The organism is Cohnella massiliensis, assembly GCF_900169535.1.
Classification (GTDB): domain Bacteria; phylum Bacillota; class Bacilli; order Paenibacillales; family Paenibacillaceae; genus Cohnella; species Cohnella algarum.
On record NZ_LT821258.1, the window covers coordinates 1 to 57,671 of the forward strand.

Below are 57,671 nucleotides of genomic sequence, written 5' to 3' on the forward strand. Positions count from 1 at the left end.
GACCAATAAATTTCCGTCTTTTGATCTGTTCATTATCTGTTTGTCCAGAATGTAAGAAGGATAAAAGGACGCGTACGACCACATTTTCATCTATGGCGGTGACGGTAACGTCATAGGGGATTACTCAACTGCGGGCGACTTTATGCGAATGGCGGGTTGAGCTGAGTCGCCACGACTCAGCTGGATCGGCAGCGGCGTGCGGGGACGGTGAAATGAGTCATTTTTACTCAACTGCGGGCGGCCTTATGCGTCTGGCGGGTTGAGATGAGTCGCCACGACTCAACTTCGGACGGCTGTATGCCGCTGCCGGAGCGAACCGGAATGCTTCCAATCCGCTTCCGGAGCGGATCGGAGAGCTTTCGTTCGGATGCCGCAACGGTCCGGAGAGCTTTCCACCGATTCTGTCGCTCGACAAACGGCGCTTCCCCGGCCTTCGTCCCGGAAGCCGCGTCCGGCAGCCGCCAACCGCCGTTCCATCCGATCCCCGACCTGCTTAAAACAATGCTTCCAGCGCCGGGTACAGCAGCTTGTACCGCTCGTACTTCCGCTCGTAATGCGCGATCAGCTCCGGATCCGGAACGAAAATCTCCTCCTGCCTGTCCCGGCCGAGACGGTCGACCGCTTCCCGGTAATCCCCGGTCCAGCCGACCGCCGCGAAGGCGAGCGCCGCCGCTCCGGCCGAGGGCAAATATTGCGCCTCCCCCGGCACCGCGATCTCGAAGCCGAATATATCGGCCATGATTTGGCACCACAGCCGGCTTTTCGTGCCGCCGCCGATCATCGTCATCCGGCGGCCGGACGGCGCAGGCGCGGCGGGCGCGACGACCTCCATCATCTGCCGCAGGGCGAACGCGACGCCTTCCAGTACGGCGACGCCCATATCGGCCTTCGTCGACGTCGGCCGCAGGCCGATCATCGAGCCGGACGCCCGGCCGTTTTGCACCGGGCACCGTTCGCCGTTCAAGTAAGGCAGGAACAGCAGCTCGTTGGCCGAGCGGTCCGAAGTCCGAAGCAGCCGCTCGAACGCTTCGTATGCCGTTTCCGCCGTTTCCGTTCCGCCCGGCTCCGGCCCGCCGGCTTCCGCCCCGGCGCCGCCCGGCGCCGCCGCGGGCCCGAAAGCCGCAAGCGCCCACTCCATGACGTTGCCCGCGTTCAGCACCGGCGCGATCGCAATATACGACTTCGGCTTCACGTAGCTTAAGTTGAAGGCTCCCGAGGAAACGTCGACGAAAGCGGACGCAGCCGCGGCGACCCAGCCGGTCGTCCCGATGTAGGCGTACAAATCGCCTTCCCGGTAGATGCCGGCTCCGAGCGTAGCCGCTCCCGCATCCCCGATGCCGCACAGAACGGGCGTGCCCGGAGCGAAGCCGGTAAACGCCGCCGCCTCGGGGACGACGACGCCGACCTGCTCGTCGGAAGGCCGGACGGGCGGCATTTTGCCCGGATCGAGCCCGTAGCGCTCGAACCAGGCTCCCGCCCAATCCCGCGTCGCGATGGCCATGCACCCGGACGTGGAAGCCGCCGTCGGATCGGTGGCCAACTCTCCCGTAAGCCGCGCGACGACATAGTCCTTCGCGCTGATCAGAAAGCCGGCGGTCCGCTCGTACGCGTCCGGCTCGTGCTCCCGCAGCCACAGCAGCTTCGGAAACGTAAGCGTCCCGTCCATATGATTGCCGGTGACCCGAAAAATTTCCTCGTCCCCGATATCGGCCCGAAGCCGGTCCGATTCGGCCGATGCCCGTCCGTCGGAATATAAGATAGCCGGACGAATCGGGCGCAGCCGCTCGTCCACCGGAATGCAGTCCTGCATTTGGCCGCTGAACGTGACGGAAACGATCGCTTCGGGCGCGATGCCCGCGGAAAACCAATGGCGGGAGATGTCGGCTACCGCCGCATACCAATCGTCCGGATGCTGCTCCATCCGCTGTCCGGATTGCAGGATGCGAAGCGGGACGTCCCGTTCCGCCCGGACCCCCATGTCCTGCGAGACGAGAATTCCTTTTACGTTGGTCGTCCCGATATCGAATGCGGCGATGTACTTCAAAGCGAAAAACTCCTTTCCGGACGCCCGACTTGCGCCGGCCCCGTCATGCCTGCGGCCGCCCCATCTTCTGCAGCAGAACCGCCGCGACGATGATGCACCCGGTAATGATGTCCTGCATATAGGTCGGCACCTGCAAAATCGTCAGCCCGTTGGCCAATATGCCGATGATCGCCGCCCCGACGAACGTGCCCCAAATGTTCGGGACGCCTTCCTTGAAGGAGGTCATGCCGATAAGCGCCGCCGCGTACGCCTGCAAGAACAAGCCTTCCCCGCCGTTCGGATGAGCGGAACCGAGCCTCGACGCCATTAAAATGCCGGTCAGCGCCGCCATCGCCGCGCAAAGCGCGAAAGCGGCGTTCTTGTTGATCGCGACGCGAACGCCCGCGACCCGAGAAGCCGATTCGTTGCCGCCGATCGCGTAAAGCTTGCGCCCGAACGGCGTATGGGCCATGACGTACCAGAACAGCACGGTCGCGAGCAGCATGATGATCGACAGCAGCGGAATGCCCGCCACGGACGTTTGTCCCAAATATCGGAACGAATCGGGAATGTTTTCGAACACGGTCGCCCCTCCGGTCAGCCGGAAGTTCAGCCCTCCCAAAATCGTCCCCATCGCCAGCGTCGTAATGAACGACAGCACTTTAAAGCGGGTGACGATCCAGCCGTTCACGAATCCGATCGCCAGCGCCGCGCCAAGCGTAACGAGAAAAACGACCGCAAGCGGATATCCTTTTACCGCAAGCAATGCCGCCGCCACGCCGCCGAAGCTCGCCATCGAGCCGACCGACAGGTCGAATTCGCCGACCGCCATCACCAGGGTCGCGCCGATCGCGATCAGCACGAGAAACGAAATTTGGCGCGAAATGTTGATCGCATTGTCTACCGTCGCGAACGAAGACGGACTTAAAACCGAAAAAACGACAATGATCAGAACGGCGGCCATAACCGTACCGTACGTCCGCAGCAGCCGCACGTAATTGGCGCCGGCCGCGGATGCTAACGTCTTCCCCATAAAGCGCCTCGCTTTCTTATCCCTGCCCGTAGCAGATTTGCAGCACCTGACCGGCGGTCAGGCCGTCTTCGTCCAGCTCGGCCGCGATGCGGCCCTCCCGCATGACGTACAAGCGGTCCGCGACGTCAAGCACTTCCTGCAAATCCGAAGAGACGAACAAAACCCCGCGGCCTTGCCGCGCCTGTTCTTTCAGCAGGCGATGAATCTCGGCCCGCGTCATGACGTCGACCGCCTGCGTCGGTTCGTCGCAGAGCAGCAGGTCGGGGTCGGAAAGCAGCGCCTTCGCGAAAACGACCTTCTGCTGGTTGCCGCCGCTAAGCTCGCCGACGGCCTGTTCGGTTCCCGTCGCCTTGACGTTCATCTCCGCCATCCGGCGTTCGACTTCGCCGCGTTCCTTCCGGCCCTTCATCCGGAACCCGCCGGAAAAAACGCCAAGAACGGGCAGCGTCATATTTTCCCGAATCGACATGCCGGCCACGAGCCCGTCCCGTTTGCGCTCCTCCGGAATAAGAACGGCTCCCCGCCCGAGCGAATGGCGCGGACTCAGGGCGATCGGGCCGCCTTTCAGCCGCGCCTCGCCGGACGAAACCCGCCGGAGCCCGTAAATCGCTTCCAGCAGCTCCGTCCGCCCCGCGCCCGCCAGCCCGAACAGGCCGACGATTTCATGCCGGCGTACCGTAAGACTCGCCTCGCGCACCTTTCCGTCTGCCGTAGAAAGCCCGCTCACCTCGAGCAGCGATTCGCCGGGGCGGAGCCGATCGCGCTTCGCGGACGCTCCGTCCGTCTTGTCGTCGCTCATCAGCCGAATCACGCGCTCTTTGCTCGTGTCTTCGGCAAGGAACGTTCCGACCGACCGTCCGTTGCGGAACACGGAAATCCGGTCCGACAGCCGGAAAATTTCGTCCATCCGGTGGGACACGTACAAGATGGCCGTGCCCTGGCTCGTCAGCCTGCCGATCAATTCGAACAGCCGCTCCGATTCCTGATCGGTAAGCGAAGCCGTCGGCTCGTCCAAAATGAGCAGCCTGCACCCCGTCATCATCGCCCGCATTATTTCCAGCATCGTCTTCTGAGGAGGAGACATTCGCGACGCGGCCAGATTCAGCTCGAGGGAAAGGCCGAGCTCGTCTCTCAGCCGATCGGCCTCCCGGCGCATTTTTCGCCAGTCGACCGCCGCTCCGAACGCTCTTTTCGGATAGTCCAGTCCGAGAAAAAGATTTTCATACCCGGTAAAAGACGGAACGAGATGCCTTTCCTGGTGCACCGCGTTGATCCCGAGCCGGCGCGCCTGAACGGGACTGCCGACATCGACCGGCCGTCCCTCCCACAGCAGCTCTCCGCCGTCCGGGACGTACACTCCCGTCACGATTTTGATCAACGTGGACTTGCCCGCGCCGTTTTCGCCTACGAGAGCGTGCACTTCCCCCGGTTCGATTTCGATGTCGACCCCGGATAGCGCGTAGTTTTGACCGAACCTCTTATCGAGTCGGCTTGCCTTCAACAAGGCCACAACCCCCGCCCCTTCCGTTCGGCCTCTTGCCAAACTTCGATTCTAATCCCTTCATCGTCCCAACGTATCGGCGTTATTCGGCGCTGTCCTTCGTAATCAGGCTGGCCGGTGCGTAAAGCTCGGTTCCTTCCACTTCCTGTCCCTGGAAGGTGCGATCGATCTGGGCGACGACGATATCCGCCATTCCTTCGAAGTTTTGCTCGACGGTGGCGATCAGCGGCGAACCCTTTTTGATCATATCGACCGCCTGGCTGTTGCCGTCGATTCCGATGACGACGATGTCGTCCCGTCCGGCCGCTTCGATCGCCTGCGCCGCGCCGATCGCCGGCTCGTCCCAGCCCGCCCAGACGGCCGTGACGGCGCCTTCCTGCTGATTGGCGAGAAGCAGGCTTTCCATTTGCTTGCGGGCGCTTTCGATCGGCCCGGGCACTTCGACCTGCTGCTCCGTTACCGTCTTCACGTCCGGAGCGGCGGCCAGCAGCTCATCCAGCTTCTCGGTCCGCTTCAGCACGCCGGGATGGGCCCGGTACGTCAGCACGACCAGATTGCCTTTGCCGCCGATCGTTTCGAACAAGTGGTTCGTGATCATCTCCGACATGGCCGCATTATCGCTCGTGGCGTTCATCGCCATGCCTTCGATATATCCGGAATCGCAGCCGAAGACGGGAATGTTATGCTCCGCCGCCGACTCGATTTGGCTTTTTACTTGATTCGGGTCCGTGCTGACGAGCACGATCGCGTCCGTTTTCGACGAGATGACGTCTTCCATCCGGCTCGCCAACTGGCCGACATCGCCCTTCGTATCGACGACGTTCGTCTTCCAGCCTTTCGCCTCCGCGTCTTTCTTCAGCTCTTCCACCATTTGGCCGGTCGTGACCGAGGATAGGAAGGGAGTCATAATCGAGACGGTCTTCTGACCCGCGTTCTCCGTGCCGGCGTTGCCGCTTTCATTTTCCGAGGCTCCGCAAGCCGCAAGGCTCAGCGCCAGTATGATAGCCGTCAGTAGCAAAAATCCTTTTTTCATTGCGTAGTGCCTCCCAGTTTGTATGGACGATCGAACATATTTGCAACTTTTCTGATTATAAGTCCCGGTTTGCCGGATGGCAAGGTGGCCTTGACCTTTGTGCCTATTCTTTGTCGAAAAACGCTACGGCCTGGAGACTTCGGAATACGGCTCCGGCACCGCTGCGGACGATCGGGGGTCAAGAGGGCGAAAATTGCGGGTACATTCGGCTTACGCGGGACGGTCAACGGTCAATGAATATAAAAAAACTTGCTCCGCTTGGGGAAAATCCCCCCGAACGAAGCAAGGCAAACGTCTTCTCGTTTTAGGCGTACCACGGATCCTGCATCAGCCACAAAACGACGAGGAAAACGATCAGCGTCAGCACGCTCAGCGTCTGCACCCGCGAGATCGCTCCGCTGGCGTCCGTGTTGCTTGCGGCCGCGGCCTGGATCCGCTTCAGCGGTCCTTGCATAATGCCGGTGAAAGCGCCCATGACGACAAACATCACGACCACGACGATCATCCAGGGGACGGTATAGTCGGCTTGCGAAATCAGATAGCCGCCGGTAAGCAGCTGAATGACGAGCGCGAACTGCCCGACTCTGCCGGCCGTCACCAATCCGTTCGCAAGTCCTTCCTGCGCAGGCGTGGACAATTGCCGAAACCTTGCCGCGACGAACGGAAGCACGGCATATATGCCCATTCCGACGGCGCCCACGACATGCAAAAACAACATAAACGTCGACATTTGTAGAAATCCTCCCAGCCAATATTTACAACAGTTCATGTCCAGTATACACAAAAAACGCCCAAAACGAAAACGAGCCGCTTCGAATTAACGGAAAGTTTGAATTTGCCGATTTTTCATCCGAATCGAATAAAAAGCGCACGCTCCGAAGCGGCTAGGCCGCAGCGAAGGTGCGCTTGATTAGCGTCGATGGCGCCGGGTTACCCTTTTTCCACGACTTGAATGACGTTGCGAACGGAATCGGCCGACTTGTCCAGCGCGGCTTTCTCTTCGGCCGTCAAATCCAGCTCGATCACCTTTTCGATGCCGTCGCCGCCGAGAACGGCGAGCACGCCCATGAACAGGTTGTCGTAGCCGTACTCGCCTTCCAGCAGGGCGATGACCGGGAGGATGCGCTTTTTGTCTTTCAGGATCGCCTCGGTCATTTGCACGAGAGAAGCTGCCGGAGCGTAGTAGGCGCTGCCGTTGCCGAGCAGGTTGACGATTTCGCCGCCGCCGACGCGGGTGCGCTTTACGATCGCTTCGATCCGATCGGCGGGCAGCAGCTGTTCGACCGGGATGCCGCCGATCGTCGTATAGCGGACGAGCGGAACCATGTCGTCGCCGTGGCCGCCGAGCACGACGCCGCGAACGTCTTCGACGGACACGTTCAGCGCTTGCGCGAGGAACGTGTTGTAGCGGGCCGTATCGAGCACGCCGGACTGGCCGATGACGCGGTTTTTCGGGAAGCCGAGCGCCTTGTTCGCGACGTAGGTCATCGCGTCGACCGGGTTTGACAGGATAATGACGTAAGCGTCCGGGCTCGTCGCCTTGACACTTTCGCAGACGGATTTGACGATGCCCGCGTTCGTGTTCACGAGGTCGTCGCGGCTCATGCCCGGTTTGCGGGCGATGCCGGCGGTAATGATGACGACGTCGGAGCCGGCGGAATCCTCATAGCTCGACGTGCCGACGATGTTCGCGTCGACTCCTTGCACCGGCGTCGATTCGAGCATGTCGAGGGCTTTGCCTTTCGTCGGGTTTTCCATCTGCGGGATGTCGAGCAGCACGACGTCTCCCAGTTCCTTTTGAGCGAGCATCAGCGCGGTCGTTGCGCCGGTGAAGCCGGCGCCGACCACCGTAATTTTAGCGCGCTTTATAGCCATATCCCGCAGCGCCTCCCGGTTACATGTTTTTGATGATTTCGTCGGCGAATTCGGAGCATTTGACTTCGGTCGCGCCTTCCATCAGGCGGGCGAAGTCATAGGTCACGATTTTGCTGTTGATCGATTTTTCCAGGCCTTTGTACACCAGGTCCGCGGCTTCCAGCCAGCCGAGATGCTCGAACAGCATAACGCCGGACAGAATGACGGAGCCCGGGTTGACGACGTCCTTGTCGGCATACTTCGGAGCGGTGCCGTGCGTCGCTTCGAAGATGGCGTGGCCGGTCGCATAGTTGATGTTGGCTCCCGGAGCGATGCCGATGCCGCCGACTTGGGCCGCCAGCGCGTCGGACAGGTAGTCGCCGTTCAGGTTCAGCGTCGCGATGACGTCAAAGTCGGTCGGACGGGTCAGCACTTGCTGCAGCGCGATATCGGCGATCGCGTCCTTGACGAGGATTTTGCCCTCGGCGAGAGCCGCTTTTTGCGCGGCGTTGGCCGCTTCCTCGCCTTGCTCGGCTTTGATTTTGTCGTATTGGCCCCAGGTGAAGGTTTGATCCGCGTACTCGGTTTCGGCCACTTCGTAGCCCCAGTTTTTGAACGCGCCTTCCGTGAATTTCATGATGTTGCCTTTGTGCACGAGCGTAACCGATTTGCGTTTATGCTTGATCGCGTATTCGATCGCGGCGCGAACGAGACGCTTGGAGCCTTCGGACGATACCGGCTTGATGCCGATGCCGGACGTTTCCGGGAAGCGGATTTTTTTGACGCCCATTTCCTTTTGCAGGAATTCGATCACTTTTTTCACGTCGGCCGTTTCGGCTTGGTACTCGATGCCGGCATAGATGTCCTCGGTGTTTTCGCGGAAAATGACCATGTCCACGAGGTCCGGGCGTTTGACCGGGGAAGGCACGCCGTCGAAATAGCGCACGGGACGCAAGCAAACGTACAGGTCGAGCTCCTGGCGCAGCGCGACGTTCAAGGAACGGATGCCGCCGCCGATCGGCGTCGTCAGCGGACCCTTGATGGCGATGATGTATTCGCGGATGGCGGTCAGCGTGTCTGCCGGCAGCCATTCGCCGTAAGTATTGAACGCTTTTTCGCCGGCGAACACTTCGTACCAGGCGATTTCTTTCTCTCCGTTATAGGCTTTCTTGACGGCGGCGTCGAGGACGCGTTTGGAAGCGCGCCAAATGTCGCGGCCGGTGCCGTCGCCTTCGATAAACGGAATGATCGGATTGTTCGGCACGTTCAGTACGCCGTTCGTTACGGTAATCGGTTGGCCGGAAGTCGGGGGAGCGAATTTTTCCAATTGCATGTTCATTTATCCTCCTGCAAGGTTATTTGTTCGCAAAAAACCGGAAGCTTAGCCGCGCTGTTCGATCGGCACGTAGTGCTGGCCGACGGGACCGACGTATTCGGCGCGCGGGCGGATGAGACGGTTGTCGGCAAGCTGCTCCAAAATGTGGGCGGTCCAGCCGGACACGCGGCTGATCGCGAAAATCGGCGTGAACAGGTCGCGCGGGATGCCCAGCATCGTGTAGCAGGAAGCCGAGTAGAAATCCACGTTCGGCTTCAGGCCCTTCTGGCCGGTGACGAGCTCCTCGATCTTGACGGACATCTCGTACAGGGTCGAGTCGCCCTTCAGCTCGCCGAGCTGGCGGGACATTTCCTGAAGGTGCTTCGCGCGCGGGTCGCCGTTCTTGTACACGCGGTGGCCGAAGCCCATGATTTTTTCCTTGTTGTTCAGCTTGTTTTGAATGTACGGCTCGACGTTGGCCAGGGAACCGATATCGTCCAGCATGACCATGACGGCCTCGTTGGCGCCGCCGTGCAGCGGACCTTTGAGCGCGCCGATCGCCGACGTGACGCCGGAGTAAATATCCGACAGCGTCGCGACCGTAACGCGGCCGGCAAACGTCGACGCGTTCAGCTCATGGTCGGCGTGCAGCACGAGCGCCTTGTCCAGCGCTTCGATCGCCACCGCCGCGGGTTCTTCGCCCGTCAGCATGTAAAGGAAGTTATGCGCGATGCCGACGCCTTTCTTCGGGGCGACCGGCTCCAGTCCTTGGCGGATGCGCGCGAAAGCGGCGACGACCGTCGGCAATTGGGCTTGCAGCTTGACCGCCTTGCGGTAATTGGCTTCGGCGCTCATGTCCTGAGCTTCCCCGTCGTACAAAGCGAGGCTCGATACGACCGTGCGGAGCGCGGCCATCGAGTTGGCGCTCTTCGGATAGAGGCGCAGGCCCGCGATCACTTCGTCGGACACGGCCGCGTATTCCCCGAGCTGGGCGAGCAGTTCGTCCAGTTCCCGTTGCGTCGGAAGCTTGCCTTTCCACAGTAAATAGGCGACTTCTTCGAAAGTCGCCTTTTCCGCGAGCTCGTCGATATCGATGCCGCGGTACGTCAAAACGCCATCGATGATGGAGCTGACGGATGAAGTCGCGGCGACGATTCCTTCCAGACCTTTTGTTGCCGTCATCGTTTTCTCTCCTTCGTTCCCAAAATTTCGAATTCGCCGGGGCGAATGCGAGCGCATGATTTCGTGCGCGGATTCTGCTGCAGGCCGCCAAAAAAGCGAGCAACGAAGACATTCCGCGCGTTAGGACGCGTAAAACGGAAAAAGTTTCAGCTTTTCTGACCTTTTTTTATGATAAACGATTTCAACGGCGAATGGAACCGAGGCCCGAATAAAAATGTCTTATCGATTGGATAATGATTTCTTGTCATGCGGCCACCCATAAGGATTAGCAAATTGTGACAAATTATTCGAGCCACGTTTTCGGCGTTTCGGAAAAAATGCCAAGATCCGTCCCGAGACCGCGATCTCGTCCGCTTTCTCTCTTTTGCCCCGGCGCCCCGGGTGGTAAAATGATTGCTAAACGCACATCAGAAGTCCGGCGTTCGGCGATTCGTCCTCCGACGGGGAAATTGCCGAAACCTGCCGGCCGTTCGTCATCGAAGGAGGCTCCCGACCTTTTGAATGCATCCGCCACCGTAACCGGCATGATCGATATCGGTTCGAACACCGTGCGTCTTGCCGTCTATCAAGTATCAAGCGAAGGCGCGTACCGCGTCATCGACCAGGGCCGGTGGTCCGCCAGGCTCAGCCAAAAGCTGGCCGAAGACGGAACGCTGCCGGACGCGACGCTCGCCGAGCTTGCCGAGGTGCTGCGGCATTACGGCAGCATTTGCAACATGCACGGCGCGAAGCAAATCCGGGCCGTCGCGACCGCCGCGATCCGCCAGGCGGCCAATCGCGATGTGGCGCTGCAGCGGTTGAAGCGCGAAACCGGCTTGTCGGTCGAGCTGCTGTCCGGCAAGGACGAAGCCCGTTACGGGAGCGTCGCCATGCTGCGCACGATGGATTTTTCCGACGCTTTTCTCGTCGATATCGGGGGCGGCAGCACCGAAATCAGCCTGATCCTCGGCCGCAAGGTCGCGGCTTCCGTTTCGTTTCCGATCGGCTGCGTCAACACCGCCGCCCGCTGGTCGTTGAACGGCAACCCGGTGCCGCCCGCCCTCCTGGAAAAAATCGAGGCCGCGGCGCGGAAGCTGTTCGAAGGCGAGCCCTGGATTTCGTCCCATCCCGGTCTCCCGCTGATCGGACTGGGGGGCACGGTTCGGGCATTGGCCAAATTCCGGCAGCGCAGCGACAACTATCCGCTGTCCAACTTGCACGGCTTCGAGATCGAGCCCCGGCTTCTGGACGAGAGCGTCGGGATGCTGGCCGCCTTGAACGTCGAGAAACGGCGCAAGGTGCCCGGTTTGTCCAAGGACAGAACCGACGTCATCGTCCCCGGGCTGGCCATTCTTCGCGCCGTTTTGAAATCGGCCGCGGCCTCGCGCATCGTCGTGTGCGGCGCCGGCATCCGGGACGGGCTGTTTTTCGAAACGTGCCTCCCCCGGGAAAAAACGCCCTCTCCGCAAGACGTGCTGAACGAAAGCGTACGCAACCTGACGACGCTGTATCCGGCCGCGCCGCGGGAGCATTTGGCCCAGGTCAACCGGCTGGCCCTGGACTTGTTCGACCGCCTCGCGCCGGCCGCCGGCCTGGGCGAGCCTTCGCGCAAATGGCTCGACGCGGCTTCGCGCCTCTTTCGCATCGGCGCGGTCATCGATTACAACGAATGCGCGAACCATACGTTCTACTTGCTGCTGAACGCGCATTGGTACGGGCTGTCGCACCGGGAGACGCTGATTACCGCGGCGATCGCCTCCTACCGGGGACCGAGCCAGCTCCGCCGCAAGCTGGCGCCGTATCGTACCATTCTGAAGGACGGAGACGTGGAGGCCTCGGCCCGGCTTGGCGTCCTGCTGCAGCTTGCGGCCGCGCTCGACCGCAGCGAATCGCAAGGAATCGTCGATCTGGACGTCGCCGTCGAAAAAGGCAAAAGCCTGGTGCTGACGGCCAGAGCGCGCCATCCGCTTCCGATGGAGAAAATGGAAGTCGAGTCCATTGCCAAAGACTTCAAAAAATGCTGGGGGCTGAGCCCCAAGCTCAAAGCCCGCTAAACGAGCCAAGCGGCGAAACGATACGAAAGCGGATGCCGGGCCGATTTCGACTTCCGAAACCGGCACCGACATCCGCCTTGGCGGCAATCTCTCAAAAATCCCCGGCGTTTTGCGCGCCCGCCTGCTCTTCCTCCGCCGCGGCTGCGGCCACTTTTTTCCACAGCAAAATATCGGCGGCCGCAAACTGGCTGCGCAGCGGCGCCTCGCCGGCCTTCGGGGCGACGCGCTTGTAGCCGCCGTCCGCCTGAAGCTCCCGCGCCTTTACATTGTCATGCAAATTCAACTCCAGCAAGTTGACGAGCATCTTTTTCAGCCCGGGGTCATAAACCGGACAGAGCAATTCCACGCGGCGAATCAAATTCCGCGTCATCCAGTCGGCGCTCGAAATAAACACTTCTTCCTTGCCTCCGCCGCCGACCGCCAAAATGCGGGAATGCTCCAGGTACCGGTCCACGATGCTGATGACGCGCACGTTTTCGCTCAGGCCGGGAACGCCCGGCCGGAGGCAGCAGACACCGCGGACGATCAGATCGATTTTGACGCCGGCCGCCGAAGCCTCGTAAAGCTTGTCGATCATCGACTGGTTCGACAGCGAGTTCATCTTCGCCAGAATGCGGGCCGGTTTTCCTTCCCGGGCGAAGGCGATTTCCCGGTCGATCAGCTCGAACAGCTTCGGCCGCAGGCCGGAAGGGGCGACGGCGATCGAACGCCAGTCGTGGGGCGTCGAGTATCCGGTCATTTCGTTGAACAGGGCGGAAGCATCCTCCCCGATCTCGGGATTGCAAGTAAACAGGCCGGCGTCCGTATACAAACGGGCCGTGTTTTCGTTGTAGTTCCCCGTTCCGACATGGACGTACCTGCGGAGCAGCCCGTTTTCCCGCCGGACGACGAGCGTAATTTTCGCGTGGGTTTTCAGGCCGACCAGCCCGTAGACGACATGGCATCCCGCTTTCTCCAGCTGTCTCGCCCAGGCGATGTTCCGCTCCTCGTCGAACCGCGCCTTAAGCTCCACGACAACGGTTACCTGCTTGCCCGATTCGGCCGCCGCGGCGAGCGCCTGCACGAGAATCGAATTCGCGTTGACCCGGTAGAGCGTCATTTTGATCGCGAGCACTTCCGGGTCTTCCGCCGCCTCGCTGATAAAATCGTTGACCGCTTCGAACGATTCGTAAGGATGGTAGACGAGCACGTCCCGCTCCCTCACCGCCGACAGCATGTCGTCCGTTTCCTCGAATTCCGCCGGATAGACCGGCTCTACTCGGGGATAGCGGAGATGCTCGGCGTTCGGCAGCGAGCCCGCGAACCGGGACAAAAACGACAAGTCCAACGGTCCGTCGATCTCCTCGATTTCGTCGTCGGCCAGCTCCAGTTCGTCGGCTAGCAATTCGCGAGCGTCCTCGTGCATGCCTTTCTCGATTTCCAGCCGGACGGGAAACCCCCGGCGGCGGCGGCGAAGCTCCTTCTCGATTTCCGCCAGCAAATCCTCCGCGCCTTCTTCATTAAGCGTAAGATCCGAATTCCGCGTCACGCGGAAAGCGTGTACCGCTTCGGTCGCGTAGCCGCTGAACAGCCGACCGATCTGCTCCTTGATCAAGTCTTCGAGCATGATGAAATAGTGCCTGCGCGTTCCTCTGCGTCCCGGAACCGGAACCGTTCGAGGCAGGATCGAAGGCACCTGGACGATCGCGCAGTAGGTCCGCTCTTCCTGCTTGTCCCCTTCGGTATCGGGCCGCAAGACGACGGCCATGTACAGCTCCTTGCTGTGCACGAGCGGAAACGGCCGGCTCGAATCGACCGCCATCGGCGTCAGCACCGGATAGACGATCTGCTGAAAGTACGAGGCCAATTCTTCTTTTTGCTCTTCGGTCAAATCCGGCCATTTGACGAAGACGACGCCTTCCTTGGCGATCGCCCGCATCAGCTCCCGGTACGCCTTGTATTGATCCTTCACCATCCGGTTGATCCGCTTGGCCAGCCGTTTGGTCAATCCTTGCGGAGTATAGCCGGTAAAATCGGGCTTGTTGAACCCCGCCCGCAGTTGATCCTTCAACCCGGCCACGCGAACGCTCATGAATTCGTCCAGATTGCTCGTTACGATCGATAAAAACTGAAAACGCTCAAGCAGCGGCGTCGTCGCGTCTTCCGCCTCTTCCAATACTCTGCGGTTGAATTCGATCCAGCTCAAATCCCGGTTTATATATTTCTTTGAAGCGGTCACCACAAGTCCCCCTATGCTGCGCTTAGGCATGCGAACCCACTTTCTTCTATCATTATGTCGGAAAAATGTAAACATAACGTTATGGGATTGTTAACGCTGCGTAAAATGACTTCGGGAAACGATCCTCGCGGCGACCTGCCTTCGGGCGGGCGACTTTCTCGATTTCCGGCCGGTTCATTGCGAACGGCAAATGATCCGAAAGGCGGCATTACCGCATCGGGCCGCCGTAGATGCGAAACGAGCCCGAGCGGAATTTGCGCTCGAGCCAATGGTACAGCCAGCCTTTGTAAAGCGGGCGGGTAAACGGAAGCAGCAGCGTCAACCCGACGATATCGGACAAAAAACCGGGGATGATCAGCAGCAAGCCGCCCGCCAGTATGCAAAGGCCGTTCAGCATCGCATGTCCGGGCGCCCCGCCGGATTGGAATTGCCGCTGCGCTTCCATCCAGGCTTTGCGGCCTTCCGTCTGCGCGAGCAGCGCGCCGGCAACGACGCCGAGCAGCAGCAAACCGAATGTCGAGCCCGCTCCGATCCAATCGGCGACAACGACGATGCCCGCAATTTCCGCCGCGACGGCCAAGACAAGCCATAAGCCGTATTTTTTTCTCATGATCATCCCTCCCCTTGAAAACGTGCCGAAGCCTTCTATGAGCTACGTAGAAGAGGCCGAATCCGTTTCGCCGTTCGCGCCGGTTTTTTTTGCAAGTTCGACGAGGGTCGCATATACCTCCGGCGCCTCCCTGTCCAGCCGGGCCGGCTTCCAGTCCCCGTTCACCCAGCCGTGCAGCGTGCCTCCGCTTGCCAGAAGCTTGCCTTCGGGCGCAGGGTCCGCATGGCGGATTTGCCCGTTTTGCGTCAAATCGCCAAGCATGATGCGATATTCGAAACGCAGGCGAACCTTGGTCATCTCCGTCACCCTCGTGCAGACGGTGACCCGATCGTCGTAGCTTGCGGGTTGATGAAAGTTCGCTTCCAGGCGCACGACCGGCAGAAGCAGCCCTTTCTCCTCGATATCGCGGTATGCGATTCCCGCCTGGCGAATCCATTCCGTCCTTCCGATTTCAAACCAGGTGACGTAATTCGTATGATAAACCACCTTCATCCGGTCGGTCTCCTGGTACCGGACGCGAAGCGCGTGAAGAAACCAATCGCCCAATGCTTGCGAAACCACCTTTCGATATGCCGGAAGCGACGGCTGTAATGGCCGTCGCTCCCGGTCTTTGCCCGTATTTGTAAGTTACAGCACTTTCGCCTGGCCGGAATAGATGACGCCTTTTTCGGCGTACAGCGTAATTTCCATGCCGTCGGACAGCTTTTCCAGGGCGTCGGCGACGCCGACGATGACCGGGATGCCGAGGTTGAGGCCGACGACGGCCGCATGGCACGTAATGCCTCCGCTCTCCGTAACGACGGCGGCGGCCTTCTGGAATGCCGGCATATATTCCTTGTCCGTCGACGGAGCGACCAGAACGGCGCCTTCGGTCATTTTCGCCACGGCTTCGTCCGGCGTGCGCGCGGTCACGACTTTGCCGGTCGCGCTTTGGGAGCCGATTCCTTGCCCTTGCGTGATCAATTCGCCGATGTGGTGAATTTTGATCAGGTTCGTCGTGCCGGAACGGCCGACCGGAACGCCCGCGGTAATGATAATCGTATCCCCGACGCGGACGATGCCCGATTGCAGGGCGCCTTCCACGGCGATTTCAAACATGCCGTCGGTCGTGTCGGCCATCGTTCCCTGCACCGGCACGACGCCCCATACGAGCTGCAGGCGGCGAAGCACCTGCTCCTGCGGCGTAACGGCGATGATCGGCGATTTCGGGCGGTATTTGGATACCATGCGGGCCGTATAGCCGCTCTCCGTCGACGTAACGATCGCTTTCGCGTCGAGATCGAGCGCGGAGTTCGCTACCGCCTGGCTGATCGCCTCGGTAACGGTCGTCTGCTGCGCTTTCGCCTGCTTTTGGAAAATTTCGCGGTAATGCAAAGCCGCTTCCGTGCGCTCGGCGATGCGGGACATCGTCGCGACGGATTCGAACGGATATTTGCCCGCGGCCGTTTCGCCGGACAGCATGATCGCATCGGTTCCGTCCAGGATCGCGTTCGCGACGTCGGACGCTTCGGCCCGCGTCGGGCGCGGATTGCGCTGCATGGAATCGAGCATTTGGGTAGCGGTAATGACCGGCTTGCCGGCCTGGTTGCACTTTTCGATCATCAATTTTTGCACGAGGGGAACTTCTTCGGCCGGAATTTCGACGCCGAGGTCGCCGCGGGCGACCATGAGCCCGTCCGAAACCTCTAAAATTTCGTCGAGGTTGTCTACGCCCTGCTGATTCTCGATTTTCGAAATGATCTGGATGTGGCGCGCATCGTGGCGCTCCAAAATTTCGCGGATTTCCAGCACGTCGCTCGCCCGGCGAACGAACGAAGCCGCGATGAAATCGACGCCCTGCTCGATGCCGAAACGGATGTCGTTCGCGTCCTTTTCGGTGATGCCGGGCATCGAGATGGCGACGCCGGGCACGTTGACGCCCTTTTTGCTCTTGATTTGTCCGCTGTTCACGATCTCGCACTTGATTTCCGTCCCCTGCACGTCCAGGACGCTGAGCCCGATGAGGCCGTCGTCGATCAGGATCGTCGAACCGACGCTGACGTCTTGCGGCAAGTCCTTGTACGTAACCGGGATACGCTCTTTATCGCCCAAAATTTCTTCCGTCGTCAGCGTGATCGTCTCGCCCTGAACGAGCTCGATCGGCTCTTCCTTCAGCTTGCCGAGGCGAATTTCGGGACCTTTCGTGTCGAGCAAAATCGCGACCGTCTTGCCGAGCTCCTTGCAAGCTTGCCGGATGTTCAAAATCCGCTTGCCGTGTTCTTCGTAGTCCCCGTGCGAAAAGTTGAGACGGGCTACGTTCATGCCGGCTTGGATAAGCTTTTTTGTGTTTTCCAGCGATTCGCTTGCCGGACCGATCGTACAGACGATTTTTGTTTTGCGCATGGTTTTCTCTTCCTCCGTCGTTTTAACATCAAAGTCAAACGGCCCCGCTTCTCTGCGCCTGCGGTCAAACAGGCTCCAGGGAGGCGAATCGGCCGATGCTGCGAAACTTGGCGTAGCGATCCTCGATCAGCTGCTCGGCCGTCATCCGCGAAAGCTCCTCAAGCTGCGCCCACAGCGCCGTCTTGACCGCTTCGGCCGAGGCCGCGGGGTCGCGGTGCGCTCCGCCTTTCGGCTCGGGCACGATCTCGTCGATGATGCCGAACTGCTTCAGATCCTTGGCCGTGATCTTCATCGCTTCCGCGGCTTGCTCCGCCTTGGACGCGTCCTTCCACAAAATCGAAGCCGCGCCGTTGGGCGAAATGACGGAATAAATCGCGTTCTCGAGCATGAGGACGCGGTTGCCGACGCCGAGAGCGAGCGCCCCGCCGCTTCCGCCTTCGCCGATGACGACGCAAATAATCGGCACGCCGAAAAGCGCCATTTCCTTCAGGTTGCGGGCGATGGCTTCGGATTGGCCGCGCATCTCGGCGGTGTCGCCGGGATAAGCGCCCTTCGTATCGATAAACGTAATGATCGGGCGTCCGAATTTGTTCGCTTGCTGCATGAACCGAAGAGCCTTGCGGAACCCTTCCGGGTGCGGACTGCCGAAAAACCGCTGAATGTTGTCCTTCGTGTCCTTCCCCCGCTGATGGCCGACAACCGTGACCGGAACGCCGTTCAGCTTGGCAAGTCCGCCGACGATCGCCAAATCGTCCGCGAACAGGCGGTCGCCGTGAAGCTCGATAAAGTCGGTAAAAATCAAATTGATATAATCAAGGGAAGTCGGGCGCTGATGCAGCCGGGCCAGATGCATGATTTGCGCGCCGGTCAATTGGCTGTAGATTTCTTCCTCCAGCTTCTTGTAGCGCTCCTCCAGCCGGTTCAGCTCTTCCGAAAAATCGATATTTTGATCGAGGCCGACACGCCGCAGATGCTCGATTTTCTTGCGAAGCTCGTCCAGCGGCTGTTCGAACGGCAGCTCAGTTGACATCGGCGCGTTCTCCTTTCCCCGAATGCATGTCAAGCAGTTTGGTCAAGAACGCCTTCATGTCCTTGCGGTGCACCACTTTGTCCAATTGGCCGTGCTTCAGGTTGAATTCGGCCGTCTGGAAATTGTCCGGCAGCTTCTGGCGGATCGTCTGCTCGATGACGATGCGGCCCGCAAAGCCGACGATCGCTCCCGGCTCGGCGATAATGTAATCGCCAAGGCTTGCGAAGCTGGCGGAAACGCCGCCCAGCGTCGGATCGGTGAAGACGGAAATGAACAAGCCGCCGTCTTGCTGGAACTTCGCCAGCGCGGCGCTCGTTTTGGCCATTTGCATCAAGCTTAAAATCCCTTCCTGCATCCGCGCCCCCCCGGAGGTGGAGAACAGCAGCAGCGGGAGCTTCTTTTCCATGGCGAGCTCGATCGCTCGCGTCGTCTTTTCGCCGACGACGGAGCCCATGCTGCCGGTAAAAAAGTCGAAGCTCATGACGCCGATGACGACGGGGAAGCCCCCGATCGTGCCTTCGCCCGTCACGATCGCGTCGTTCAGGCCGGATTTCTGCTTTTGCAGCTCCAGCTTCTCCTTATAGCCCGGGAACTCGAGCGGATCCTCGGCGATCAGATCGGCGTCAATCTCAAAAAGACGCCCTTCGTCAAGCGTCATCGCGACGCGTTCCGAGGCGCTCAATCGAAAATGGTGTCCGCAGGTGGAGCATACTTTAAAGTTCTTTTCCAGTTCTTTCGTAAACTGAATCGTGCCGCATTGAGGACAGCGGTTCATCAGCCCTTCGGGAATTTCCCGCTTCGGGCGTTCTTCCTCCTGGTCGGGACTTGTCCCTGCAGCCGACGGGACGACGGCGTATTTTCTCTTCTGAAATAAATCCTTGAACACAGCGACACCTCACATGGCAAAGATGACGGGCTTCTCCGGCCGTACGATCGGCCTATGTCCCGCGTCGAGCAGGCGAGACGTTCGCATTTCGGTCCGCCGAAGTGCGGGCGTGCAGCCGCATGAGTTTCCGTTCGCGCCTGTCATGCCGCAAGCCGCATGACGGCTTCCGGGGCGTCTGCCGCGCATTCAACTAAACTATGAAAAATGAGACCGGAAAACAGTCGATTCCAATCGGTTACATATGCAAAATGCTTCCGAGCACTTCCTGCACTTCCTGCACTTCGCCGGACGGCACCAATATCTCATATTGAGGCTTGGTCAGGTTGATGGGGCGCACCTGCACGAGAAAGCCTTCCTCCGTGAGGCGCTTCTGAATCCGTTCCGCGATTTTAGCGGTCGGCGCGATGTAGATGACCGTCCACATGAAGCGGTACCCCCAAATAATTACTTTAGACGCTTGGACGCAAATTTAGACGCTCGAACACAAGTTTGGAAGCTTGGCCGCCGACGCCGCCTATCACGATAAAGAAATGATAGCACACATGTCGTGAGACTAGCAACCGAAGGTCCGAGCGGCTGATGGCTATTTGACCCGCGCGCTGCCTTCTCCCAGCAGCGACTCGATCTCGCGGAGCAGCTCGGGCGACGGCTTGACGCGATATGCGTCGTTGAGCGCCAGCGTCCGGTGCCCGCGCTCGTAAAACAGCACCGTCTGCAGCGGCCCGGGGTGCGCGGACAGCATCTCCTGCAGCCGGGCCAGCACTTCCGGCCGCTCGCAACGCTCGCCGATGCGGACGTACACGCGCTGGCCCGCCGCCTGGCGCCCGCTTGCGCGCCCCTGCCCCGCCGCGACGGAAGCCGCGCGCCCGCCGCCCGCTTCCGGCCGGGCCGCAAAGGCGGCGCCTTCGGAGGACGGCGCCGCCTTTGCGGCCGCCCGGCCCCCCGCCGGCGCCTCGCGGCCGAAGCCGGGGCCCGCGCGGCGCAGACGCTCCGCCTGCGCGGCCAAATCCGGCGCCGCCAGCGGCACGATGCCGTCGGCGAGCAGCTTGAAGTCTTCGTCGCCGTGCTGGAGCTTCGCCTTCACGAGCACGAGCGCCCCCTTCCCCGCGAAGGAGGACGCCGTCTTCCAAACGCTCGGGAACGCGACCAGCTCGACGCCCATGATCCGGTCCTCCAGCTCGAGAAACGCCATCGCCTGGCCGTTTTTCGTCACGATCGGCTTGACGGAAACGATCATGCCGGCCGTAAGCACCGGCGCGCCGTCCGGCGCTTCCGCGAGATCGACAAGCCGGTCCAGCCGGAGCGTATCCCATAACCCGGCGTATTCGTCGAGCGGGTGGCCCGACAGGTACAAGCCCATCAGCTCGCGCTCGAACTCCAGCGTCTGCGCCTGCGTGAACGGCGACACCCCCGGCAACTCGACGGCCCAGTTCGGGGAGTCGCCGAGATCGTCGAGCACGAGCTGGAGCTGCATTTCATCCCGTTCCTTCCGCCACTGCACGGCCGCTTCGACCATTTCGTCCAGCGCCGCGTACTTCTGCGCCCGATGGCCGGGGAACGTGTCCAGCGCTCCGGCGAGCAGCAGCGATTCGATGACCCGCTTGTTGCACGTGCGGGGATCGACCCTTCGGCAAAAATCGAGCAAATCGGCAAACGGGGCCTCGTCCCGCACCGCCAGCACGCTCTCGATCGCCTGCGTGCCGACGTTTTTGACCGCGGCGAGACCGAAGCGGATCGCACGGCCGGCGGAGGAGTTAGCCGGCGTAAACAGCACGCCGCTTTCGTTGACGTCCGGCGGCAGCACGGAAATCCCCATCCTCCTGCATTCGTCGACGTACTCCGCCGTTTTGCGCTGGTTGCCGATCACCGATGTCAGCATCGACGCCATGAAAGGCACCGGATAATGCGTCTTCAAGTAGGCCGTCTGAAAAGCGAGCACCGCATACGCGGCGGCGTGCGCCCGGCAAAAGCCGTAATCGGCGAACCGGACGATCATATCGTAAACGTGGTTGGCCTCCTCTTCCCCGAAGCCCTGCCTCAGGCTCCCCCGAACGAAAAATTGCCGCTGCTCGTCCAGGATTTCGCGCTTCTTTTTGCCGACGGCGCGCCGGAGCAGATCCGCTTCGCCGAGCGTGAAGCCGGCCATTTGCGACGCGATTTGCATGATCTGTTCCTGGTACACGATGATGCCGTACGTATCTTTCAAAATCGGCTCCAGCGACGGGTGCGGATAATGGACCGCCACCTTCCCGTGCTTCGAGGCGATGAACTGCGGAATGAATTCCATCGGTCCCGGCCGGTACAGCGCGATGACCGAGACGATGTCCTCGAACGAGGACGGCTTCATTTCCCGGAGCACGCGCCGCATGCCGGCCGACTCGAGCTGGAAGATGCCGGTCGTATCGCCTCGTCCGAGCAGCTCGTACGTTTCCTTGTCGTCCGCGGAAATGCCGGACCAGTCCAGCTTGCTGCCGGTCTCCTCCTCGATCCAGCCGAGCGTCCGCTCGATGATGGACAGCGTGCGGAGGCCGAGGAAGTCCATCTTCAGCAAGCCGACCGCTTCCAGGTTTTCCATCGAATATTGCGTGAGCGGCACGCCGTCCGTCCCTTCCTGCAGCGGAACGTAGTCGGTCAGCGGTTCGGTCGAGATGACGACGCCGGCGGCGTGCGTCGAAGCATGCCGCGGCATCCCTTCCACGCGGCGGGCCATGGCGACCAGCTCCGCCGATCGCCCTCCGGCCTCGCTTAGCGCGCGAAACTCGGGGCTGATCTCCATCGCCCGCTCGATCGACATGCCCGGGGCGGGCGGAATGAGCTTCGCCGCCTTGTCGACCTCGCCGTACGGGACGTTCATCGCGCGGCCGACGTCGCGGACGGCCGCGCGCGCGGCGAGCGTTCCGAACGTGATGATTTGCGCGACGCGGTCGCTGCCGTATTTGCCGGCAACGTAGCGAATCACCTCGTCCCGGCGCTCGTCGCTGAAGTCGATGTCGATGTCGGGCATCGTCACCCGCTCCGGGTTGAGGAACCGTTCGAACAGCAGGTGATGCTTGAGCGGGTCGACGTCGGTAATGAACAGCGAATAGGCGACGAGGCTTCCGGCGGCCGACCCCCGGCCGGGGCCGGTGACGATGCCGTTCTCGCGGGCGAACCGGATAAAATCCCACACGATCAAAAAATAATCGTCGAATCCCATTCTTCCGATGACCCCGAGCTCGTAAGCGAGCCGCTCCTCGGCCTCGCGCCGGAATTTCCCGGTGTCCGGAGCGCCCTCGCCTTCCGCCCAGCCGTATCGCCGGGCCAGCCCTTCCCGGCTGAGCCGGGCCAAATACTCGCCGGAGGTCGTCCCTTCCGGCAGCGGATGAAACTTCGGCAGCACGTGCCGATCGAAATCGAGCTCCAGCTCGCAGCGCTCTGCGATGCGCGCGGTATTGGCGATCGCCTCCGGCGCGTGGCGGAACAGCGCCGCCATTTCGTCCGCGCTTTTCAGAAACAGCTGGCTCGTATCCAATTTCAGCCGGTCGGGATCGTCGAGCGTTTTGCCGGTGCCGATGCAGATGAGCACGTCCTGCAGCTCGGCGTCGTCCTCGCAAAGATAGTGCGAGTCGTTCGTCGCCGCCAGCGGGATGCCCGTTTCCTCCGCGAGCCGCAAAAGGCCCGCGGCCGTCTTTTTCTGCTCGAGCACGCCGTGATCCTGAAGCTCGAGAAAATAATCGTCCCCGAACAGCTCCCGGTACTTCAGCGCCAGCGCTTTGGCCTCGTCGTAGCGGTCGTGCAGCAGGTGCTGGGACAGCTCGCCGTTCAGGCAGCCGCTCAGACAGACCAGTCCCTCCGCATGGCGCGACAACGCTTCGAAATCGATGCGGGGCTTGTAATAAAAGCCTTCCAGATGGCCGATCGTGCTCAGCTTCATCAGATTGCGGTAGCCCGTCCCGTTTTTGGCGAGCAGCGTCAAATGGTAGATCGGCTGTTCCTTGCGCGACGTTTTCTCGTGGCGCGAACCGGCCGTTATATACGCCTCCATGCCGATAATCGGCTTGATGCCGCGCTCCCGGCACGCCTTGTAGAATGGAATGGCGCCGTACAGAACCCCGTGGTCCGTCAGCGCCAGCGCCTTCATGCCGAGCTCCGCCGCCCGGTCGGCCATCTCCCGGATGCGGGAGGCGCCGTCGAGCAGGCTGTATTCGCTGTGAACGTGCAAATGAACGAATTCGCACATATCGATCCCTTCTTTTCCGCGTAAACTCCCTTTTTTCATTGTATCATAAGCGGCCGGACCCGTCCCATATAGATGATAGTGGGAGGAATGGACATGAACCGGATCTATGCGCAAGCGACGCTGGATTTTTTCATCGCGTTCGGCGTCGTGCTCGGCGCGGCCGTGCTCGCGGGAATGGCTTCTTTTTTTCTGTGGCGGTCGCCCGTCGAAACGATGCTGGACATCGCGGGCCGAATCAAAATATGGGCGGTCGTCGTCGCCATCGGCGGCTCGATCGATCCGATCCGCGTCATCGAATCGCACGTCATGAAAGGCTATTTGTCTCCGGCCGTCGAGCAGATCGGCTATATTTTATGCGCCTTCCTCGGCGCGCATCTGGCGACGGAGCTCATCCAGTGGATGTGCCGGGACGCGGGGTGAGCGGCCGATGAGAGTGCCGGATTTCAGCCGTTACCGCAAAGGGATGCAGGCCGCGGCTTTTCTGCTGTGCGGCATGATCCTGGGGGCCGCCGTCCATCAAGGCATGGTGCTCGACCAGACGCACCGGATCGTCGCGGACAATTTCGAGCTGAAAGAGCAGCTTCACCTGACCGAGCAGCAGTTGCAGGCGACGCGCAAGGAAACGTCCATCCGCAGCATCGTCGTCTATATCGAGGAACGGCCGGACGACCCTCCGCTCGACCGGGCGGCCGAAGCGGAGCTCAAGAAAAGGCTCTCCGGCAAAAACGGGGATTTGAACGTTTTTCTCGGTCGCAAAATCTACGATATCGGCTCCGAAGCCCAAATGGCCCGGGCGCTTCTGGAGGGCAAGCGGTACACGGACGTCGGAGGAAAAAATTACGCCGTCAGCATAAGGACGATGCTGGTCGCCGACGGCGTCCTGACCGTATGGATCGAAGCCCGCCCTACGCTTAAATAGCCCGAAGCGGCCTCCGTCTTTTTATGATAGAATGTGGGGGACAAACGTTTAAGGGGTTGCTCGAGTTGTTAATATCCGTGCTTCAATGGACGTTTTCCCTGTCCGTCGTCGTGTTGTCGGTGCTTGCCGTCTACAACAGCTACCGTTCCCGCCGGAATGCCGATCCGGTGCTGCGCGGCCTTTACGGGGCCCGGACGAACATCTTTATCGGGCTGACGCTCTCCGTTCTCGCGCTCGTTCAGATGGTTCTGTTTACCGGCTCGACCGTCCGCGTCATCGTCGGCGCCGTTTTCCTGCTGATGGGGCTGTTCAACCTGTTTGCGGGCATCCGCAACCATTCGGTTTTCACGAAACTCCGATCGTCTGCGCGATAAGCATCGCTTTGGCCATCGTGTCCCCTTCGTGCAGCACCTGCACCTCCATTATGATGTGACGGCGGCTGGATTCGATAATACTCGGCACGATGGCGATCGTCGAATCGATGGGCACGGTACGGAGAAAATACGTCGTCATGCTTTCCAGCACGTGCTCCCGCTTGCGCAAATCGCTCGCCGCCTTGACCGCGGCCTGCTGCATCAGCGCCGCGAGCACGCCTTCGGACACCGTGCCGAGCGGACCGGACATTTGCGGCGAGACCATCCCCGTGAAGACCGGACGGTTCTCCTCGTCCCTCCGTTCCGTAAATCCGCTCCACATCAGGGCGTCGAACGTTTCGCCCTGCTGCGCCTGCTGTCCCCCGAACTGCATCGACCGGAGCACCTCCGTGCGGCTGATGACGCCGATCAGCTTGCGCTGCCGGTCGACGACCGGGAGCAGCTCCAGTCCCTCCGATACCATCTGGTGGGCGGCGGCCGCGATCGGCGTCGTCAGCGTCACCGTCATCGGCCTGCGCGTCATGAGCTTGTCGAGCGGCTGATCCGGGGGCGAGCCGGCCACGTCTTTGGCCGTGATCATCCCGACCGCGCGGTTCCATTCGTCCGTCACCGGAAATCTCGTAAACCCGGTTTCGGCGCTCAGCTTCGCGAAATCCGCCACCGAAGCCGATTGCTTCAGCGAACGCGTCCTTGCCGACGGCTCCACGATATCGCCGATCATCATGATTTTTCGTTTGATGAGCCGGTCGAACATCGCCCGGTTGATCATCGACGCGACCGTAAACGTATCGTGCCGGCTCGTCAAAATCGGCAGCTGCCGTTCGTCCGCCAGCGCCTTGACGTCGTCGCTCGTGCCGAAGCCGCCGGTCACGAGCACCCCCGCTCCGTGCTCGAGCGCGAGGCGGTGGGCGTTTTGGCGGTTGCCTACGATCAGCAGGCTGCCCGCGTCGATATAGCCCATCATCTCGTCCAGCTCCATCGCCCCGATCACGAATTTGTGGAGCGATTTGCCGAGCCCCGCTTCCCCGCCGAGCAGGCTTCCCTGAACGATCTCCAGCACTTCCTCGAACGTAAGCTGATCCGGGCTGTTGCGGCGCTTTTTGTCGACCCGCACGGTGCCGATTCTTTCCTTCGTATTTACGTAGCCGAGCTGCTCCGCTTCCTTGAGCGCCCGGTACGCCGTGCCTTCGGATACGTCGCGATCCTTTGCCATCCGGCGAACCGAGATCCGGGTTCCGACCGGCAAGTCGCGTATATACTGCAGCAGCTGCTCGTGCTTCGTCTGTTCTCCGCCCGGCGCGTCGCCAGCCGTCATCGCGGTTCCTCCTTGCATCCGGTTTTTATCCAGTTTACCATAACGCGTCCATAGGAAAAAAAGACTATGATATTGCCCGCGAAAAAAGGTAAAGTAGAAGCTGGAAGAAACAACGGCAGGAGCGCTTTTTCAAATGACTACTTTTTGGGATATCGTCAAGCTCGATCTTTTGTACTCGTGGCCGCAGACCTTCATGGTCTGGCTCTTCAGCTTCACGCTGCTGGAAAACAGGCCGGAACGCCTCTTGCGCAAATTGATTCTGCTTACGATCGCAACCTCCGTTTACACGGATTCGCTATTGTTTTTTTTGCCGTTTCAGCTGCATCTGCTTAATTCGATGCTCATCAACGCCGTCATGCTTGGCGTTCTGTTCCGCGAAGTGCCGCTCAAGCAGAAACTGGGCGTTTATGCGTGCGTTCATCTGATGGCGATTTTGACCGATTTGCTGTTCGCCCAGATCGCCATGGCGATCTCCGGGCTGGCGGACCGGGAACAAATTTTAAAAGGCCCTCCGTGGCTGCTGGCGGCGGGACTGTATCCCGTGCTGATCGCGCTGTGGCTTCTTGCCGCTTACCTTCGCAAACGGGGCTTGAAGACGGCGAGACGCATGTTCGCGAAGATCGTGGACGGCTGGCGGACCGGACTCGGCAAGCTTGTCGTTCTCGCGGCGCTCCAATTCGTCCTGCTCGGCACCACCCGTTTTTTTCACGTCAACCAGCAAGGAAGCGACTTGATCGTTTCGGTTCTCGTCTGCGCCGCGATCTTGATGAGCCTGGTCTCCCTCGTCTATGTGGCGAGGCTGCTCTCCGGCGCCAGGGAAGAAGCCCGCGCGGCGCAGGAAGTGTTTGTGGAGGACATCGGCCGAATGTTCACGTCGATTCGCGGCCAGCGGCACGATTTTTTAAATCATGTCCAGGTCATGCATACGATGCTTCAGTTGGGCAAAACCGCCGCCCTGAAAGACTATATGGGCGATCTGGTTCACGACATCCGCGACGTCAGCGAAATCGTGCACCATCCTTCTCCGCCGCTGGCCGCTTTTTTGAAAGCCAAAATCGCCGTCGCCGTCAGCCTCGATATCCGCTTTACGTTCGAACTGTCGGATACGTGGAACGACCGGTCGGCGATCCGGACGATCGACGTCGTCAAAATCGTCGGCAATCTCGTCAATAACGCGTTCGAAGAAGTCGAATCGCTGCAGCCAGCGGAACGCCTCGTCCATGTTGAAATCCGCTGCCATGACGACCATATCGAGCTGGCGGTGCGCAACTCCGGACGGATTCTCGCGGAATCCGAGCTGCAGCGGATGTTTGCGCCCGGATATACAACGAAAAACGGAGGCCACTCCGGACTCGGGCTGTCGATCGTGCTCGAACGGGTCAAGCATTACCGCGGAACGATCGAGGCGCAATCGACTGCGGCGGAAGGGACGTCGTTTCGCATCCGTCTTCCGCATCGCAGCGGTTCGGCGGCCGAAAGCGGCGACATCCGGATCGGCTAAGGCATAAACGCGCAACCCTCTTTTATTTTGCTAAAAGGTTTATTATTCGATCATTTGGAGATACATACAAGGGACGAATCCGCCAGAGAAGGAGACACCGATGCCGTGAACACCAGCGGACAATCTCCCTTATTGTCGACGACGCTAGGCCAAAATCTCCGATTTATCCGGCAAAAACTCAGCGAATCGGGCGATTTAACGATCCAAAACGTCCAATTCGGCCATCGGGTCGCGTCGATTATCACGCTTGACGGATTGAACGATATTTACGCGATTCAGAAGCATTTGGTCCAGCCGCTGCAGCTCGGCGGAAGGGAATCGGTTTTGCAGGATCGGAGCGGCGGATGGCTCGACGAAATCGAGACCCGCTTCATCTCCCTGCCCGTCCTGAAACGGACGAACGAATGGGACGAAATCGTTGCGGCCGTCCTTGCGGGGGACGCGGCCTTGCTGCTGGACGGAGAAGACCGGGCGCTCCTGATCAAAAGCCGCAACCCGCCCGGACGCGCGATCGAAGAACCGAAAACCGAAGCGCTGGTCCGGGGCCCGAGGGAAGGCTTCACCGAAAACATATCCGCCAATATGACGCTCGTGCGCAAGCAAATTCGCGATCCCAACCTGACGTTCGACACCGTTCTCGTCGGCCGGCGTTCCCGGCAAACGCTCGCGGTCGCGTATATCGACGGCATCGCGCACCCCGAAATCGTCAAGGAAGTCAAACGCAGGCTGGAATCGCTCGACGTGGACGCCGCTCCGGAATCGGGCACGATCGAGCAATGGATCGAAGACAGCTTTCTGTCTCCGTTTCCGCAAATTTTACATACGGAAAGACCGGACAAAGTCGCCCTGCTGCTCGAAGGCACGCCGTTCGTCCTCCTGCTGCCGACGACGCTCGTTTCCCTGATCCAATCCCCCGAAGATTATTACGAAAGGTGGATCATCGGTTCCCTGATCCGCACGCTCCGGTATGCCGCGGTTCTCGTTACGCTGCTGCTGCCCGCTCTTTATGTCGCGCTCATCTCTTTTCACCAGGGAATGATCCCTTTCAAACTCGCCTTTTCGATCGCGGCGACAAGGGAGGGCGTTCCGTTTCCGGCCGTCGTCGAAGCGCTGTTGATGGAAGGAACGTTCGAGCTGCTGCGCGAGGCCGGCATCCGGCTGCCCAAGCCGATCGGCCAGACGATCGGGATCGTCGGCGGCCTCGTCATCGGCGAAGCCGCGGTCCAGGCGGGCATCGTCAGTCCGGTCATGGTCATCATCGTGTCGATCACGGCGATCTCCTCCTTTGCCATTCCGGCTTACAGCGTCGGAATCGCGTTCCGCATTCTCCGGTTCGCCGTTATATTGGCCGCCAGCATTTTCGGGCTTTACGGCATCGTGCTTGCGATGATTACGATTTGCATCCATCTTTTGCGCTTGTACAGCTTCGGCGTTCCGTATTCGGCTCCCTATGCGCCGACGCTCAAGAGCGACTGGCGGGACCTGTTCATCCGGGCTCCGATCACGCTTCTGACCGGCCGGCCCCGGTTCATGCAGACAAAAAATCCGGTGCGGGCGGACAAGGAGGGAGAACCTTGACGAAAAGCTTCGAGTATGCCGACCGTGAAATCGGAAGCAAGGAAGTGTCTTATGCGGTCAGCAACGTCGTCATCGGCCTCGGCATTTTGACGCTGCCCGCTTCGATCGTCGTGGCCACGAACTCCTCGGACGGATGGGTGTCGATTTTGCTCGGCGGGCTGATCGCGATCGGCTTCGCCTGGATGCTGACCCGATTGGCCGTCCGCTTTCCGAAGCAAAGCTATCGCGATATCGCCGCGTCCTTGACCAATCGCCCGACGGCCAACGTGCTGACGCTGTCGTTCGCTTTTTACACCTTTTTGTACGTAAGCTACGAAGTTCGCGGAGTGTCGAGCATATCGAAGCTGTATTTGTTCGACCGCACGCCGGTGGAAGCGATTTGCTTCGTGTTTTTGCTGGTGCTCGTTTACGGCGTGTCCGGCCCGAGCATTTCGCTGCTGCGGCTCAATCTGCTGTTTTTTCCGATCATCCTGCTCATTTTGACGGCCGTCCTGGCGTTGAGCGCCGGCGATTTCGATTACGAACGCCTGAAGCCGTTTTTCGTCACGCCTTTCCCGAAGCTTCTGATTGCGGCCAAGGAAACGGCCTTTTCTTTCCTCGGGTTCGAGATCCTGCTGTTCTACAACCTATTCGTCAACCGCCCGAAAAAACTCGGAAAAGCCGTATTCATCGGGATGCTGATGCCGACTCTCGTCTATTTGCTCGTCTTTCTGTTTGTCGTCGGCGTCTTCAGCACCGAGGTCGTCGCCAACACCCTTTTTCCGCTCGCGGAGCTGGCCAAGCAGGTCGAAGTGCCCGGCGGCTTTTTCGAGCGGTTCGAATCGGTTTTTTTCGCGGTTTGGGTCATGTCCCTGTACTGCACCGCGGTCATGGCTTTCGACGTGACGCTGATCGCGCTGCAGTCGGTGTTCCCGAAGGCGAGCCGAATGAGCCTGATTTTTCTGCTGACTCCATTTGTGTTTCTCGTGGCGATGCAGCCGACGAATCTGCAAGAAGTCCGCCTTTTTTCCGAGTGGATCAGCTATTTGGGCATCATCGTCGCTTGGGTTTTCCCCGCTTTCCTTCTGATCGCGGCCAAAGCGCGGCGGGTGAAACCGGATGCGTAAATGGCTGCGGACATGCGGAATGGCCGTTCTCGTCGTGCTGGCGGCGGGATGCTGGGACCGGACCGAGATCGAGGAACGCGGATTCGTTGTCGGCTCCGCGTTGGACGCGGGAGACGACGGCAAAGTGATGCTTACGTTCCAGTTCGCAAACCCGAGCGCCTTGCACAGCACGGACAGCGCTTCGAAGCCCGGCGGAAAAACGTACAGCAATCTCTCCGTAACCGCCAATACCGTGTTCAAGGCGGCAAGGCAGATGTCCAACGTTTTTAGCCGATCGCCATATTTGGAGCACAACCGGATCATCCTCATCTCGGAAAGCCTGGCGAGGCGGGGCGATTTGGGCGACGTGCTGGATGTCTTCTTTCGGGATTCGGAGACGCGGAGAGCCGCCAAGGTGATGATCGCTGAGGGAGAAGCTCGACAATTGCTGGAGGCGACGACTCCGGTCGAGGCGCTGCCCGTTCGCTATATCGAGAAAACGTCGGAAAATCCGGACAAAAGCGAGTCGATCTCGCCGCCCACCAACATCGGGAACGTGCACGCCTTTTTGCTGCAGGATACGAGCTTTGCCGTGCCGAAAATTGCCCTGGCCGCCGAGAACGCCGTCGCGACCAGCGGAGCCGCGGTGTTTAACGGTCACGACCATCGGCTGCGCGGATTTCTGAACGAGGCGGAAACGACGGGACGGAATTTCATCCTCGGCAGCTTGAATGCAGGAGCTCTTGAAATCAAGCTGAACGATGCGTTCGTCGTTTTCGAAATGAAGCATGTGGCGCGCACCTTGGAGGCCGACGTCTCGGATCCGAGACGTCCCGTCTTTCATGTCTCCGTCATGGCGGACGGCAATATCGGCGAATCGCACCTGAATGCGTCGCTGCTGAACAAGGCCGTCCTCGCCGAAGCGGAGAAGAAGATCGAGGAAAAGATCGAATCCCTGACCCGGATCGTGGCCGAAAAAGCCCAGAAGGAGTACCGGTCCGACATTTTCGAGTTCGGCAAGCATCTCTACAGGGAGCACTACGGCGTTTGGCAGCAAATCAAAGACGACTGGGACTCGGGGGAAAACCTTTTTTCCGGATGCACGATTCGCGTCGAGGCCAAAGTAAGACTGCATGTCGTCGGTTCGATCCAGAAAGCGGAATAGCGAAGGAGGCGCCCGTACATGTCGGAGTTTTGGAGAGACCGCATACCCTCGTTGAACGAGCTGTTTTATGCCTTGCTGTCGGTTTTCGTTCCTTGGTGCATCTATAAGATTAACGGATGGTGGCACAAGTACGGGGATCCCCCGTGGAAAAAAGAGTGACGCCTTGACCGTGCCGGGCACAACGGTCGGGCGGGCTGTTCCGCTCGGCCCGTTTAGCCTGTGACCGGAGCAGCCCGCCAATCGCCTGGGGCTTCTGCGCGATCGGCCGTCCGTCAGGCCCCGATCAGCTTCAAAATAAGGGACGCTTTGGAATTGACCTGAAGCTTGAGGTTAATCCGGGAAATGTGGACTTTGACGGTATTTTTGCTGATGCCGAGCTTGAGCGCGATTTCCTTGTAGTCGAGATCCTGAACCCAATAATTCAAAATTTCCTTCTCCCGCGCCGTTAACCCGTACATCTCGGATTTGTCGCGCAGCGCCTTCTCCAGCGTTTGAAGCAGCACGTTTCTTCCTCCCCGCGTGATCAATGTGAATTAAACCGCCGATATGAGTCGATTATAGCCGGGCCTGGCCGAAAAAGCTGTCGGATTCTCTTGTCGGACAAGGTATACATAAGTCGAAAAAATGGGTGTTTGTACGTTGCGCGCCCTCCGTCGTCTACATATATTGTGCTGTATCTCGATAAAGGGCGACGTTGCATAATACGAAAGCCTAAGGCGCTTTTCCGGAGGCTGTACGCCCAAAATTACCGGGTTACCGCACCAGAGTTCGCATGCTTTCATATGATAAAGTTGACTGTATCCCTGGACCTTGTAATCACTTCCATTCCCGGGCAAGGAGGGGTGACACACGTTGAAAGGCAGCGATCACAAAAGCAAATTCCTTCTCACCAATCGGGAACGCGAAGTTTTTGAACTGTTAGTGCAGGACAAAACGACTCGCGACATTGCCCAGCAATTGTTTATCAGTGAGAAAACGGTGCGGAATCATATTTCGAATGTCATGCAGAAATTAAATGTAAAAGGGCGTTCGCAAGCGGTTGTCGAGCTGATTAAGCTCGGGGAACTGAAAATTTGACCTTCCTTCGCCGCTTTCCTGATCAGCAAGCCTTCTTTTTCGTTGTCCTCCGTGAGGGCGGCGCGGAAAGAAGGTTTTTACTTTGATGCTGAACAAATTCACGTGCCTGGCGCAGCTCTGCCCCGACATCCTTTCCTCTGCTTTGCCTCGTCCCTCGTTGGATTTTGTCCAATCTAAACCGGCTTTTTTACGACATCCTCGGGCTTGGTTGGATTTTGTCCAACGGGGCGAGACCGTTTCATGCCTTTCGGCCGTAATGGCCGTTCCTCATTGGATAAAATCCACTCTATCTCGAAGTTTTCTCGTTTTTCACGCCGCCCGTTGGATAAAATCCAACATAAGTTTGCCCCCCTTTATACGATAAAAAGCGGCGGGACCCTCGTCCCTGCCGCGGCCAACTTTCGATTTCCGCCCAAGCCCCGCTTAGCGGTGCATATAGTTCGGCGCCGTCTGAGCCCGGGACGTTCCGTTCATGCCGGATTGTTCGGGGAAGATGCGCTCGACGAGCGTATTGAATTCGGTAATCATGCCTTGAATCGGATTGCCGTTGCGGAAGTCGTTCGCCATCCGCTCCATCCGGCCGAAAAAGTCCGGATTCGTCGATACATAGACGTTTTCCGTCGTCGGCGACATCCCTTTAACCAAATCTCCGACCTTGTTTTTGAGCGTGTCGGAAGCATCGCCGCTCATCGCGCCGACGCGGCCGTTCGTTCCGGCGCGGCTATTCGCTCCGCCGCGGCCAAAGCCGCCGTGCGTGCCTCCGCCCGCCGTCGTTCCCGTGTTGTCTCCTACGCTGTAATAATCCGAGCGGTAAGGAGCGGCCGAACGGGGCGTTACGCTGTTCGGATTGCTCATGCCGACGCCGCGGTCGGCCATGCCTGCTCCCATGCCTTTCGTTCGGCCGGTTCCGTTATTAGAACGATAAGTGCCTTTGACGCGTTGTCGGCCGTTCGTCTCCTCCGTGATCGCAACGTAAGCGTTGCGATCGGTCAGCATCACGTACGCCGATTTGATTTCCGGCAGCGCGGCGAGCTTGTTCGCGATATCGTCGCTCAGTTCCATATTCGTATTGCCGTGAAGGCCGACCACGTTGTTGTTCATTTGCTGCGTGCCGTGAATGCGGTTCATTTCGTTCGCCTGATCGTTCGCGAACCGGTTGTTCAGGCCTCTCATATTGCCCGCATTGTTGGGGCGGATGTTTTTATTGCCCAAATCCCCCTGATTGGCAGCACAGCCGGACAACGCCAAAGCCGCCGATAAAACAAGCGTCGAGGCGGCTAATCCCTTGCGCATCGAACTCCTCCTTTAATCGGTTTTCGGCTGTTCCCGCCGCATCGTTAGGTTGGCCTCCGGGCACGCTGAATATGCTTCTGCATTCGCCTTGACAGCGGAACATTTTCGACCTAGTATGGAAACAAGAATTAAAATTAGTACCAGGTATTAGAATCAAGTTCTATAATCAAGCCAAATGGAGGGCGAAGAAAATGAACGATCGGCCGAATCCGGGCTCCTTTTATTCGCAAGCGGAAATGACAGGCATCGGCAGCTACGTACCGGAAAAACGGCTGACGAACGACGATTTGTCGCAAATCGTCGACACGAACGACGAATGGATCGTTCGCCGGACGGGAATCCGCGAACGCAGAATCGCCGGACCGCGCGAATTTTCCAGCCATCTGGCCATCGAAGCCGTGCGCGATTTGCTCGAACGTTATCCGACGGATTCGACGGATATCGACGCGGTTATCGTCGCCACGACCACGCCCGATTTTCTTTTTCCTTCCGTCGCCTCGAGAGTGCAGCAGGCGTTTGGCATCCGACGCGCGCTCGCCTTCGATTTGAACGCCGCCTGCGCCGGCTTCGTTTCCGCGATGCAAGCGGCCAACGGCCTTATTCTTTCCGGCGCTTATCGCAAAATCGTCGTCGTCGGGACGGAAACGTTATCCAAGATCACGAATTACGCCGACCGGTCCACCTGCATATTATTCGGCGACGGAGCGGGAGCCGTTCTTCTTGAGCGGGCGGAGAAAGGAGCGATGCTGGGATCCTACGCGGTCACGGACGGGAAAGGCGGTTCTTATGTAATGGCCGGAGGACTGGCGTCGGAGCTCGACGGGCAGCCTGCGGAAGAAGGGGGAAAAATCGGGCAAAACGGCAGGGAAGTGTATAAATGGGCGGTTTCGACCATCCCGGACGGTATGAAGAACATGCTGGAAAAGGCGAACCTGTCGATCGCCGATCTGGACTGGTTCGTTCCCCACAGCGCCAACTTGCGCATGATCGAAGCGATTTGCGAGCGGCTCGGCTTCCCCTTCGAACGCTCGCTGCACAGCGTCGGTCCTTACGGCAACACCTCGGCGGCATCCATTCCTCTCGCTCTCGATCTTGCCGTTAAGGAAGGCAAGTTGAAGAAAGGGGAGCGCATCGCCCTTTACGGATTCGGATCCGGCCTTGCGCAAGCGGGGTTGGTGCTGGACTGGACGCTGGAGTGAAGCTCGGTCCGGCAGGCCGCACAGCATCTGGCCGGCGCGAGTCGGACAGATGCTAGCCGGGCCGCGAAAGAAGCCCGCCGCGTTCCAGCAAGCGGCGAATGTCCGCCTTGCCGATCGTCGGCCGGTCGGAACGGATGCCTCCGCTCCCGATGCCGGCAAAGCCCGAATAACGCGGTTTGAGGCCGGGGATGTCGATCGTCGGCAAAAGAATCAAATAACGATCGTCGTACGCGATCGCAGTCGCGGATTCTTGCTCCGTCAATAGCGTTTCGTGGAGCTTCTCGCCCGGCCGGACCCCCGTTTCCACGACGTCAACCCGCTTTCCGGCCTCTTCCATCAACACTTCCGCCAAATCGGCGATGCGGCATGCGGGCGCCTTCATGACGTATATTTCCCCGCCTTCGCCTTCGGACGCCGCCCCGATCAAAAACCGGACCGTATCCGCAAGCGTCAGAAAAAACCGGGTCATGGCCGGATGCGTAATGCCGATCGGCTCCCCTTTCGCGATTTGGTTCATGAACAAGCTCAAGACGCTTCCGGCCGTTCCGAGCACATTGCCCCCGCGCACGGAGATAAATTTGGTGTTGCCATCGAGCAGGTTGGCATAGACGATCAGTTTTTCGCCGATCGCTTTCGTCATGCCGTAAAAACCGGACGGGCTGGCCGCTTTGTCCGACGAAACGTTCACGACCTTTTTCACGCCGTTCTCCAACGCGGCCTCGATGACGTTTTGCGTGCCGAGCACATTCGTTTTGAGCGCTTCGTACGGATGATTCTCGCATACCGGCACATGCTTCAGGGCGGCCAGGTGAAAAATCAGATCGACCCCTTTGCACGCTTGGGTAAGCGCCTTGCGATCGCGCACGTCGCCGATGCGGTACGAAACCCGCGAGTCGCGGAGCTCCCGATCCATCGCCACCTGGCCGGACTCGTTGCGCGAATAAACGATGATTTCCTCCGGAGACCGATCGAGCAACTGCCGCGCGAGTTCCCGTCCCCAGGAACCGGTTCCTCCGGTGATCAAAATACGCTGCCCCGCGAACATCGTATCTCCCCCCGAGCCGAAAGTAGACTGCTGCTTCGTGCGAAACGGAACTTACCCGCGCGAACGGTTGCGGGCGCGGCGTTTCCTCGTTTTGACCGCGCTTCGTTTGGCCCGCATCCGTCTTCGGCGTTTGCGCCGGCGTCTTCTTCGAGGGGGAGCTTCGTCCGTCTCCGGTTCCTCCATCGGCAAGCCGGGCGGAATCAAGACGAGCTTCTCTTCCAAAATATAACGCACGTCCTCGAACCGAAACCCCGCGGCCAATAGCGACTCCGGCGAAGGAAACGGCCGTTTTCGGCCGTTTTCGAGCCAATAAACGGTAGGGCCCATGCCCCGAACGAGACCGGCGAGCTGTTCGACCGGATCGGGAAGCTTCTGGATGAGCTTGGCCAGCTTCGCTTGGAACGCTTCAAGTCCATACGCTTGCTGCACCGCCTGCATATTCCGCCCGCCGACCGTAAAGCGCCACTCGTCGCTGGCCAGCAAACCGCCTGCCGCGGCGGCGAGCCCGGGAACGTCTCCCGGGGCGACCAAAAATTCGCCGTTGCCGGTAGCCTGCATCAGCTCGGTCAGGCCTCCGGAAGCGAACGCGACGACCGGCTTGCCGAACAGCATGCCTTCGGCCGCGGTCATGCCGAAGCCTTCCTTGACGAGACTGGGCACGACCAACACGTCCATCGCCGGATAGATCGTCTCGATTTTTTCCGCGTACCGCACCCACCCGATCCGGTTGCCGAGCCCCGCCCCGCGCGCGAGCTCGATGCAGGAGTGGACGAATTCCTCGTCGGCGCCGTTGCCGACGATCAGCATTCGGATCATCGGATCTCTCAGCGCCAGCGGGATCATCGCTTCGACGAACTCTTTCAGCCCTTTGGACGGGTGCAGGCCGGCCGCCACGAAGCCCGCGACCCGATGGTATTCCCCCCACCCGTTGCTCCTGCGCACGTTAAATCGATGGGAGAACCAGCTTTCCGGCTCCGCCTCCCTCAAGCTTACGAAAGGCGGCAGCACGACCGTCTTCGAGAGCAGCGTCTTGCGGCTGAACGGAGCCAGCACCGTCTCCGAAATGCCGACGATCAGATCGCTGTAAGTGTTGATCAGCGCCGCGGCCTGAGCCCTGCGCGGACCGTCTTCGGCGATCGTTTCCATCAGCGCCCACACAACGGGAATTCCGAGCGCCTTCGCCGCGATTGCGGGCAGGGGATGCGCGCACGTGTTCACCCATACATAAGAAGGCTGCTCCCGCTGCAAAAGATCGATAATCCGCTCCCAAACCGGATCGGTCCGAAGCGACTCCAATTCCCGGTCGAGCTGCGGCGAACCGTCTTGCACTGCCGGACATAGCGGAATAGGGAGCGTTGCCGACTCGATCCCTTCGCGCAACGCGGCTCTGGCGATGGCCCCTTCTTGCGGAACGACAAGCAAGCATTCGAAAAAATGCCGCATTTCCTTCAAAAAGGCGAGCAAAAGCTTTTCCGCGCCCGTGGCGTGAACGTCGTTGCACAAATGGGAAAAAATGACCAGCTTCGGCCGAACGGTGACTGCTTGCATGCCGCCCTCCTCCTTCTCCATGCGGCTGTTCCGCTTTTATCCGATTACGGTTTCTGCGTTACGGAGCCAAAGCGATTTCCAGCAATTGATGCAGCCGGTTCGCGTACGTGTGGTCCCTCATCGTGCGGCGCAAAGCCCTCAAGGCTAACAGTTGCCGTTCTTCCTCGTGATTCAGGTAATACTCGACTTTGGCCGCCAGATCCTCGGGCGTATCGTAAGTGACGATTTCTTCTCCCGGCTTGTAATACAAGGGCAAATCGCTTCGTTGATCGACGATTTGCAGCGTGCCGCAGGCGGAAATTTCGAATACGCGGGGGTTCGGCGACTGGGCCACGATTTTGGCGCCGTTGCGATTGAACGTTTCGTCGTCATGCGATCTGTGCACGTTGATCACGATGCTGAAGGCGTTGTAGTGCTCCGCCGTTTCCAGCGGGGTCATCCAGCGGTCCAATTGAATCCGATCCTTCCACCGCTTGTATTCGGGAAGGCGGTCCCACCAGATTCCCGACAAATGAAAAGACCGATGCTCGATATAAGGAAGCAGCCTTGAAAAAAAGTCGACCCGATTCCAGTACGCGCTGCCGATAAAGCAGACGTCGCCGCGAAGCGACAGCTGCGGATTGCGCGGTCGGAAATACTCGGGAAACACTCCGAGCGGAAGGTAATGAACCCGGGGACAGCCCAACTGCTGGTAATAAGGCACGCAATTGTTTTCCAGCGTGAATACGTAGTCGTAGCAAGGAGCGAGTCCGCTCGTAATGTCCGTGTAATAAGGATCGTCGGTGAACCAGATCGCGGTCCGGATGCCGTTCAAGCGTATGGAGGCTACCTGCTCCGGCGGAAATTCCATGCCTTCCAGCACCAGCACCAAATCAGGGCGTTCCGCCGCGGCGAGTCCGGCGACATCGTCCTTGGGGGAAGCTACGATGACCCGCTCCGCCAACCCAAGAAGCGAAAGCTGCACGGCTTCGTCCAGAGGGCTGTACGGGAAGCCTTTGCCCGACGTTACGAACAGTACGGTCGCCGCCCGGCGCGGAAGCGCGCCGGCCGATTTTTGGATGACGGCCTCGCACAGTCCCTGCCAGCGACCATGGGCGAACCCGAGCGCCAGACCCGACCTTTGTCCGGCGGCATACGCGGATGCCGTTCCCGATTTTTGCCCGGTCCGGACTTTCCCGCCGATCTTCGCGCGATTGCGGATGACTGCCAAATCCATTCCTCCTTCGCGTTCTACCGCCTAGTCGTCCACGATCACCCAACATCAATATATGCGCCCTCCCTGAGTCGGACATGGATAGTTACCCGTCCGCAAGTGCGTAAATCGAAAAAAGAAAAAGCCGCCCTCCCTACTCGGGAAGACGACTGCCGAAAACCCGTATGCGGTTTAAAATTCGAGCTTGCCGCCTTCCTCAAGCCCCTGTGCAAACCCGGCTTGAAACCCTTGTTCGTACGCTTCGTCAAATCCTTGCCGATACGTCTGTCCTCCCGCGGCAGCCTTCCTCGGGGCGGCAGATCGTTTGCGCAAAACCCGGCCGCGCCGGCGAGCGGGTCCTGTTTTTCTTCGTTTCCGGCCGGGGTTGCCCGCCTTCCGTCCGCTCCGCCTCGCGGCGCCCTTTCTTCCGAGTCCGGCGCGTCTTCGCTTGGCCGCCGTCCGCGAATGTCCTTTGCGTTTCAGTCGGCTCCCCCCCATTCATAGTTGCTGCTCGTAGGCCAATTGATGCCCGTCTTCGAAGCCTTGGGCAAAGCCGGCGTGGTAGCCCTCGCGGTAGGCCGAACCGCTCCCGTGAAGAAGCGGCGGTCTGACGTTTCCGGCCGTTCGCCCCCTGCGCCTGCGCGTCCGACTTCCGGCCGCCCCCCTCTTCTTTGCCGGGGACGGGCTGTTCGTCCGCTTTTTTCCCCGGGCGCCCGTCCTCGTTTTGCCCGCGGGACGGGACCCCCGCCTGAAGCGCGGCTTCATTGCGGCATCCCTCCCGTATTTCGCCTGCGGAGGTTATGCGGGACCAGCCTCTCGTTCAGCCAAGGAGCGGCGGCTTCGCCCCGCACGGGAGGCGCCCAGGTGCCGCCGGCCGCCGTCCCGAGCAACGCTCTTTGCATATTGGAAATGACCCGGACATGCTCTCTCAGTACCGCGGCGGAACCGGAGCTGCCTTCCGTGACGTCGGCCACGCTTTCCAATATCCGGGCGAGCGCCTCCTGGCTGCGGGCGATGGATGCGAGCAAAGACAGCTTTACCTCCCATGCCTGTTCCCGGTTCATCCTTCCCCGTCTCCGAAGTCGAATCCGCCCATTAACCCTCCGCCGCCCATCAGCCCTCCGCCGCCGTCGTCGTCCTCCTCCGGTTCGAGGATGGCTTTCATATTGCGGTTCAGGCCGTTGCAAAGCTTGGTCAATCCGTCGATCAATTCGACATTTTGCTTGTGGAATTGAAGGGACGTGGACAACTGTTCCGTCTGTTCTTCATATTTATCGGGAGTCATGTGGTTAAGCACCCAGTTGCGCACCTTCTCCGCCTCGGACGCCTTCGCTTCCAACATCATCGCCATGTTCCAATGCAGCTTGGCCAGCGCGTCGAGAGTTACTCTATACGCGTCTTCGCGAGTCATTTTTTCGCCCCTCCCTTCTGTCGCCGCTCTCCGCGCAAAAGTCCGCTATGCGGCGGACGTTTTATTCCTCATCCGGGGAACTGGTCGCTTTTACGATTTGAGTCAGGCTGTCCGCCACCGCCTCCTGCAAGTCCGCAATGGAATTCACGTAAGAAATGACGCTTTTGGTGACCTTGGACGAACTGTCCGCCAGACCGTCCAGGCCTTCGAATTGCGGCATTTCATCCGGCAGCGCCTGCACCAGATGCGCCATTCGAACCGTCACGTGCCGCTTGGCGTCGAGCATCCTCGCCATTTGCTGGTGGGACTGGGATAAATGGACGACGATTTCCGTCATTAAGTCCTGCATGCGGCCTTAGCCACCGTCCTTTGCTGGCAAACTGCCGAGTCTTTACAGCATATGCCTTTTCGCTTTCCTTGCCACATGTTGCGCCGAAGAAGACGCGGCTTCGCCCGTCCGAAAATCGTTCGCCCGAGCATATGGCTTGTCCACTCTCACGCCGTCAAGAAACGATCCAACCGGTTCCACTACCCGAGCAACGCCCTCCGGTGCCCGCAACCGTTCCCGACACAAAAGCCGCCGGCGGCGAAAACGCATCGGTTTTCGGCCGAACGGCGGCCCGGCGCTCAAGCCGACGGCAGGGCGCCCGCATATGGCCGGCAGCCGCGGCTATGATGCGCCGGAGGTATCTTCGCGCGTTTCAAAGCCGCTGCCGCAAAACGGGAGGCGCGACGATCGGCAATCCCTCCGCCCAGCGGGCCGCCTCCTCCGGCTGCATGACGTCGATTTTTTTCAGATGAAGGTGCCACGCCTGCATGGCGGCCAAACTAACGATTCGCCGCAAGCGATCGGCTTCCCGGTAAAAAAGCGTCCCGTCCGGCAGCATGACTACGCCTGTCGCTTCTCCGAACCAGCGCGCGGACGCTTCCTCTCCGCTTATTTTGCCGCCGATAGGCCAGCGCTTCAAATCGATTTGCGAAATCCGGGTCACGGGAAGCGACAGCTCCCCCTCCACGGAGTGCCGCATTCCGTCCTCCACCCAATATACGGCGGCGCCGATGCCTTGAACGGCAATCCGTTCGGGATACAGCAGCGACATATCCGCAAGCGGCTCGGACACGGACGGAGACAGCTTCAAAACCCGATGGATCCACTCGTAAGGGTGCTGCCATTTTTCATTAAAATAGAGGTGATTCCGATCGTTGATGCGGGCGAATTGCTCGCCGATCGCGCGAAGGCTGACGCTGCCGAAATGGTGGATGAACGTATCCTCCGCTACGACGAGATTGCGGCCAAGCAGCCGAACCCGAATGCCGTAATCGTCGTCCTCGAAATTTCCCAATTCGAAGCCCTCGTCGAAGTACCCGATCTGCTCGAACAGCTCGCGGCGGAACAAAAGGCAGAAGCCGACAAGCCGGTCGGTGCGGCGCCAGCGAGAAGCGTCGGAACGGTTGAAGGCGGCGGCGAACCGAGGCATGTCGCCGATGTGATCGTACGGAACCGTTATTTGCTGGTCGCCGCTCACGCAATTGGAAACCGGTCCCACCATGCCGATGCGTTCGTCGCTGTTCAGGCAGGCCAGCATGTTGTCCAGCCACCGCTCGGTGACGAGCGTATCGTTGTTCAGCAGCAAAAGGGTGCTGCCTTTGGCCATCATCAGGCCGACGTTGATCGCGCCGGCGAAGCCGCGGTTCGCGTCCAGCGCCCGGAAGCGGACCTGGCCGCCCAGACTCCGAAGATAGGCGGCCGTTCCGTCGGCAGAGGCATTGTCCACGACGATAATCTCGTAAGGTACATTCGTATTGTCCATAATGCTGCGAATGCATTCCTTTAGCAGGGCCAGCTGGTTGTAAGTCGGAATAATGATGCTGGTTCCTTCGAACCCCTCATGGAATCTTTGCAGTCCGACTTGGACGCCCTCCCGGTACCCTTCTTGATAACCGCGATCGTACCATTCTCCCGGCCTCGCCGGCGTTCGTCTGCTCGGCGCTTTTCCCCCGCTTTTTCTCCGGGCGGGGTCGGAACGGGGCGGGCGACGCGAACGCCGGCTGCGAGCCGGCCTTTTTGCCAAGCCCATGCCGATGCACCTCTTTCTGAAATTGATGGCGAGCCTTTCGCTTTACCGCCGGATTTTCGGCTGATATTCCAACCCGGCCATCCGATCGGCCAAATGGCCGAAATCGACGGCCGCTTTGCCGGTTCGTTCGACCAGTCGCACGCAAATCGGAACGGCCGCGATTCCGGCCGACACGAGCGCCAGATCGAACGGATGTCCCGACGCCTCTTCGGCGACCCGTTCCCAGTCGCTTATCCCTCTAACAGGGCCGACCGCGGCGGCGATGCGGACTCCTCGATTGCCGAGCACCCGCGCCAGCGGCGCCGCCGCGTTGCCGACGACCAGGACGCGGCGGCCGGCCATCAGCTTCGGCCAATAGTCTCCTTCTTCCAGTGCGTAATTGATCGTCGAGGTCGTCAGCCGGATGCGTTCCCAATCGATGCCGAGCGCCCTCCATACCTTGAATAAAAGCGGCTGGAACGTCGGTTTTCGCGAAAGGGGGATTCCGATGACGGAAGCCGCTTGGACGGCGGCGGTAAGTACGTCCCTGGCCTTTATATCCGGCACGTTTACTCCCGCATAGGCCAGAAACGGGCCTTGCCGGGAAACTTCGGTCGCCGAAAGCACCGTGCCTTGCGCCATCGTCAGCAATTCCCCGTCCCCCAGACGGACCAGCGAATAAGGAATGCCTTCGTCAAGCGCCCTTTCCAGCTCGTCGTAGACCGCCGCCGGACCGAGCAACGGAATGCCGCTCGGCTTAAGCGCCGCGATCCCGGCGGCCAGCACGTCGTCCAGCGTCAAATCCGGGTAAACGCGATCCGCAGGCAGCCTCGCTTCCAGCAGCGCCTCGCCGCCGTCGTAGACGCCTTCGTCGTAAGCATCCGGCAAAACGTCGACCCGATTGCTTCCGTTCCGCTCCGGCCGTCCCGGACGCGGCGTCGCGGTTCCGTGCAGCTTGCGGCGGCCGGTCCGGATCGGCCTTATTTTGCGGGCGCGTCTCGATCTTTTTCCTTTTCTCGGTCCGGAGGCGCGGGACGCAAGCCTGCCCGCTCCCGCCCGGACCGCCAAACGGGCGCTCAAGGGAGCGTTCCTTTCAATCTTCGCCCGGCTTCCTCCAACGACTCGAACGTTCCCGCATCCGTCCACCAGCCGTCCAAAATGCGGTAATGCAATTTTCGTTCCCCGGCAAATACGTTGTTCACGTCGGTAATTTCCAGTTCGCCCCGATGCGACGGATGAACGCGGCGTATGATTTCGAACACTTCGCTCGAATAAAAATACAGACCGGTGACGCAATAGGACGATTGCGGAACGGCCGGCTTTTCGTCGATATGCACGATCCGGCTCGAAGCGCGATCCAGCAGCGGAACGCCGTACCGCCTGGGGTCTTCGACTTTTTTGAGAAGCACCATCGCCCCGTCCCTCTGTTTCTCGAACGCCTCCGCGTAAGGCGCCAGCGATTCCTCGAAAAGGTTGTCGCCGAGCAGAACGGCGAACTTCTCGTCAGGCTTCATGACGGGCTCCGCCAGTTCGAGCGCCTGCGCGATCCCGCCCGCTTCCTCCTGAACCCGGTATATGAGCGAGACTCCCCAATCTCTCCCGCTTCCGAGCACATCCGCAAAATTGCCGAGCGCATCCCTGCCGGTTACGAGCACGATGTCCCGGATTCCGGCTTGGCGGAGTTTAGCCACTCCATGGCAGATCATCGGATACGTCCCTACGGGAAGCAGGTGTTTGTTGTTCCAATAGGTCAGCGGCTTTAACCTTGTACCCGTGCCGCCAGCCAGAATGACTGCTTTCAACGAAATGCCCTCCTCGCGTCATAGCTGACGATTTAAATGAAGACATGCGGATCGATCTTCCATTTTTCCAGAAAGAGCCGATAATTTCGTTCGATCAGCCGCCGCTGGGCCGCGGCGTCCATTTTAAAGCTGGCGCTTCCTTCGTGATGGATGAGGCAGTCGCGGCAGATAAGCAGCTCGAAGTTCTCCAGCCTGGCCCGCAAACAATAATCGTCGTCTTCGAAATGCCCCGGAGCGAACCGTTCGTCGAGCAGTCCGATCCGCTCCATTACCTCTCGGCGAAACGCCAGGCAAAAACCGACGAGCCGGTCGGTTTTTGTCCATTTTTCCGGATTCGAGCGGTTGACTTCCGCCGCGATTCGCTGAAATTCCTCAAAGCTATCGTAAGAATACTTGACCTGCTGTTTCCCGCTGCAATAATTGGCGACCGGGCCGACCATTCCGACACTCGGCGAGCTGTAGAGCGCGGCCAGCAAATTGTCCAGCCAGCGGGCCGTCACGATCGTATCGTTGTTAAGCAGAACGAGCGTATCTCCCGTCGCAAGACGCAGCCCTTTGTTGCATGCGGTCGGAAAACCGGCGTTTGCGGGCAGTGAGACGAACGCCAGCTTCTCGGCGGCGCACCAGTCGATCGTCCCGTCGCGGGATCCGTTGTCGACGACGACGATCTCGTACTCGCTTTCCGTATGCTCCCGAATGGAAGCGACGCAAGCCTGCAGCAAATCGAGCCTGTCGAATGTCGGGATAATAATCGATGCGCGCATTAGCCGACCGCTCCTTTCGCAGCCTTTCGATTGCGCGCCTTGTCGGGGAAACGAAGCCGAAAACCCGCTTCCGCAAACGCCATCTTCCAAGCCTCGAGGTGGTCCCCTCGGGCTATGCGATCCCGGTTTGGCATGGCCGGCGGACGCCAATCGACCGCGGCGGCCGTGCCGACGGCAAGGCCCCGCTGCAGCGCTTTGGCATGCGCTTTGACGGGCACGGACAGCTCCGCGGCTCCAAGCGTTTCCAACGCTTTGCGGGTCATGGCGAGCGGCAGCGCGGCCATCGTGTTCATTTGAAGATCCGGTCTGTTTAACGTGACATTCAAAAATTCGTGAAACCGTTCCACGTCGCTTCGTTTATGAAACAGGCCCAAAAAAGCGGAACGGTCGTTCAACGCGACGTCCAACCGCCCGTCGACCGCCCACAGCAACCGGGCCAGCTCCGACGCTTCGGCCTTCTGTTCGCCGTCGGCGATCAGAAGCAGATCCGCATCGGTTAGTTTGGCGCCCAGTGCCCGTCCAATGTCGGGATGAACGTCTTCGGGCAAGCAGGCGATCGTGGCGGTGCCGCCGCTTCGGGCCGCCTCGAGCAGTCGTTCCGAAGGACTCCCGAGCACGACGACGATTTCGGCCAGCGGCAGGCGGGCCAGCTCCTTGAGCACGGAACGCAAAGCATCCGGGTTCGCGTTCGCGTAAACGACCGCGCCGGCGCTCCGCGACAACGGCAGCGGAACCCGCGAGGGGGCCATTCCCGCTCCGGCCGCAAAGCCTTCGGCATACGCCTTCGCTCTTTCCCATATCGCCTTGCCGTCCAGTTTCGGCAGGTTCGCATGTTCTTGCAGCTTTTGCATCCACGTTTTTCGAACGGCTTCGTTCATGGCAACGTCGGCGGCCTCGGGATGCCCGGCTCGCCAATCCGCTCCGTCGTCCCGGCCCTCCTTCCAAAGCCCGGCGAGAAGCGCCGACCGCTTCGGCGGCTTTCGCCGCCGGACGCTTCCGGCCGCATGCGTTCGCCGGCTGCCGTCCCGGCGCTTCGCCGCGCGAAGGCCGCCGGGCCGTTTGCGGGCTCCCCGGGCGCCCCTTTTTCCGGCAAGCCCGGAGCGGGACGACGTCTTCGCGAAGGGTTTGCCGGCCGCGCGGCCGGTTTTCGGTTTTCCGGACGATGCTGCCAATGACTTGCGGGCTCTTGCCTTCACGTTATCTCACCATCCATCGCTTGCGGTCGTCTTCCCCGCACCCTCCCCGGCCGTCGGTGTTCCGCATCAGCCAATCGATCGCTTCGAGATGATCGCCGACGATGAGCGGCTCCAAGGAGTTCGTGCGTTCCCTTCGAATGCGCAGCGGGTTCAGCCGGCCCACGTTGACGTGTTTGACGCGCTCGACCGAAAGCTTCCCGTGAACGGCCATCGCATGGGCGAGCGGCGGCACCGCGAGCGCGGCGGCGCCGACCGTTTCCAGCGCCTTGCGGCTGATCGCGTGAGGCACGGCCGTCATCGAGGCGCCGCGCAAATCCTTGCGCCCGAGCAGCCCGTTGAGCGCGTGCTTCGCCAAAACGACGCTGTGCACGGTCGCTCGGTCCGTCGGGCCCGAATAGTCGTTCAACGCCACGTCCACTCCCCGTTCCACCGCCTCGACGAACGTCCGGAGCTGCGCTGCGGGAATCACCATGTCGGCGTCGATAAAAAGAAGAACCCGGCCCTGCGCCTCCATCGCTCCTACCGACCGCCCGACATCGTGGCCTAACGGCCGGTCGAAAACGATGACCCTCGCCCCGCTGTTGCGGGCGATGTCCAGCGAACCGTCGGTCGAACCGTTGACGACCGCGATCACTTCGGTTCGGGGACGGATGCGAAACGCTTCCCGAATGACGCGAGCCAGCCTCCGCTTTTCGTTCATGACGGGAATGATGACCGAAACGGCGGGCTTCCCCGCCGCCCCCTCTTCGCTTGCGGGCCGCTTCCCGCGAGAAGCGTAGCCTCCGGTTTTCCTGACCGGCCTTCGTTTCGGACGGATGTTGCCCCTTTTTCCAGCCAACCCTCTCACCCCCGACTCGGGCAACGGTATGCACATGACATTGTATGTGTAACGTGTCCATGCGCAACGGCATCTGTACTAAGCCGCGGCCGGCGAATCGGATTCCGAGCCGAGTCGGTTTTCCATAAAAAAAACGCCTCGAAGGCGTTTTCAGCATGTGATCGGCTTTTGGAATTTCGGTTTAGCCCCGTTTTTCCGGCAGTCCGGGACGGCCGTTCCGGCAGCGCCCCGTTACGTTCTTGCTTGAGCGTCGGCCCGGCCCGAGCCCGCCCTATCCGGCGCGCTTGGCTTCGGCCGCGTTCAGGCCGGCCGTTTCGATCTTTTTGACGACGTCCAGCATGCCGATTTCCTCGACGGCTTCCACTAGCGCATCCTGCCGGACGCTTTTCAGCTTGATTTCCAACCTTAATTCCCGCTCGTTGCCGGTCCCTCCGGAGACCGGATTGATTTTCAGGGCGGAAATTTGCATGCGTCGCTCCATGAATACGGATGCAATCGCTCCCAGCGATCCGTGATCGTTCGAGACCGTGATCTCTACCGAGCAAAATCTGCGATGCCTCAGGAGGCGCTTTTCCCATTTGTTGAGCATGTACAAACTGACCAGGACCAGGAACGTGCAAATTAGCGCGCCGGTAAAAAATCCGGCCCCCACGCAAAGTCCGATGGCGGCTACCGTCCAGATCGACGCGGCCGTCGTCAGCCCTTTGATGACGTCCCCGTTGCGGAGAATGGCCCCAGCCCCGAGAAATCCGATTCCGCTGATCACTTGGGCGGCCAGCCGTGCCGGATCGACCTGAACGTTCGGTTCGTTCACGAATTGCGAAAACCCGTAGAGCGACATCAGCATGATCGTCGCCGAGCCGAGGCAAACCAATATATGGGTGCGGAAGCCGGCCGCATGGTTGCTCCACTCCCGTTCGATTCCGATCAAGCCCCCCAACGCGGCGGCAAGTATCATGCGAATCGCCAAATCCGCCTGCGAAAGTTCCCAAACGCTTCCCGTGCCGGCCGTCATGCCCGAATTCCCCCCTTTCTCTCTACCGGCCCAGCCGCTCGATCGCCTTTCCGAAATGGCCGCCCGATTCCTCCAGCGCCCGGGCCGCTTCCCCGGCTCCGACGTTGTATTTCAGCATCAAAATCGCCACCCGGGCGTCTCCTCCGGCGAATTCGGCATACGCCCTTGCCGTTTCTTCGTCGCGGTCCGTTCCCTTCTGCACGATGCGGACAACGCGCTCCCTCAGCTTCGAATTCGTCGCCTGAACGTTAACCATTAAATTGCCGTAAACTTTGCCGAGACGAATCATCAGAGTCGTCGTGATCATGTTCAGCACCATTTTGGTCGCGGTACCGGCCTTCAATCGCGTCGAGCCGGTTACGATTTCCGGACCGACCGGAATTTCGATCGGATACCGCGCTTCCCTGCTCATCGGCGCGCCTTTGTTGCAGCTCAGGCTTACCGTCAGCGCTCCGATGCGCGAAGCTTCTTGCAGAGCTCCGATGACGAACGGGGTGCGACCGCTCGCGGCGATTCCGACGACCGCGTCTCGCGGCGTGACCCGCCGAGCCGCCTCGCCGCGTCCCGCGTCGGCATCGTCCTCCGCATTTTCGATCGATCGCGTAATGGCCCCCTCGCCTCCGGCGATCACGCCGACGACCAGCTCCGGAGAAACCCCGAACGTCGGCGGACATTCGGAAGCGTCCAATATGCCCAGACGTCCGCTCGTTCCCGCCCCGATATAAAATAATCGTCCCCCGTTTTCAATGAACCCGACAATCTCCTCGATCGCCGCGGCGATTTCGGGAAGCGCCCGGCTTACGGACGCAGCCACGGTCCGGTCCTCTTCGTTCATCAATTCAACGATTTCCCGGACGGTCAAACGGTCCAAATGACGGGAGCGCTCATTGGCCTGTTCGGTTATCGGCGTATCGTTAACGGGTTGTGGTCGTTTCATCGCTGCATTCCCCTTCTATTCCGCAATGTTGTCGTACTCGTTCGATCATGTCGGGCGACACGACGATGCCCGCCTGCTTTACAGCCATGTAATAGCTTCCCGCTACGGGAGCCACGTCCAAAGGGCGGACCGCGAGTCCCGGCGCGCGAATCTGCTGCTGCTCTTCGAACAGCCGAAGGAAATAAGGCTCCCGGAACACGCCGCCGCTGACGATCAGCGGCAAGCCCGCCGCATCGGAGGCGAGTTCGGCAAAGACCGATGCGGCCAGAGAAGCCAAATCCCGCGCGGCCTCTTCCGCGATGCGCCGGGCCTGCTCGTCGCCTTCCCGCACGGCCTCGAAAAGTACCGGGGCGAGCGAAGCGATCGTCGACCGCGCATTCTCCTCTTCGTAGATGGCGGTAATCAACTGGTCTGGACGCTCCAGCCCAAACCTGGCCAAGATTTTATTCGTAAGCAGCGTCGCTTCGGCCCGACCGTCGAAAGCTTTCATGACGGCTTGCAGGGCTTTTTTTCCGAGGTCGAAGCCGCTTCCCTCGTCGCCGAACAAATATCCCCATCCGCCTGCCCGCACGTATTTTCCCGTGGCGGGATCGAAGCCGCAGCAAATCGAGCCGGTGCCCGAGATCAGCACCATGCCCTTCTCGCCGAAGGTTCCGGCCGCTAACGCTGTCACGGCGTCGTTGTAAACGGCTATCTCGGCATGGGACGGCAACTCCGCCGCCAGATGCTCTTTAACGCGTCTTTTATCCTCCGGCCGATCGCTTCCGGCAAGGCCTAGCGCGATTCCTGCCACTTGTTCCGGGGAAGAAGCCGAACGCTCCAGTCCGTCGCGGATAAGAGCGGACAGTTCCGTTCTCACCTCTTCCCATCGCCTGGATTTCAGGTTGGTCGACGCTCCGCCGGAAACGGACAGCACCCGGCCCTTGTCATCCCCGACAAGCAAAACTGTCTTCGTTCCTCCCCCGTCGACGGCAAGAAACCGCCTGCTTCTCTTTGGCATCATGTCCCGCTTCCTCCCCGTTCTCCGCCTCTTTCGCGGTTCTTCTCCGCTTCCAGACAGGCGAACAACTCCCGCAAGTCCCGGATGACGTAAGACGGCATAAAGCGATCCGGCAACGATGCCGCGTCCTCCGGCAGAAGGTTCTCTTGCGAAGCCAGACGTCGCAGCACGGGAAGAAGGTTTTCGCTTTCCGCCCGTTCTCCCGGCGAAAGCGGCAGAAGCGCGTCCGGCAGCCGGCGGTGAATGAGCACGGCCGGAACGCCAATGGCATGCGCGAACACCATGTCGTGATCCAGACGGTCCCCGACATGGACGGCAACGGCTCCTTCAAGCCGCAATCCGTCTGCCATCCGAGCGTCCGGCTTCGCGCAGCCGACGCGGTCGGGGGTGACGATTTCATCGAGCTGATCCGTTAACCCAAGCGCTTTCATCACCGGATATTGATATTTGTAAAACCCGTTGGTGACCGCGGCGAGCGAAAAACCGCTTCGTTTCAACCGTTTTAGCGCGGGAAGGATCGTCTCGTCCAGCAAAAAAATGTTGGGAGGCACGGAGTGCCGGCGAACCATTTCCAAAATATCGACCTTTCGGCGAACGCCCAACTCCCGCAGCAAACGTCCGACGATTTCGTCCCAGTCGTATGCCGACACGATTTGCCCGCTCGCCAACAGCCGCTCGTGCTCTTCCAGCAATTTGCGCTTCAATCCGCAAGGCTCGTTCAAATCGGCGGACACGAGCTCTTCGAGTTCGGGAAATATCGAACCGCTGAACGGATTTTGCATCAGCGTGCCGTCCAAATCGAACGTAATCCAGCGCTTCATGATTTCACCGCCCCGGCTGTCAAGCCTTCGATAAATTGCCGCGACGCGAACAGAAAGGCGATAATCATTGGCAAGGACGACAGCGTCAAGCCGCTGAACAGCAAGTTCCACTGCGTATCGTATTCGCCGAACAGGCTCAGCATGCCGAGAGGAATCGTTCCCTTATGCGTCGATTTGATAAAAATAAGCGGGTAGAAAAAATCGTTCCACACTTTGATCAAATCCGTAATCGCCACCGTCGCCATGGCCGGGCGCATAAGCGGCAGCACGATTTTATAGTACACCTGGAAATTGCTGCAGCCGTCGATCCGCGCGCTCTGATCCAGATCCTTCGGCAGCGTCCCGAAAAAGCCGTAGAACAAAAACACCGCGAAGGAAATATGGCCCGCGACGAACACAACGATAAGTCCCGTCAGCGTATCCAGCAAGTTCAGCTTGAGAAGCTGCATGTAAAGCGGCGAAATCGCAAGCTTCATCGGCAGCATCAGGCCTAGCATGAAAAAGAACAGAATCGCGCCGTTCCAGCGAAATTTGAACCTCGCCAAATAGAAGGCCGCCATCGAGGAGATGAGCAAGATGACGATGACCGAAATGGCGCTTACGAACACGCTGTTTACGAGATATTCCGCATAATTGACCTTCTGCCACACCTCGATGAAGTTGTCCAGCGAAAATCGGCTGGGCAACGCGAGCGGCGAGGACGTAATTTCTTTTTTCGTCTTGAAAGACGACATGAACATCAGAAAAATCGGATACAGCGACAGGAACGCGAACATGCCCACAAAGACATATTTGAAAAATTGCTTCATCAGTAGTCCACCTCTTTGCGCTTGAACAGGAACATCGAAATCGCGGTGGCCCCGGAAATGAGAAGCAACAGCACGACGGCAAGCGCGGACCCGAGTCCGATGGAGTCTCCTCCGCCCGCGGTGCCGAACATCAGCCGGTAAAAAAAGAGCGCCAGCACGTCGGTCGAGTAATACGGACCGCCGGACGTGCCCTGCATCGCATAGATCAATTCGAACGATTCGAACGCGGAAATAAACGTCAGAATCGTCATGATCATAATGGACGGCATCGAAAGCGGAACCGTTACCCGGAACAATAAAGTCAGACCTTCGGCCCGGTCGATCTTGGCCGCGTCGTAAATTTCGCTGGAAATCGATTGCAATCCGACGAGAAAAATGAGAACGGCAAAACCGAACTCGTACCAGCTGTCGATCAGAATGATCGATAACAGCGCCGTATCCGGATCGCCCAGCCACGGTCTTGCCCAATCGGCCAGACCGACGGCCTTCAGCGCCGTGTTCAAGGCACCGTAGGTCGGATTCAAGATTAGGCTGAATAAATACCCTACGACGATGACGGACAGCAGCTTAGGAAGGAAAAATACCGTCTTGAAAAATTCCTTGCCTTTCAGCTTGCTGTTAATGACGAGAGCCAGCGCATACGCCACCATCAGCTTGGCCGGTACCAGCACGAGGAAGAATACGACATTATGCCTAAGGGCGGTGTTGAATGTTTCCTTATAAGGCGTTTCGGTAAACAGCCGAATAAAATTGCGCAACCCGATAAAGTCCCCGCGAAGCAGCCCGTTCCAGGAAAAAAAACTGTTGAGCAGCGCCGAGAGGATCGGATAGATCATGAATCCGACATAAAAAACAAGCGCCGGAAGCAAAAACAGATGGATCGAATGCTTTGAAAAATGGCCTTTCACCGGTTCCGCCTCCTAGAGTCCTAATCGTTCAGACCAGATCCGTTCGGATCCGGTCGTGCAGCCTGCGGCGAAGAGCCCGTATCGGCGTATGACGTCCGAAATGAACGGCATTGGTTAGCCAAACGACGATCAACTCGGCTTGCGGATCGATCCAGAGGCTCGTTCCCGTAAAGCCCGTGTGCCCGAAGCTGCCTTCGGTCCAGGTCGATCCGCAGCCGAGCGGCATATGGTTTCGGTCGTGGACCACTTCCCATCCGAGTCCCCTGCCCTGGATCGGGTGAAGCAAACATTCGGAAACCAGCTCGGGAGAAAGCGGTCCGGACCGATCGGGATAAAGCCAGTATCCGGCGTACCGCGCAAGATCCGCGGCGGTGCCGAACAAGCCGGCGCTGCCGGAAACGCCTCCGAGGGCAGCGCTTTTTTCATCGTGCACTTCGCCCACAATATATGTTCCGTTTACGCTTTCGGTAGCTGCCGCCCGCAGCGGCAGCCCGGAGAGCGTAGGACCAAAGCCGGTCGATTTCATGCCAAGCGGGTCGAATACGCGTTTTTTTGCCGTTTGGTCAAGCGACTCTCCGGCAACGCGTCGAATCAGCTCGCCCAGAACGATCATGCCCAGATCGCTGTATGCGACCTTGCTTCCCGGCGCGGAATCCAGGCCGGTCTCCCATATCGTCCTCAACACTTCGGCTCCGTCGCTTCCTCTGGAAACGCCCGCAAGATCCGGCGGCAATCCCGAAGCGTGCTGCAACAAGTGACGAATCGTCACCTGGCGGTGCCGGAATTCATCAACGTAAAGACTAACGGGATCGTCCAAAGCCATGCGCCCGTCTTTGACCAGGGCCAACGCGGTCGGAAGCGTTGCGACGACTTTCGTCAGCGATGCCAGATCGAACGGCGTATCGAGTCGAACCTCCCGCGCCCTCTCGTTGTCCGAGTAGGCTCCGTAGGCTTGTGCAAACCGGAAGCGATCGCCGATTCGAACGTCCAGCACCGCTCCGGGAATGACCTTTTCCCGTACCCAGCCTGCAATCAGAGCATCGAACGAGTACATGCCAACAGCTCCCCGTTTGCGCGTTTTACGTTTACGGCTTCGGTTTAAACCACTTGTTCACCGAAGCCTGGAACGTGCTTGCGACTTCTTCCGGGGTCAGCTTGTTCAAATACATCCCTTGAAGCGAATCCTCGAAGATGGATTTTGAGGTCGGAGCGCCCTGATTAAAGTTGGTCAGAATCAAATATGGCGTCGAACGCTCGCTGTTCGCTTGAGCCATTCTTTGCAGCAGAGGATTGGCGGGCTCAACGCCGGAAATCGGACTTACCCGGGTCAGCTTTTCGCTGAACGTTTGGCCGAACGATTCGGACGCGACGAATTCAAGGAATTTTAGCGCCTGTTCCTGATGTTCCGAGCTTTTTGCTACCGCGTACGAGCCGTCGACCCAGGTTACGATGTCGGCCGATTCTCCCTTGTTCTCCGCAAAACCGGTGAAGAAGTCTACCGTAAAGTCGAGATCGTTCTCGCTGAACGTTTCCAGGCGGTGGCTTCCATTAATGTACATAGCCGCATCGCGGTTATAAAACATCGCCTGGGCGTCCTTGTCTTCAATGGCGATAAAGTCTTTCGGGAAGAACGCTTCCAATTGCTTCATCCGGGCAATCGATTCGACGAACCGCGGATCGTTGAAGTCGGTTTCCCCTGCGACGACGGCTTGCGCGAATTCGTTTCCGCCGTACGCGCTTTCGCCGATGACCGCATGCGTCATGGACAGCAAGTACCCGGCCTTGCCCGACTGGGCGATCGGGGTGATGCCGTTGTTCAGCAATTGCTCGCATACGGCCAAAAACTCTTCGTACGTTTCCGGCACTTCCAGACCGAGCTCATCGAACATTTCCTTGTTATAAAAAATGACCGCGTTATTCAGCATGAACGGAACGCCGTACACGTTGCCGTCGCTTCCCTTCGCCGCTTCCTGGTAGACATCCGGAATCTGGTCCAGCCCGGCAAGGCCGTCCAGCGGCGTCAAAAAGCCCGCGTCCGCAAGCGCAATAGCCGCGTCATAGGGACGAAGTTGCAGGATGTCGACTCCCGTTCCCGAATGGAGGGTATTGTTGAGGATCGTGTTGTATTCCGTCGACTTGAACGGCTTGAATTCGATGTTGATATTGGGGTTGGTCTTGTTGAACTCCTCGATCAGAACCCTGTAGCCTTCCGCGTCTTCCGGCCGCCAGCTGTACATCGTCAGCGTTACCGGATCGCCGGCCTCTTCGACGGAGGCGGGACCGCCTGAGGCGCCTTGGCTGGGCGGAGAGGAATTGCCGCCTCCGCTTCCCCCGCAGGCGGATATCAATACGCTCGACAGCAGCAGCAAACTTGCCCCAAACATCCATTTCTTCATTCGAATGTCCTCCCAAGATGATTTGTATAAAAACCAATAGGTTGAAGCCGAAAGAAGCAAGTCATTTTTTGTTTCGGACCGCTTTGCGGGTTTTTTCGAGGGCGCGGACGTGGCGCTCGTGATCTTTTCTGGCAATGCCGACATACAAGATATCGATCACGTTGAGTTGGGCGATCCGGGACGCCATCGCTCCGCTGCGTATGCTGTTTTCCAACGAGCTCGTAAACAAATTGATTTCGGCAACGCCAGCGACCGGATTGCTTCCGAACCGCGTCAACGAAATCGTCTTCGCTCCGTTTTCCTTCGCGAGCGAGAGGGAATCGATGACATCCAACGTTTGCCCGGAATAGGAGATTCCGAAGGCGACGTCCCGCTCGTCCATATTGGCCGCGAGCGTTGTCTGTTCATCGAGGCCAAGGCCGGTTTCGCACCAATAATTGATCCGGGTCAGCTTCTGCTTCAAGTCCATGGCGATGACCGCCGAAGCTCCCACGCCGAATATGGCGATTTTTTTGGCCCCGCTCATCGCATCGATCGCCTTTTCCAGTTCTTCTTCGGACAAAACGGTCAACGTATCCTGAATCGATCTCATATTGTTGTGCGAGATCGATGTAACCAGGTCGGAAATGGGACCGTCGATCTGAATTTCGTGATACGAGTCGGTTTGATCAGAATTTTCCGATAAATCAGCCGCTATGCGGAGCTTCAATTCCTGAAAACCTTTGAAATTAAGCGAGCGGCACAATCGGATAATCGTCGCTTCGCTCACTTCAGCCAGCATCGCCACCCTTTGCACGGAAGAATTGACGACCTCCTCCGGATGTTCCGCAATGAACTCGGCCGCCTTTCGCTCGGTCGGCTTCAGGCTTGAAATCGCAGCTTTCAAACTGACCAGGCCGCCTTTAAGCATTCCCCATCCCCTTCTTTCGGTTCGGCATTCTTACGCGATGACAGATTTACTTACACACTCATTATATAATATTATTTCATTATGTAAATATTTTTTTGTAATTTTATTTCATGAGTTGAATAAGCAGCTCGCTTATCTCCTTCCATAGTCCGGATTCCCGATAAGATTGACGATCATGATCGCCTTTCGATCCGTACTAGAAAAAAAACGGTTCGACAGCAAAGCGCACTGTCGAACCGTTTAGGCTTTTTACGCTTTGGCCCCTACGGCGATCCATTGAATCGCGCCTTGCGGATCGGGACCGAGTCGAGTCCGAATCATTTCCAGGACGGCTTCTTCCGGCTGCTTGCTTTTGACAATGCAAATGCAGGACGGGTGGTCGGAAAGCGCGACGACGACGTAAGAGGCATCGGCGAAAGGTTGACTGAACTTTAACGTAATGCTGATGCTTTCCACCGGTCCCGGAAATTGATAAGGCTCGTTTCCGAACAGGAGGGTTACGTTTGGAAGCGATGCCGCTACGGGGAGAAAAGCCAGCTTTGCCCCATCTACGCTTCCGTCGGCCAGCTTCTCTCCGGTCACGCTGCCGTCGGCCGGCTCGAAGACGCGGCTGTCGCGGGCGGAGGTTCGCAATTCGTCCAGCATCTCGACGATATCTCCGGACAGCTTTTCGGCCGTCACGCTGCCGTCGGCGAGATTGACGCCAAGCACGGCTTTTTCCGCTATATGGCCGGTGACGATCGAGCCCGGCACGATATGCAGCGAAGTGACGCTGTGCAGTCCGAGCTTTTCCGACTGGACAGCTCCTACCTGGAGTTGGGCCGCGCCTACGCTTCCTTCGGCCAGCTTTTCGGAGGTAACGGCTCCGTTCGACAGCCGGTCCGTGCCGATTGATCCTGCCGCCAGCTTCGCGGGTGGAATGCTTTCATCCGGAAAGCTCGCCGGGTCGATCGGCGCAAGCGCCTTGTCGACGGCCCCTTGCAGATCCGGCGACAAGCGGCTGTACGTCACGCTCCCTTCGGACAGCTGCTCCGTACCGACCGCGCCGGAGGCGATCTGTTTGGCACCGACCGCTCCCGTCGCCAATTGCGCGGTCCCGACCGCCCCGTTCGCAAGCTGTGCGGTCCCTACGCTGCCTCCGGCCAGTTTGTCGGAGGTGACGGCTCTGTTCGCGAGCCGGTCCGTGCCGATCGATCCCGTCGCCAGCTTCGCGGACGGAATGCTTTCATCCGGAAAGCTCGCCGGATCTACCGGCGCAACCGCCTTATCGACGGCCACTTGCAATTCCTGCGACAGCCGGCTGTACGTCACGCTGCCTTCCAACAATTGTTCCGTACCTACCGCGTCCAACGCCAACTGTCTCCGGCCGACCGCTCCCGTCGCCAATTGCGCGGTTCCGACCGCCCCGTTCGCAAGCTGCGCGGTTCCTACGCTGTTATCGGCCAATTTATCCGTCGTGACAGAACCTGCGGCCAGCTGCTCCGTTCCAACCGCGCCCGCCGCAAGTTTCGATTCGGTGACCGTTCCGTCCGCCAAGTGCTCCGTCAAAATCGACCGGGCCATCACGTGCGAAGGACCGACGCTCCGGGCCGAAAGCTTTTCTCCGCTTACCGCGCCCGCCGCGAGCTGATCCGTTCCAACGCTTTGCGCGGCGAGTTTATTCGACGCGACCGAACCGTCCGCAAGCTGGTTCGAACCTACGCTAAAAGCGGCCAATTTGGACGAAGTCACGCTGCCGTCGACCAGCCTATCCGTCGAGATCGGCTTCCCGATCGCCGACATGTAATCGAGCAATTGGCCCGACAGCTTGCGGGCGGTCACGCTGCCGTCGGCGAGCTTCAGTTCCGAGACGGCTCCGACGGAAAGCTTTCCTTCCGTAACGACCCCGTCCGCCAGCTTCCACTCGGTCACCGCGCCGTCCGCCAGCTTTTCCTTCGTCACCGCGCCGTTGCCGATCTTGCTCGTGATCACGCTGCCCGCCGCCAGCTTGTCGGCCGAAACGGCTTCGTTGGCGATTTTATCCTCCGATACGCTGGCCGCCGCCAGCTTCGCTTCCGTGACCGCGAGATCCCGCAGGTGAACCTGGGCGACCGATCCCGGTTCGAGCCGCTCGGAATCGATTCGCCGTTCGGCAAGCTTCACGAAATGAAGCATATCCGGAGCGAGATGCGGCACGGATACGGCGCCCTTATGGAGG

Annotated in this window: 53 protein-coding genes (1 of these 53 running past the window's edge); 11 read left to right on the plus strand and 42 right to left on the minus strand. The window is 59.6% G+C overall.

Annotated elements, in window-relative coordinates:
* Positions 1–493 precede the first annotated feature (493 nt).
* The 8 genes from B7E11_RS09725 to citZ all read right to left on the minus strand — a co-directional run bounded on the left by B7E11_RS09725 (position 494) and on the right by citZ (position 9,941).
* Positions 494–2,044, minus strand: a complete 1,551-nt coding sequence (locus B7E11_RS09725; protein WP_080833839.1) for a xylulokinase — start codon at positions 2,042–2,044, stop codon at positions 494–496.
* A 43-nt stretch (positions 2,045–2,087) separates the two neighbouring features.
* Positions 2,088–3,056 carry an ABC transporter permease gene (locus B7E11_RS09730; protein ID WP_080833841.1) on the minus strand — a complete coding sequence of 323 codons (969 nt, stop codon included), beginning with the start codon at positions 3,054–3,056 and terminating at the stop codon, positions 2,088–2,090.
* A gap of 16 nt (positions 3,057–3,072) precedes the next feature.
* Entirely contained in the window at positions 3,073–4,566 is a 1,494-nt protein-coding gene (locus B7E11_RS09735) for a sugar ABC transporter ATP-binding protein (RefSeq protein ID WP_213084132.1), read from the minus strand.
* Positions 4,567–4,639: 73 nt separating this feature from the next.
* Positions 4,640–5,590, minus strand: a complete 951-nt coding sequence (locus B7E11_RS09740; protein WP_080833845.1) for a sugar ABC transporter substrate-binding protein — start codon at positions 5,588–5,590, stop codon at positions 4,640–4,642.
* A 304-nt stretch (positions 5,591–5,894) separates the two neighbouring features.
* The gene (locus tag B7E11_RS09745; protein ID WP_080833847.1) at positions 5,895–6,320 is read right to left on the minus strand and encodes a DUF2269 family protein; all 426 of its coding nucleotides are present in this window, start codon (positions 6,318–6,320) and stop codon (positions 5,895–5,897) included.
* A 200-nt stretch (positions 6,321–6,520) separates the two neighbouring features.
* On the minus strand, positions 6,521–7,465 hold the full coding sequence (gene mdh / locus B7E11_RS09750; RefSeq protein ID WP_080833849.1) for a malate dehydrogenase: 945 nt from the start codon (positions 7,463–7,465) through the stop codon (positions 6,521–6,523).
* A gap of 19 nt (positions 7,466–7,484) precedes the next feature.
* Positions 7,485–8,777, minus strand: coding sequence for an NADP-dependent isocitrate dehydrogenase (gene icd / locus B7E11_RS09755; protein WP_080833851.1), 1,293 nt, complete (start codon positions 8,775–8,777; stop codon positions 7,485–7,487).
* Positions 8,778–8,825: 48 nt separating this feature from the next.
* Positions 8,826–9,941: a citrate synthase gene (gene citZ, locus B7E11_RS09760; protein ID WP_080833853.1), complete on the minus strand. Its 1,116-nt coding sequence runs from the start codon at positions 9,939–9,941 to the stop codon at positions 8,826–8,828.
* 497 nt (positions 9,942–10,438) lie between these two features.
* Here citZ and B7E11_RS09765 point away from each other — a divergent pair, with 497 nt between their 5' ends.
* On the plus strand, positions 10,439–11,974 hold the full coding sequence (locus B7E11_RS09765) for a Ppx/GppA phosphatase family protein (RefSeq protein ID WP_176220675.1): 1,536 nt from the start codon (positions 10,439–10,441) through the stop codon (positions 11,972–11,974).
* A gap of 91 nt (positions 11,975–12,065) precedes the next feature.
* On the opposite strand, the gene ppk1 is transcribed toward B7E11_RS09765, so the two are convergent.
* The 8 genes from ppk1 to B7E11_RS09805 all read right to left on the minus strand — a co-directional run bounded on the left by ppk1 (position 12,066) and on the right by B7E11_RS09805 (position 23,319).
* On the minus strand, positions 12,066–14,192 hold the full coding sequence (gene ppk1 / locus B7E11_RS09770) for a polyphosphate kinase 1 (RefSeq protein WP_425430062.1): 2,127 nt from the start codon (positions 14,190–14,192) through the stop codon (positions 12,066–12,068).
* Between the two features lie 208 nt (positions 14,193–14,400).
* A complete protein-coding gene (locus B7E11_RS09775; protein ID WP_080833860.1) occupies positions 14,401–14,802 on the minus strand; it encodes an FxsA family protein in 402 nt (133 codons plus the stop codon).
* Between the two features lie 42 nt (positions 14,803–14,844).
* Positions 14,845–15,348 (minus strand): acyl-CoA thioesterase, encoded by a 504-nt coding sequence (locus B7E11_RS09780; RefSeq protein WP_080833862.1) that lies wholly within the window; start codon positions 15,346–15,348, stop codon positions 14,845–14,847.
* An 81-nt stretch (positions 15,349–15,429) separates the two neighbouring features.
* The gene (gene pyk / locus B7E11_RS09785) at positions 15,430–17,184 is read right to left on the minus strand and encodes a pyruvate kinase (protein WP_080833863.1); all 1,755 of its coding nucleotides are present in this window, start codon (positions 17,182–17,184) and stop codon (positions 15,430–15,432) included.
* Between the two features lie 64 nt (positions 17,185–17,248).
* Entirely contained in the window at positions 17,249–18,214 is a 966-nt protein-coding gene (locus B7E11_RS09790) for an acetyl-CoA carboxylase carboxyltransferase subunit alpha (RefSeq protein ID WP_080833865.1), read from the minus strand.
* Complete coding sequence (accD, locus tag B7E11_RS09795; protein ID WP_080833867.1) at positions 18,204–19,100, minus strand: acetyl-CoA carboxylase, carboxyltransferase subunit beta; 897 nt, start codon at positions 19,098–19,100, stop codon at positions 18,204–18,206. Before accD ends, B7E11_RS09790 begins: the two co-directional genes overlap by 11 nt.
* Positions 19,101–19,335: 235 nt before the next feature.
* Complete coding sequence (locus tag B7E11_RS09800) at positions 19,336–19,524, minus strand: glutamate decarboxylase (RefSeq protein WP_080833869.1); 189 nt, start codon at positions 19,522–19,524, stop codon at positions 19,336–19,338.
* A gap of 159 nt (positions 19,525–19,683) precedes the next feature.
* Positions 19,684–23,319, minus strand: coding sequence for a DNA polymerase III subunit alpha (locus B7E11_RS09805; protein WP_080833871.1), 3,636 nt, complete (start codon positions 23,317–23,319; stop codon positions 19,684–19,686).
* A 93-nt stretch (positions 23,320–23,412) separates the two neighbouring features.
* On the opposite strand from B7E11_RS09805, the gene B7E11_RS09810 reads away from it, so the two are divergent.
* The 3 genes from B7E11_RS09810 (at position 23,413) to B7E11_RS09820 (ending at position 24,612) form a co-directional block, all read left to right on the plus strand.
* Entirely contained in the window at positions 23,413–23,739 is a 327-nt protein-coding gene (locus B7E11_RS09810; protein WP_080833873.1) for a YtrH family sporulation protein, read from the plus strand.
* Positions 23,740–23,746: 7 nt separating this feature from the next.
* Complete coding sequence (locus B7E11_RS09815; protein ID WP_080833875.1) at positions 23,747–24,238, plus strand: sporulation membrane protein YtrI; 492 nt, start codon at positions 23,747–23,749, stop codon at positions 24,236–24,238.
* Between the two features lie 65 nt (positions 24,239–24,303).
* The gene (locus B7E11_RS09820) at positions 24,304–24,612 is read left to right on the plus strand and encodes a YtpI family protein (protein ID WP_080833877.1); all 309 of its coding nucleotides are present in this window, start codon (positions 24,304–24,306) and stop codon (positions 24,610–24,612) included.
* Here the strand turns inward: B7E11_RS09820 and B7E11_RS09825 are convergent.
* Entirely contained in the window at positions 24,584–25,927 is a 1,344-nt protein-coding gene (locus B7E11_RS09825; protein WP_080833879.1) for a DRTGG domain-containing protein, read from the minus strand. The genes B7E11_RS09820 and B7E11_RS09825 overlap by 29 nt on opposite strands.
* 133 nt (positions 25,928–26,060) lie before the next feature.
* Between B7E11_RS09825 and B7E11_RS09830 the strand changes: the two genes are divergently transcribed.
* The 5 genes from B7E11_RS09830 to B7E11_RS29500 all read left to right on the plus strand — a co-directional run bounded on the left by B7E11_RS09830 (position 26,061) and on the right by B7E11_RS29500 (position 31,415).
* Entirely contained in the window at positions 26,061–27,428 is a 1,368-nt protein-coding gene (locus B7E11_RS09830; RefSeq protein ID WP_080833881.1) for a sensor histidine kinase, read from the plus strand.
* A 105-nt stretch (positions 27,429–27,533) separates the two neighbouring features.
* Positions 27,534–29,006 carry a spore germination protein gene (locus tag B7E11_RS28880; RefSeq protein WP_139787136.1) on the plus strand — a complete coding sequence of 491 codons (1,473 nt, stop codon included), beginning with the start codon at positions 27,534–27,536 and terminating at the stop codon, positions 29,004–29,006.
* A complete protein-coding gene (locus B7E11_RS28885; RefSeq protein ID WP_139787137.1) occupies positions 29,003–30,112 on the plus strand; it encodes a GerAB/ArcD/ProY family transporter in 1,110 nt (369 codons plus the stop codon). The genes B7E11_RS28880 and B7E11_RS28885 overlap by 4 nt, the downstream gene beginning before the upstream one ends.
* A complete protein-coding gene (locus B7E11_RS09845; protein ID WP_080833886.1) occupies positions 30,105–31,256 on the plus strand; it encodes a Ger(x)C family spore germination protein in 1,152 nt (383 codons plus the stop codon). The genes B7E11_RS28885 and B7E11_RS09845 overlap by 8 nt, the downstream gene beginning before the upstream one ends.
* Positions 31,257–31,274: 18 nt before the next feature.
* Positions 31,275–31,415, plus strand: coding sequence for a hypothetical protein (locus B7E11_RS29500; protein ID WP_176220676.1), 141 nt, complete (start codon positions 31,275–31,277; stop codon positions 31,413–31,415).
* A gap of 113 nt (positions 31,416–31,528) precedes the next feature.
* On the opposite strand, the gene B7E11_RS09850 is transcribed toward B7E11_RS29500, so the two are convergent.
* Positions 31,529–31,759, minus strand: a complete 231-nt coding sequence (locus B7E11_RS09850) for a response regulator transcription factor (RefSeq protein WP_080833888.1) — start codon at positions 31,757–31,759, stop codon at positions 31,529–31,531.
* 349 nt (positions 31,760–32,108) lie between these two features.
* On the opposite strand from B7E11_RS09850, the gene B7E11_RS09855 reads away from it, so the two are divergent.
* Positions 32,109–32,333: a helix-turn-helix domain-containing protein gene (locus tag B7E11_RS09855; RefSeq protein ID WP_019422432.1), complete on the plus strand. Its 225-nt coding sequence runs from the start codon at positions 32,109–32,111 to the stop codon at positions 32,331–32,333.
* A 423-nt stretch (positions 32,334–32,756) separates the two neighbouring features.
* Here B7E11_RS09855 and B7E11_RS09860 read toward each other — a convergent pair whose 3' ends face one another.
* Complete coding sequence (locus B7E11_RS09860; protein WP_080833890.1) at positions 32,757–33,626, minus strand: YhcN/YlaJ family sporulation lipoprotein; 870 nt, start codon at positions 33,624–33,626, stop codon at positions 32,757–32,759.
* 191 nt (positions 33,627–33,817) lie between these two features.
* Between B7E11_RS09860 and B7E11_RS09865 the strand changes: the two genes are divergently transcribed.
* Entirely contained in the window at positions 33,818–34,825 is a 1,008-nt protein-coding gene (locus B7E11_RS09865; protein ID WP_080833893.1) for a ketoacyl-ACP synthase III, read from the plus strand.
* A gap of 52 nt (positions 34,826–34,877) precedes the next feature.
* Here B7E11_RS09865 and B7E11_RS09870 read toward each other — a convergent pair whose 3' ends face one another.
* From B7E11_RS09870 to B7E11_RS09985, 23 genes are all read right to left on the minus strand, one after another.
* Complete coding sequence (locus B7E11_RS09870; protein ID WP_080833896.1) at positions 34,878–35,870, minus strand: SDR family NAD(P)-dependent oxidoreductase; 993 nt, start codon at positions 35,868–35,870, stop codon at positions 34,878–34,880.
* A gap of 51 nt (positions 35,871–35,921) precedes the next feature.
* Positions 35,922–37,418, minus strand: coding sequence for a glycosyltransferase family 4 protein (locus B7E11_RS09875; RefSeq protein ID WP_176220677.1), 1,497 nt, complete (start codon positions 37,416–37,418; stop codon positions 35,922–35,924).
* A 58-nt stretch (positions 37,419–37,476) separates the two neighbouring features.
* The gene (locus B7E11_RS09880) at positions 37,477–38,628 is read right to left on the minus strand and encodes a CgeB family protein (RefSeq protein ID WP_338026284.1); all 1,152 of its coding nucleotides are present in this window, start codon (positions 38,626–38,628) and stop codon (positions 37,477–37,479) included.
* A 480-nt stretch (positions 38,629–39,108) separates the two neighbouring features.
* The gene (locus B7E11_RS09890) at positions 39,109–39,375 is read right to left on the minus strand and encodes a hypothetical protein (protein WP_080833905.1); all 267 of its coding nucleotides are present in this window, start codon (positions 39,373–39,375) and stop codon (positions 39,109–39,111) included.
* On the minus strand, positions 39,372–39,674 hold the full coding sequence (locus tag B7E11_RS09895; RefSeq protein WP_080833907.1) for a hypothetical protein: 303 nt from the start codon (positions 39,672–39,674) through the stop codon (positions 39,372–39,374). The genes B7E11_RS09890 and B7E11_RS09895 overlap by 4 nt, the downstream gene beginning before the upstream one ends.
* Positions 39,671–40,021 carry an alpha-helical endospore appendage domain-containing protein gene (locus B7E11_RS09900; protein WP_080833909.1) on the minus strand — a complete coding sequence of 117 codons (351 nt, stop codon included), beginning with the start codon at positions 40,019–40,021 and terminating at the stop codon, positions 39,671–39,673. The genes B7E11_RS09895 and B7E11_RS09900 overlap by 4 nt, the downstream gene beginning before the upstream one ends.
* A 61-nt stretch (positions 40,022–40,082) precedes the next feature.
* Complete coding sequence (locus tag B7E11_RS09905; protein WP_080833911.1) at positions 40,083–40,370, minus strand: nucleoside-diphosphate sugar epimerase; 288 nt, start codon at positions 40,368–40,370, stop codon at positions 40,083–40,085.
* Positions 40,371–40,722: 352 nt separating this feature from the next.
* On the minus strand, positions 40,723–42,099 hold the full coding sequence (locus tag B7E11_RS09910) for a glycosyltransferase family 2 protein (RefSeq protein ID WP_080833913.1): 1,377 nt from the start codon (positions 42,097–42,099) through the stop codon (positions 40,723–40,725).
* 42 nt (positions 42,100–42,141) lie between these two features.
* Complete coding sequence (locus B7E11_RS09915) at positions 42,142–43,158, minus strand: GT-D fold domain-containing protein (protein ID WP_080833914.1); 1,017 nt, start codon at positions 43,156–43,158, stop codon at positions 42,142–42,144.
* Complete coding sequence (locus B7E11_RS09920) at positions 43,155–43,880, minus strand: sugar phosphate nucleotidyltransferase (RefSeq protein ID WP_080833916.1); 726 nt, start codon at positions 43,878–43,880, stop codon at positions 43,155–43,157. Before B7E11_RS09920 ends, B7E11_RS09915 begins: the two co-directional genes overlap by 4 nt.
* Before the next feature lie 32 nt (positions 43,881–43,912).
* Positions 43,913–44,644, minus strand: coding sequence for a glycosyltransferase family 2 protein (locus tag B7E11_RS09925; protein ID WP_080833918.1), 732 nt, complete (start codon positions 44,642–44,644; stop codon positions 43,913–43,915).
* The gene (locus B7E11_RS09930; protein ID WP_139787138.1) at positions 44,644–45,840 is read right to left on the minus strand and encodes a hypothetical protein; all 1,197 of its coding nucleotides are present in this window, start codon (positions 45,838–45,840) and stop codon (positions 44,644–44,646) included. Before B7E11_RS09930 ends, B7E11_RS09925 begins: the two co-directional genes overlap by 1 nt.
* 1 nt (position 45,841) lies before the next feature.
* Complete coding sequence (locus B7E11_RS09935) at positions 45,842–46,678, minus strand: glycosyltransferase family 2 protein (RefSeq protein WP_281256488.1); 837 nt, start codon at positions 46,676–46,678, stop codon at positions 45,842–45,844.
* A gap of 271 nt (positions 46,679–46,949) precedes the next feature.
* Positions 46,950–47,693, minus strand: a complete 744-nt coding sequence (locus B7E11_RS09940; protein WP_080833928.1) for an MgtC/SapB family protein — start codon at positions 47,691–47,693, stop codon at positions 46,950–46,952.
* A 22-nt stretch (positions 47,694–47,715) separates the two neighbouring features.
* Positions 47,716–48,630, minus strand: coding sequence for an N-acetylmuramic acid 6-phosphate etherase (gene murQ / locus B7E11_RS09945; RefSeq protein ID WP_080833930.1), 915 nt, complete (start codon positions 48,628–48,630; stop codon positions 47,716–47,718).
* Positions 48,608–49,633 (minus strand): N-acetylglucosamine kinase, encoded by a 1,026-nt coding sequence (locus tag B7E11_RS09950; protein WP_080833932.1) that lies wholly within the window; start codon positions 49,631–49,633, stop codon positions 48,608–48,610. The genes murQ and B7E11_RS09950 overlap by 23 nt, the downstream gene beginning before the upstream one ends.
* Positions 49,630–50,451 carry an HAD family hydrolase gene (locus tag B7E11_RS09955; protein WP_080833934.1) on the minus strand — a complete coding sequence of 274 codons (822 nt, stop codon included), beginning with the start codon at positions 50,449–50,451 and terminating at the stop codon, positions 49,630–49,632. The genes B7E11_RS09950 and B7E11_RS09955 overlap by 4 nt, the downstream gene beginning before the upstream one ends.
* On the minus strand, positions 50,448–51,260 hold the full coding sequence (locus tag B7E11_RS09960; RefSeq protein ID WP_080833936.1) for a carbohydrate ABC transporter permease: 813 nt from the start codon (positions 51,258–51,260) through the stop codon (positions 50,448–50,450). The genes B7E11_RS09955 and B7E11_RS09960 overlap by 4 nt, the downstream gene beginning before the upstream one ends.
* Complete coding sequence (locus B7E11_RS09965) at positions 51,260–52,168, minus strand: carbohydrate ABC transporter permease (RefSeq protein ID WP_245809669.1); 909 nt, start codon at positions 52,166–52,168, stop codon at positions 51,260–51,262. The genes B7E11_RS09960 and B7E11_RS09965 overlap by 1 nt, the downstream gene beginning before the upstream one ends.
* Positions 52,169–52,196: 28 nt before the next feature.
* Positions 52,197–53,222, minus strand: a complete 1,026-nt coding sequence (locus B7E11_RS09970; RefSeq protein ID WP_080833938.1) for a serine hydrolase domain-containing protein — start codon at positions 53,220–53,222, stop codon at positions 52,197–52,199.
* A 31-nt stretch (positions 53,223–53,253) separates the two neighbouring features.
* Positions 53,254–54,564, minus strand: a complete 1,311-nt coding sequence (locus B7E11_RS09975; RefSeq protein ID WP_080833941.1) for an ABC transporter substrate-binding protein — start codon at positions 54,562–54,564, stop codon at positions 53,254–53,256.
* A gap of 61 nt (positions 54,565–54,625) precedes the next feature.
* The gene (locus B7E11_RS09980) at positions 54,626–55,474 is read right to left on the minus strand and encodes a MurR/RpiR family transcriptional regulator (protein WP_080833942.1); all 849 of its coding nucleotides are present in this window, start codon (positions 55,472–55,474) and stop codon (positions 54,626–54,628) included.
* A gap of 249 nt (positions 55,475–55,723) precedes the next feature.
* On the minus strand, positions 55,724–57,671 hold the end of the coding sequence (locus B7E11_RS09985; RefSeq protein WP_080833944.1) for a WIAG-tail domain. The gene runs 2,483 nt beyond the window's last position; only the last 1,948 of its 4,431 coding nucleotides appear in the window; its start codon lies beyond the right edge, outside the window; the stop codon is at positions 55,724–55,726.

Coding starts and splice junctions, on each gene's coding strand:
- B7E11_RS09860 (WP_080833890.1), bottom strand. CDS start 33,626: ATGCGCAAGGGATTAGCCGCCTCGACGCTTGTTTTATCGGCGGCTTTG.
- B7E11_RS09950 (WP_080833932.1), bottom strand. CDS start 49,633: ATGATGCCAAAGAGAAGCAGGCGGTTTCTTGCCGTCGACGGGGGAGGA.
- B7E11_RS29500 (WP_176220676.1), top strand. CDS start 31,275: ATGTCGGAGTTTTGGAGAGACCGCATACCCTCGTTGAACGAGCTGTTT.
- B7E11_RS09730 (WP_080833841.1), bottom strand. CDS start 3,056: ATGGGGAAGACGTTAGCATCCGCGGCCGGCGCCAATTACGTGCGGCTG.
- B7E11_RS09830 (WP_080833881.1), top strand. CDS start 26,061: ATGACTACTTTTTGGGATATCGTCAAGCTCGATCTTTTGTACTCGTGG.
- B7E11_RS09970 (WP_080833938.1), bottom strand. CDS start 53,222: ATGTACTCGTTCGATGCTCTGATTGCAGGCTGGGTACGGGAAAAGGTC.
- B7E11_RS09900 (WP_080833909.1), bottom strand. CDS start 40,021: ATGACTCGCGAAGACGCGTATAGAGTAACTCTCGACGCGCTGGCCAAG.
- B7E11_RS09960 (WP_080833936.1), bottom strand. CDS start 51,260: ATGAAGCAATTTTTCAAATATGTCTTTGTGGGCATGTTCGCGTTCCTG.
- B7E11_RS09810 (WP_080833873.1), top strand. CDS start 23,413: ATGAACCGGATCTATGCGCAAGCGACGCTGGATTTTTTCATCGCGTTC.
- B7E11_RS09775 (WP_080833860.1), bottom strand. CDS start 14,802: ATGAGAAAAAAATACGGCTTATGGCTTGTCTTGGCCGTCGCGGCGGAA.
- icd (WP_080833851.1), bottom strand. CDS start 8,777: ATGCAATTGGAAAAATTCGCTCCCCCGACTTCCGGCCAACCGATTACC.
- B7E11_RS09870 (WP_080833896.1), bottom strand. CDS start 35,870: ATGTTCGCGGGGCAGCGTATTTTGATCACCGGAGGAACCGGTTCCTGG.
- B7E11_RS09980 (WP_080833942.1), bottom strand. CDS start 55,474: ATGCTTAAAGGCGGCCTGGTCAGTTTGAAAGCTGCGATTTCAAGCCTG.
- B7E11_RS09825 (WP_080833879.1), bottom strand. CDS start 25,927: ATGACGGCTGGCGACGCGCCGGGCGGAGAACAGACGAAGCACGAGCAG.
- B7E11_RS09910 (WP_080833913.1), bottom strand. CDS start 42,099: ATGGGCTTGGCAAAAAGGCCGGCTCGCAGCCGGCGTTCGCGTCGCCCG.
- B7E11_RS09790 (WP_080833865.1), bottom strand. CDS start 18,214: ATGTCAACTGAGCTGCCGTTCGAACAGCCGCTGGACGAGCTTCGCAAG.
- B7E11_RS09805 (WP_080833871.1), bottom strand. CDS start 23,319: ATGTGCGAATTCGTTCATTTGCACGTTCACAGCGAATACAGCCTGCTC.
- mdh (WP_080833849.1), bottom strand. CDS start 7,465: ATGGCTATAAAGCGCGCTAAAATTACGGTGGTCGGCGCCGGCTTCACC.
- B7E11_RS09925 (WP_080833918.1), bottom strand. CDS start 44,644: ATGCGCGCATCGATTATTATCCCGACATTCGACAGGCTCGATTTGCTG.
- pyk (WP_080833863.1), bottom strand. CDS start 17,184: ATGCGCAAAACAAAAATCGTCTGTACGATCGGTCCGGCAAGCGAATCG.
- citZ (WP_080833853.1), bottom strand. CDS start 9,941: ATGACGGCAACAAAAGGTCTGGAAGGAATCGTCGCCGCGACTTCATCC.
- B7E11_RS09890 (WP_080833905.1), bottom strand. CDS start 39,375: ATGAAGCCGCGCTTCAGGCGGGGGTCCCGTCCCGCGGGCAAAACGAGG.
- B7E11_RS09845 (WP_080833886.1), top strand. CDS start 30,105: ATGCGTAAATGGCTGCGGACATGCGGAATGGCCGTTCTCGTCGTGCTG.
- B7E11_RS09895 (WP_080833907.1), bottom strand. CDS start 39,674: ATGAACCGGGAACAGGCATGGGAGGTAAAGCTGTCTTTGCTCGCATCC.
- B7E11_RS09800 (WP_080833869.1), bottom strand. CDS start 19,524: ATGTGGACGGTCATCTACATCGCGCCGACCGCTAAAATCGCGGAACGG.
- B7E11_RS09940 (WP_080833928.1), bottom strand. CDS start 47,693: ATGACGGCCGGCACGGGAAGCGTTTGGGAACTTTCGCAGGCGGATTTG.
- B7E11_RS09975 (WP_080833941.1), bottom strand. CDS start 54,564: ATGAAGAAATGGATGTTTGGGGCAAGTTTGCTGCTGCTGTCGAGCGTA.
- B7E11_RS09740 (WP_080833845.1), bottom strand. CDS start 5,590: ATGAAAAAAGGATTTTTGCTACTGACGGCTATCATACTGGCGCTGAGC.
- B7E11_RS09865 (WP_080833893.1), top strand. CDS start 33,818: ATGAACGATCGGCCGAATCCGGGCTCCTTTTATTCGCAAGCGGAAATG.
- B7E11_RS09905 (WP_080833911.1), bottom strand. CDS start 40,370: ATGCAGGACTTAATGACGGAAATCGTCGTCCATTTATCCCAGTCCCAC.
- B7E11_RS09815 (WP_080833875.1), top strand. CDS start 23,747: ATGAGAGTGCCGGATTTCAGCCGTTACCGCAAAGGGATGCAGGCCGCG.
- murQ (WP_080833930.1), bottom strand. CDS start 48,630: ATGAAACGACCACAACCCGTTAACGATACGCCGATAACCGAACAGGCC.
- B7E11_RS09745 (WP_080833847.1), bottom strand. CDS start 6,320: ATGTCGACGTTTATGTTGTTTTTGCATGTCGTGGGCGCCGTCGGAATG.
- B7E11_RS09875 (WP_176220677.1), bottom strand. CDS start 37,418: ATGCAAGCAGTCACCGTTCGGCCGAAGCTGGTCATTTTTTCCCATTTG.
- B7E11_RS09955 (WP_080833934.1), bottom strand. CDS start 50,451: ATGAAGCGCTGGATTACGTTCGATTTGGACGGCACGCTGATGCAAAAT.